The following is a 57,671-nucleotide window of genomic DNA, read 5'->3' as shown; positions in this document are numbered from 1 at the left end:
CCGCGATCTCACGAACTGCCTTGCGGGCCTTACGCTTGGTGTTTGCCCAGTCGGATCCACCGAGCTTGCTCAGCGCCGGCAACTCCCCACCGACGTATCGGGAGAGTTGATCGAGCGATTCCATCGGGACGAACAGACGATCGCCCGGGTGACCGCGCTTGCTCGGCGCGTATTCGATGACCAGGTATTCACGACGCGCCCCACCGATGGTGCGTTCGACCATTTCGACGAACCGGCCGATACCGTGCTGATCATGCACGACCATGTCCCCTGCCGACAGCGCGAGGGGATCAACCTGATTGCGGCGCTTGGCCGGCAAGCGCTTTCCGTCGCCGACCGCAGCAACGCGGTTGCCGGTCAGATCGGACTCGGTGACGATCACCATCCCAGGCGTCGAGTCGTCGCCGGCGAGTACCAGTCCGTCATGCAGTGATCCGCGGAGCACCGCGACCTGTCCACGGGCGGGGGTAGCGCCGGCATCGAGCATCTTGGCGGGCACTTCGGCTTCACCGAGTCGCTCCACGACGCGGCTTGCGGTTCCGGCACCTGCCACCACGATCGCCGCGCGACCGCCCGTGCTCACGTGCGCCCGAAGGCTGACGAACAGCTCGGCCAACAGGTCGTCGGAACCGCGCACCTGCGGTGCCGCATGCACCGGGAGTTCGAGTTCTTCACCGTTTCCCGACGCCAGCGGGCTGACTGTCCACCAGGGTCGGCCGGCAGCTTCGGCAGATTCGCGAACATGACGAAGCGACCGGTACGCGGAGGCACCGAGATCGACTCCTCCGCCGTTGAGGATCGACGTGTCGAGCGGTGCAGCGCCGCCGATCGACGCCGCCGTCCACGATGCTTCCAAGAATTCCTGGCCGGTGCGCACCAGGTCGGTGGCGCGGGTGCGCACCTTTTCCGGATCACACAGAAGAATGTGCGCCCCTTCAGGAAGTACATCGGAAAGTAGCTGCAGTTCACCGGGTTTGAGAACCGGGAGCAGAGCTTCCATCCCCTCGACGGGGATACCTGCCGAGATCTTGTCCAGCATCTCGACCAACGACGCGTCAGCCTGGTTCTCAGCAGCGAGTGCGGCAGCTCGATCACGAACATCAGCTGTCAAAATCAGTTCACGACACGGCGGCGCGATCACGGAATCGACGTCGACGTCCGCTAGCGAACGCTGATCGGCAACTGAGAAGTAGCGAAGCTCCGATACCTCGTCACCCCAGAATTCGATACGGACCGGATGATCCGCCGTGGGCGAGAACAAGTCGAGAATGCCACCACGGACCGCGAACTCACCACGCTTTCCCACCATGTCGACCCGGCTGTACGCCATCTCAACCAGACGAACCAGAACGGAATCGAAATCGATCTCGGTGCCGACGCGCAACGTGATCGGTTCTATCTCGCCCAGGCCTGGCGCCATCGGCTGAACGAGGGAGCGCACCGTGGTGACGATCACCCGAAGAGGCGATCCGTACGAGGCGTCGTCTGGCCTGGCGAGTCTGCGCAGTACCTCCACCCGTCGCCCAACGGTATCCGCGCTCGGCGACAGTCGCTCGTGCGGCAATGTTTCCCACGACGGAAACTGCGCCACTCCTCCACCGAGCATCTCGGTGAGTTCCGAAGTCAGATCGTCGGCTTCACGACCGGTGGCTGTCACCAGCAGCACCGGCGTGCGAGGGGCGAGTGCAGCGGCGATGAACGGCCGAGCCGGCTTCGGAGCCACGATGTCCAAGGCGGCCGATCCGATGGATTCGATCACCGGAGTGAACGCGGCATCTGCGAGGGCGACCTCGGCGAGTCCAGCGAGCGCAGTCTGGGCAGAGGACAAGGAAGTCAACGAACGCGCTCCTGAACAGTGATGACGGGTTGCGGACGCACAGCCCGAGCGCAATATCCCCACCGAGGCAGAGTTGTGCGCCGGTTCGATTCTATCGGTGTGCGATCTCGCAGCGCAGTCCGATCCGTTCAGTTTCCCGTAGCACTCGTCTTCTTCGACGTCCGCTTGGACGGCGAGGATTGTGTGACCGGAGTGATCGGCGGCGCCACGGCCACACTCACGTGCGAGTTGAGCGCCCGAACGCGACCGATCACCTTCGTCGCCTGACCGGTTCTCCGTAGGCGTACAGTCCTGCGACCGTTCGGCGCGAGGTGGAACCAGGAGTCTTCGGGCTCGAAGCCCTGCAGTTCGAGGGCAACGTATTGGGCGGAAGCATCCGTCGAGACGTCGACTACCCACTCTTCGTCACCGACGTTGCGCGCTGTGGCAACAAGTCCGACCGATCGCTCGCGAGGCCGCGCCGAGCCACCCAGGAGGTGGACCACTTCGTCCACCATCTCGCCGTCTTCGTCTTCGAGTGTGACGGTGACGGCGTCGTATGTCCGCGCCCCGAACCGAAACACGTGAGTGAGGTCGGTGAAACGGCCGACAAGGCTGTCCACGGACCAGGTCAGACTTGAATGCGCTTCCACCTTGACCGGTAGCGCGACGTCGACCGGGACGACACCTGACCGACTGTGCGCTCGAAACCTGATCTCGCCGACGACAGGTTCGGCGGTCTCGTTGATCGCGTCGAGCCTCAATCCGTCCATACCGTCGTCCGTGACGAGGAGCGCGATCGGTTTGGCGCTCCTACGGAGCACGAACCACGGAGCTTTGGGGCTGCCGCTCCAATCGAGGACCCCCCATCCCGGTCCGGGCTCCATGTCTCGCAGTGCGAGTGTCAAGGCGCCGTCGCACCGAGAGTCCGGGCGACGCCAGTATCCGAGCGTCGATGCGAACGCCTCACATACAGCTGCTCGCCCCAGGTCGAGATAGCGTTCCGGGTCGGACCACCGGACTTCACGAGCGTCTTCGCCGAAAAGCGCGTAGACGTAGTGGTCCCGAACATCCTCGAAATCCCACGACGATCCGTTGTCCCGAGGCACCGCGGCTTTCCATGCCGGGTGGTGCCCCGCGACGGCGAGTGAACCGAATTCGTTCTCGATCACGGCATTCGACGGTGGAATCGAAAATGCCAATGATTCGGTCGCAAAACGTACTCGCGCGCTGAGCACGTCGGCCAGTGGACGACGATAGGCACCCACCCCGAAGTAGTGAGCGACCCCGCTTCCGACATGCGTTGCCAATTGCTCGCCCCCGCGAGGCGCCGAGGGGGACGACGTCACGTACTCGAGTTCGGGTGCCACCGTCGAGATCAACTCCGGCAGTCTCGAATGAATGAGCGGGATGTGTTGATCGACCAAGCCCAGCATGGTCGGCTGCTGTTCGGTCTCGCTGCCGCCGCAGAAGACTGCCAAAGCGGGATTTCCGCGCACTCTGTGCAAGAACTCGGTGACCTCGGAGGCAACGAGTTCGAAGAATTCGTCGGTGTCGGGCGGATCGAGCGTCGCCAACATCATGTCCTGCCACACGAGAATGCCCAGTCGCGCGCATTCCTCCCAGAAGTGGTCGCTCTCGTAGACCATCGTCCCCGGGATTCGAATCATGTTCAGGCCGGCCTCTGCCAGGCGTTCCAAGACGCGAGTGGTGCCGGCGTCGCCTTGAAGCGAGATCGGGTCGGTCGGCACCCACACCGAACCACGGCAGTACACCCGGATGCCGTTGACATACAAACGGAATCCACCATCGGATCTGTCGAACTCCACCGTCCGGAAGCCAACTGAACCGAGATGCTCGGAGACTCCGAGCGCTTCCATCGTCACCGGATAAGTGCGCGGGGTGCCATGAGTGTGCGGCCACCACAACTGCGCGTCCGGCACTTCGACGACACCGGACACCTCGAGAAATCCATCCGGTCCGGCGGATACAGCCAATTGCCGCGAGTGTTCGCCGACGCGCACGGTCACGTACTCCAGCGAGGCCGGCAATCCGGTGAGCCGAGCACTGACGGCAACGCGACCGGTTGTGCCGTCAACACTCGCATGCTTGACAGCAGAGACTACGGCGGCAATCCCCTTGTCCAACAAGCGGATACCCCGCCACGGACCCACCGGTACCGGTACACCACTGAACACGGGAGCCATACCGAGCATCGTGGTTCGGATCCACCGAAGGCCCTGTTCACGGACCATCGACGAGCGCCAACGTCCTCGAGGACGCCTCGATCTCAAAATCGCGGAGAGAGAATGAAAATGAACAGCCACCTGGACACGTTTACCAGCGCCGACTCCGGCCGGAATGCTCACTTCCCCAGGTGCGAACATGGATTCAGTGGACGCGACACGGACACCGCCGATCCAGACATCCGCAAACGCCGTCATACCGTCGAACTGGAGCAGCCACGACCCCTCACCGGTCGTGGCCACGGTAGTCACGAACCACCAGTCCGATGATGAAACAGACGATTCTGAAACAGACGACGAAACGGACTTCGTGCGTCCGGCGTCCGTCTGCTCCGCACGTAACGCACCGACGACTGTTCCAGGCACGGACGCTGCGACCCACTCGGTCACGGCTTCGAGGGCATCCGGGTCGGATATGGATCCGGGTTCGGTTGCAGCGCATCGCCATATCGCGCCGGCCAGCAGGTCTGCTGACGAACGAGGCACTGTTAGACCAACCTCAAGTGTCGATGCGAGTCGACGCCGACTGTGTCGGCAACGATTTCCATCGCCCTCTTCCACGACACGGCCATCTCGTCGAGTTGCTCACGCGGGTCCACCGCGCGGCCCCTGGAGGCACGCGCCATCTGAAACTGCACGCTCTTGGCACCGGATGCCACTTTGCGGAAATCTGGCGCAGCTTCGCCTGTCCCGGAGAAACCTGCAGTGTCCAAGAACTCGCTGGCGTCGGCAGCCAGCTCCGCGCTGGCCCCGCACTGACGAAGTAGCCCGAAGGACCAGAGGTGAAACGCATCCATACCCGCCCCCTGCACCCATTCGAGGTCGTCGATCACCTTGCGTCCCAGCTCTCGCACGGGATTACCCACCGCTCGAACCGCTACATTCCGCCGAGCCACTTCGGCGATGTTTCCGGCGTTGGTCGCGTGAACCGGATTCAACCTGATCTGTTCGACGTAGGGCACGAACGAAGGAAGTGAGGAACGATCGAGATCGAAGACGCCGGAGAAATCGTCGCCTCGCAGCAAGTAGTACCCGCTGTTGTGAAAGTACTCGAGCTCGCCGGCAACGCGATCGATCCGATTGGGCACGATCGTGGTCTTGGTGTGCCCCTCGTGATAGCTCGTTCCAAGAGTATCGGGAAGCCAGTATCCGTCCACTTCAACCGTCGACAGCATCCCAACCGCGAGGTTGTCCTCGACATGGATCAGCGGTGCCCGCCAGACGTTCATCTCGGCGACTTCGATTCCGTACAGCGCGTAGATGTCCTCGGCCTTGAGCTTGAGGAACGTCCACTGAGTCCCGTCGAACCGCGATGAGAAGGCACATGCCAATGCCGGGACGGGGTCCAATCCCAGCGAATGCAACACTTCGATCCACAGATCCGTGTAGCAGTTGGTCTGCGCCCACACGCGGTCGTCCTGATGCAACGAATGGGGCCTGTAGCGATCAGGTGAAATGTCGATGAGCCGTGACATCAGATGCCCATTCGTTCACGAACGGAGGTTGGCCATGCAGCCACGTCAAGACCATGAGTCCGCAACAAGGACAACGCGATTCGCTCCATCCCGAAGCCGACGCACGAGCTGTGTGCCACCTCCCCCTCCGCCGTTCGGATGTCGAAGTTGACACCGAAATGGTCGAGATGGTTGTTCGAGGACACGATCGCCGTGCCCTCGTCGAGATCTCCGTAGAGCCGAACCGTCAGTTCCGTCTTGAGATTCTCTTCACGCTGGTTGGCTGCAAGCATCTTTCCGGCGCGCCCGAAGAAAGGATCATTGGCGATCACCGGGGTAGCGTCGAGTTCGAGCCGGCCGAGCACCTCGAGCCCCCGCTCGATCCAGTGCTCGCGATGCGCTCGCGCTGCCGCGGCGTCACCGATCGTCACGAACTCGTGCATCCGAAACGCCTGCATGCGAGCCGGATCGATCGCCGGTTCGTGCCGGAAGCAAAAACCGTAGATGTCCAGCAGCACTCCGCCTTCGGGGAGAACTCCGGTATACCGCGCATAGGCAGGATGGCACGCTGCGGACACGAGCATGGTCTCGGTCGGCTCGAGGTGGCGGTCCCACGATTGTCCCTCGGCGCGATCGGCCAGCAGTCGCGCGTGATCGCGATTGGAACCAGCGAAGGTGTTGATGGCGCCGGTGAGGTTGGGAAACGAAGCGATGTAGTCGGTGCGCTCGAAACTGCTCCGCGGGAACACCGGCGGGAACCGCAGCCGAGTCGCGGCGTCGCCTGGCCCCGCTGCAATCACCACTCGGTCGATACCGTCGACGATGTCCTCGAACACTCCGGAACGCCCGTAGAGTCCCGGCACCTCCGTCTCGACGAGAAGTCCTTCGACGAGCAGTTCACGTTGAAATGCAGCCCGGGCCCGATCCAGATCGGTCTCGCCTGTCACAGTCTCGGTCGTCACAGTCTCGTTCGTCATAGCGTTCCCCGGTATCCGATAGCCATGTGCGCTGAACCTGCCATGATTCGATCGTTGTTCACCATCACCGCTGCGCCGTGCGCGTCACGAAGGTGCCGACCGAGCGAGAATTCGGTGTCCTCGCGATATCCCGAGATTCCACAGATCAACATTGTCTGCCCCACGATTTCCACCACCGCTGTCGACGCTGTGACTTTCAGGTTGTTCATTGCGAGCGAAAATCCCACCGCTCCCGTCGCCTCGAAATCGGCAACGCCTTCCTCCGCGTGGACTGCGCGGTCGTACCTGCGTGCAGAGGCGCCGACGAGATCGGCGAATTGTTGTGCCGAAGCGGCAACTTCGGCGAGCCGCAGCGCTCCGGGGGAAGTGACCCCGGGCTGCTTGCGGGCGGCGGCACGCACGTACTTGCGCGCCTTCTCGACTGCAGCGTCGGCAATTCCCAACCACACCGAACTCCAGACGACGTGCGAGACCGGAAGCATCGTGTGGGTGGAGATATCGGAATACGGTACGTCGGCGACCATCTCCGGCGTCGAGGTGGCCCGAAGGATGTAACCGAGACTGCAAGTTCCCCTCAGCCCCAGCGTGTTCCACTCGGTGGTGCGTTCGAGCGTCAGGTCTGGGGTACGACACACCACGAGAACCTGATCGTTCGGCTGACTCTCCGGTGTTCGCCGAGCCGTCACGACTATCGCGTCGGAGTGTTCACCGTACGAAATGACAGGCGCGTTCTTGATCAACAGCAGGTGACCGCCCAAGTCTTCCACCGCGCAGTAACTCCGGCTGACGTCACCACCGATTCCCAGCTCAGTGGTTGCCGATGCCAACAGCAATTGCTTGTCGACCGTTTCTTCGACAAACTCGCGTAGTGCTTCGGTGTTGCCGTGCTTGACCAACGAGTATATCTGCGTCTGATGCATCGCGAAAATCATTCCGCTTGCTGCACAGCGTGTTCCGATCACACGGGCGATCTGCGACACTTCCTGCAGCGAGAGCCCTTCGCCGCCTAGTTCCCTCGGCACAGCTACGGACAGCAGCCGTTCGCTTCGCATGGCGTCGACAGCTTCACGCGGAAACCTTGCTTCTGCATCGACTTCGTCGGCCCACACCGCTGCAACTTCGTCGGCCAACCGTGCGGCCCGCTCGAGGGCCGTTCCGGTGGAGCACTGCGATTGCGGAGCGTTCATGCAGCACCCAACTCCGTCAACGCACCCTCGATCGCCTTGACGCTTGCGAAAGTACTCTTCCGCAACAACTCGTCAGGGAACTCGATGTCGAACGAATCCTCCAGCGCCAACATGACATTCACGCTCGCGTGCGACGTCAAACCCAACTCGTAAAGATCGGCCTCTCCGTCGATCGTGCTCACGTCGACTGCCAGCCGACCGTGCTCGACGAGCACTTTCCGAATTGCCTGATCAATCATCAGCGATGTCGTCCTTCTTTTCGATGCGAGCGCCCGAGCGTGTTGCGATCACCATTGCGATGGCCACGTCCGCTTCGTGCGAGATAGATACTTGAAAATCGTGCAGATCCTGGGCCCGCGCGAGTTCCGCGGCATTACCGGACAGTGTCACCCCACAGCCACCCCACTCGGCCCGAGTGATTTCGATGGAACTCCACGGAACGGGAACGTCACCAGGCCGCAGTACCTTCACCACAGCCTCTTTGGCGGCGAAACGTGCAGCCAATCGTTGATCCCGCGCCGGCCCGGCGCACGTCTGCAATTCGTGCGGGGTGAAGGTCCGATCGAGATACCTCCGCCCGAAGAGTTCGATACTTCGAGTGACATCCACGACGTTCACTACGTCACAGCCGATCCGCGGGCCGATGTCGAGCATCGGCGTCGGCGCAGTGTCACCCATCTGTTGACTCCCCATCTGGGGTCGTACACGCCGGGCAGCCCCCTATGCTGCCCGGTGCGCCGACGCCGTCACCCTGCCCTGACAAACCTTCATTCCCAGCAATTCTTCAGCTACCGATAGAACATACCGCAATCCGAAGATTGACGGCAAGATCGGACTTCCAGATTCCCATCAACACTATAAACATACTCTTAGTTTGTTTCGAATGCAGAACAAAGAGAGCAATGTCCCTACCAGGACATTTGCAGCAAATTGACCAAGGAGCAGTGCGGAGAGCCAGTGATTTCAGTGATCACTGGCAAGGCGACGGGCCGCGAATTGCCTGAAGTACTCCACTTTCGATTCCGGGACCACGATCGGAAGTATCAGGTTCCACGATGCCTTCATGGAGTCCGAAAGCTCACGAACGGTCCCGGTCGCGGCTGCCATCAGCCGAACTCCCGACGCAACTTCCAACAGGAAACGAGCAATGTCAGCAGAATCCGCGTCCGAACGCAGATCACCTTCGTCGGCGGCACGGCTGGCAAGTTCACGGTAAATGTCGAGCCACACGTCCAGAGTCGCCGGCCCGGAGCCCCGATAGTCCCCGATCTCGACCAACAAGCGGAACGTCGCTCTAACCATGGCGTCATGCGCACCGATGTCGACGATGACCGACGAAATACCGATCAGTGACTCGAGTGCGGGAGTTCGACGGTCCAACCAGAGCTCACATTTTGCGTCGAAACGTGCCGAACCCTCGTCTATCACCGCCCGCGCGAGTTCTTCCTTGGACCCGAAATGGAAGTACAGGGCGCCTTTGGTCACCTGCGACTCGGCGATGATCTCGCTCAAGCTGGCATTGGCATAGCCCAGGCGCAAGAACACACCCGCTGCTCCGCGCAGCACCGAATCACGGGTGGCTTCTGCCCGCTCTTGCCTCACCATCGATCCGGCCTCCAATCACCACACATCGAACGAATTCTTGGTCTTACCCGTTCACAGCGTCAAAATGGATGGCACGGTTCGGCATTCAACCCACCCTGCAAACAAATGAGACATTTGCCCATCAAACGATCGTGATACAGCGAACACAGCTTAGACCGCGATCCATCTCTGCGCGGCAGGCGCGCCTGGTTAACCCTCCAATTGTGGATCGGCTTCCAGATTCGTCAGCCCATTCCAACACAAATTCACGAGGTGAGCGGCGACAACTTCCTTCGACGGAGTCCGTTCGTCGAGCCACCAAGTAGCCGTAGTGGACACCATGCCGACAAGCGCCTGTGCGTACATCGTTGCTAGTCCGGGGTCGAAACCGCGTCTGGAGAAGTCCCCCGCCAACAGGTAGCCCACCTGACTGATCGCATCGTTGAGCAAGCTCGAATATGTCCCACTGGGCGCGACAACGGACGAATCGCGCACGAGTATCCGAAATCCGTCGGTGTGCTCTTCCACGTAGGTGAGCAAAGCCAACGCAACCCGCTCGACTCGAACTCTCGAGCGATTTTGTGAGAGCGAAGACGTGATCATCTCGAGGAGTCGCGACATCTCCCGGTCCACTACGACGGCGTACAGCCCCTCCTTGCCGCCGAAGTGCTCGTACACGACAGGCTTGGACACGTTCGCGCGCTGGGCGATCTCCTCGATCGAGGTCGCTTCGTATCCCCGTTCGGCGAACAATGCCCGCCCGATCTCGATCAGCTGTTGCCGACGTTGGGTACCGGTCATCCGGATCCGTGTCACTCGTTCGGGAACTGGATCCCCGCCACCCGAACCGGACACCGTCGCCATTGTCTTCCTCTCGCCGACACACAAATTACTGCTGTGGACGCTCAGCCTATCGGGACTTCAGGGGCCCGATCGGAGGAGCGGTTCGACCTACGGCGGGTCGGCATGCGATTATTCTTTCGCGCGTTCGGCCGCAAGGCTCGGCAATGCGTGGCAATCCGCCGTGGTGTAATGGCAGCACCTCTGATTTTGGTTCAGATAGTTCAGGTTCGAGTCCTGGCGGCGGAGCTGGTGAACAACATGCTTTCCCGAGCGGAAATGTATGTCTTGATCGACAGTTTGATCGACAGAGGGAGCTCAAACCAGTGCAGACCGCCGTGATCGTTCTCGCAGCGGGTGCCGGTACACGAATGAAGTCGAAGACTCCCAAGGTCCTCCACACTCTCGCCGGACGCAGCATGCTGGCGCATTCGCTTCACGCGGCAACCTCACTGAATCCCACGCACCTGGTGACCGTCGTCGGTCACGATCGTGAGCGTGTCACCGAAGCCGTGAACGCAGTCGCCGGGGAACTGGACCGTTCCGTCACCGTCGCTGTTCAGGACGAGCAGAAGGGCACCGGGCACGCTGTCAGTTGTGGGCTCGAGGGGTTGCCGGCCGACTTCTCCGGGACCGTACTCGTCACAGCCGCCGACGTGCCTCTGCTCGACGGCAAGACCATCGCAGACCTCCTCGCCCAGCACACGGCTGCTCCCGCGGCCGCGGTGACGGTGTTGACGTCGACGGCCGTCGACCCCACCGGCTACGGGCGAATCCTTCGTACGACGGACGGCGAGGTGAACGCCATAGTCGAGGAGAAGGAAGCCACCGATTCGCAGCGCTCGATCACCGAAGTCAATTCAGGGGTCTACGCCTTCGACTTCGAAACTCTGCGCGACGCGCTGGCGTCCCTCGACTCCAACAACGCACAACACGAGTTCTATCTCACCGATGTGATCATGATCGTCCGTCGCGCGGGCAAGCGTGTTCGTGCTCAGCACATCGCGGATTCGGTTCTCGTCGCGGGCGCCAACGATCGCGTGCAGCTCTCGACGCTCGCCCGCGAGATGAACCGTCGGATCCTCGAGAAGTGGATGCGTGCCGGCGTCACCGTCGTCGATCCTGCGAGCACATGGATAGATTGCGGCGTGCACATCGCACAGGACGTGACGCTCCTGCCCGGAGTTCAGTTGACCGGCACGACCTCGGTGGGCGAAGACGCCGTGATCGGCCCGGATACCACCTTGGACAACGTGAGAGTCGGTGAGCGCGCAGTCGTCGTCCGCTCGCACGGAACCGACTCCGTTGTCGGCGCGGACGCGACTGTCGGCCCCTTCGCCTATCTCCGGCCGGGTACCCGCCTCGGGGCACACGGCAAGATCGGCGCTTACGTGGAAACCAAGAACGCGGATATCGGCGAGCATTCGAAGATTCCGCATCTTACCTACGTCGGCGACGCCACCATCGGCCATCACAGCAATATCGGAGCTTCGAGCGTCTTCGTCAATTACGACGGGGTGAACAAGAGCCGTACTGTGGTGGGGTCGCATGTCCGAACAGGCTCCGACACCATGTTCGTCGCCCCTCTCGTCGTGGGAGACGGCGCATACACGGGTGCGGGCACGGTCTTGAAGAACGACGTACCGCCTGGGGCGCTCGCCGTCTCGGGTGGGGTGCAGCGCAACATCGAGGGCTGGGTCCAGAAGAATCGTCCCGGCACACCCGCGGCCGATGCCGCTGCAGCAGCTGCACAACCTGACGGCCCTGCAACAACCTGACAGCCCTGCACAACAGACAGCACAGATCACCACCAGATCGACCGGCAAGTACAAAGGACGGCATGAACCAGTGACTGCGAATTGGATCGACAACCAGAAGAACCTGATGTTGTTCTCGGGTCGCGCACATCCCGAGTTGGCGGAGCAGGTGGCGAAGGAACTCGACATCCGCGTCACCCCGCAGACCGCGCGCGACTTCGCGAACGGTGAGATCTTCGTTCGATTCGAAGAGTCGGTTCGCGGCTCCGATGCGTTCGTCCTGCAGAGTCATCCGGCACCGCTGAACACGTGGGTGATGGAGCAGCTCATCATGATCGACGCTCTCAAGCGTGGATCGGCAAAGCGCATCACCGCCGTTCTTCCGTTCTACCCGTACGCCCGCCAGGACAAGAAGCATCGCGGACGCGAGCCGATCTCCGCTCGCCTGATTGCCGACCTGCTCAAGACCGCCGGCGCCGATCGCATCATCACGGTCGACCTGCATACCGATCAGATCCAGGGCTTTTTCGACGGCCCCGTCGATCACATGCACGCACACAGCCAGTTGGCCAACCACATTCGCGCGGGCTACAACCTCGAGAACATCACGGTGGTGTCCCCCGACTCGGGCCGCGTTCGTGTCGCCGAGAAGTGGGCCGACTCGCTCGGCGGAGCACCGCTGGCATTCATTCACAAGACGCGCGACCCGTTGGTACCCAACCAGGTCAAGTCCAACCGCGTCGTCGGTGAGGTCGAAGGTCGCACCTGCATCCTGATCGACGACATGATCGACACCGGCGGAACCATCGCCGGCGCGGTCAAGGTGCTCAAGGAGGCCGGTGCAGGTGACGTCGTCATCGCTGCAACCCACGGCGTCCTCTCCGACCCTGCGGCCGAGCGTCTGTCGACGTGTGGCGCGAAGGAAGTTGTTGTCACCAACACACTTCCGATCGACGAGTCGAAGAAGTTCCCGACGCTGACGGTGCTGTCCATCGCACCGCTGCTCGCTCGCACCATCAAGGAAGTTTTCGAGAACGGTTCTGTGACTTCGCTGTTCAACGGCAGCGCCTAGTCTCGCGCCGCACTACGGGCGCGTACCTGTGACTTCACGGTCACCGGTACGCGCCCGTCGTCGTCTTCGTGAAGGTCTCAGAAACAGACCACCCGGTCATCATGAAACCACCTGTGGGACACACGAATACCGCCGAATGCGACGATTGACATGATCTTGATCACGCTACCGTCGAGAAACCCAGGTCGATGTTGGGGCGGTGTTCACCGCGCCGCAATCTTCGCCTAGTGTGGCTCGTCGTGATCGACGCGCAAACCCTGGAATCCCGGCCCGAATCTCATTCCCTGAATTCATCAGTTCCGACGATCCGGCGGTGGCGCCCAGGATCTTGTGTCTGGTGCGGAGACGACAACTCCGTGGACATGTTCCGCAACGAACCCCGCTGCGGAAAATGCCGTGAAAACGAAGGCATCATCGACGACGCCAAGCGCTTCCTCGGCATGTACGGTCTGCGCCCGCTCGGCGGCACGCTGCAGTCCGACGACGACGAAGAGCGCGAGTACCGCGTCAACGCACGCGAGGCACGCCGAGTCCTGAACGAGATCCGCATGGACGTCCTTCCCGATGCGGCCGCTGTTCGCAAGGCAATTCGGCCCCGCGCCGCAACGGTTGTCGCCGACACGTCACCCGCACGCGCTTCCCGCCCCGCCAGCACGGGCACAGCGACGCGTGTTGCCGCTCCGGTCAAGACCGACACCGTGGACATCGACACGCTCCAGACGCGCGTCCTAGGGCTTCTCGATCAGCTCGGTTCGATCGACGAGCAGATCAAGGTCGCCGAACTCGCACAAGGGTTGCCGGCTCGCGCACGACTGAGCGATCTGAACAAGCAGAAGGCCACGGTTCTTCGCACGCTGGCCGCTCTCGAGAAGGCCCGCATCGCCGCCTCCAACTAATTCCCCTCGCGTCCGTCCCACGGCCCCGTCTCACTTGCGAGACGGGGCCGTTCTGTATGAGCAGGTACCTTTACGAATCGTGAATGACATCACCATCACTTTCGTCGTGCTTGCACTGGTCGTGGCGCTGTTCGTGATCGGCCGAATCCCGGTCGGCATCATCGCGATCGGCACTGCCCTGGCGCTGTACGCCACCGGTGTGATCACGATGGAGCAGGCGCTCGCCGGATTCGGCGATCCCACGGTGGTGTTCATCGCCGCGCTTTTTGTCGTCAGCGAAGCCCTCGACGCCACCGGTGTCACCACGTGGGCGGGCGAGAAACTGCTGGCGAAAGTCGGCGAATCCCGAGTCCGTCTCGTGAGTGCGATCATGTTGCTGGTTGCCGCTTTGACCGCATTGATCAGCGTCAACGGGGCCGTAGCCGCGTTGGTACCGATGGTGGTCGTCTTGGCGGTACGTCTCGGTAAATCGACGTCACAACTGCTTCTGCCGTTGGCATTTGCCGCCCATGCCGGATCAATGCTCACCTTGACCGGAACACCGGTCAACATCATCGTTTCCGAAGCCGCCGAGGAATCCGGGGCCGGTGCTTTCGGGTTCTTCAGTTTCACCTTGGTCGGTGCGCCGCTCGTATTGGGAACGATTGCGATCGCCGTACTTCTCGGTCCTCACGTCCTCCCCCATCGTGCTGGGACGTCGATGTCGCCTGACCTGAGCCGGCATGCCAAGACCCTCGCGAAGCAGTATCAGCTCATGGGAAAGGATGCGCCGTCCGCAGAGCCCTTGATCACCAAGCACGACGGCGTGGTCGAAGTGATCATCCCGCCGCGCTCGGAAATGATCGGCGACAGGGCTTTTCCGGGCATGGTGACCGACAGTGGAGATCTGGTGATACTCGCAGTCCAGCGCGCCGGTGAGGACTGCGGCCCCAAGGGCGTCAAGTTGGCGGCCGGTGACACGCTTCTCCTGCAAGGAAGCTGGGACGATCTCGACACCCACACCTCCGTCGATCCGAACGTCCTCGTGGTCGACGCACCTGCCCAGATCCGTAAGCAGGCAGCCCCGTTGGGAACCCGCGCGGTCATCGCTCTCGTCGTCGTCGCGGCGATGGTAGTGATGCTGACGTTCGGATTGGTGCCGTCCGCGATAGCCGGACTCCTCGCGGCATGTGCGATGGTGCTGCTACGAGTCATCAGCGTCGAGCAGGCGCATCGGTCCATCTCGTGGACCACGTTGATTCTCGTCGGCGGAATGATCCCGCTGTCGACCGCAATCCAGCAGACCGGCGCGGCCGAAAAGCTCGCGCATGCGTTTGTCGACGTCGTCGGTGGGGCAAGCCCGTATGTCGTCGTCGCCGGACTCTTCGTCGTGACGGCGACTCTGGGCCAGCTGATCAGCAACACTGCAACCGCGTTGATCATCACGCCGATCGCGATCTCGGTCGCCATCGAACTCGACATCTCGGTGCTGCCCCTTCTGATGACGGTCACCGTCGCTGCCGCGGCCTCCTTCCTGACGCCTGTAGCCACTCCCGCGAACATGATGGTGATGGGCCCTGGTGGTTACAAGTTCGGCGACTACTGGAAGCTCGGACTCCCGATGTTGTTGTGGTTCCTGATAGTTGCAACGGTGTTGATCCCAGTGATCTGGAGTTTCTGATGTGCTCACCGAAGGTCTTGTCGGAGGTCTACGAATCGATCGGACGCGAAGGCAGGAAGATCAGCCGTCGATCGATGTTCGCGGCGCTGGGCACCGGTGCCCTCGGCGCGACCGTCATGGCCGGCGCTGTACAGCCCACTGCGTCGGCAACGCCAACAGGTCAGACCATCGTCGATCTGACCCACGTACTGACGCCGGAGTTCCCGGTGTGGCCGGGCGCGCGCTCGTTCGAGATGAGGAACCTGGCGAAGATCGCCGACGCCGCCGGATCTCTGGGCTCGCTCGGCTCCGCCGAGTCAGGTGGAAACTTCTACCTCAACGAACTCCGCCTCGAAGAACACACTGGTACTCACATCGACGCTCCCGCACACGCCAGTGCGGACGGAATCACCGTCGAGAAGATTCCCGTCGCCGACCTCGTCGTGCCGATTGCGGTCGTCGACATCAGTGCCCGAGCCTCCGTCGACCCCGACACACTGCTCACCCGCCAGGACATCCTCGATTGGGAGTCCCTCCACGGGACCATCGCTCCCCGCAGCCTGGTTGCGATGAACTCGGGTTGGGATACCCGGGCCGGTGCCGGTGGCGCCTTCACGAATCGAGATGCACTCGGCGTGCAACACACACCGGGATTCAACCCCGAGGCGATCGACTTTCTCGTCCGCGAGCGCGACATCGTCGCCGTGGGCTCGGACACCCTCAGCATCGACGCGGGCCGAAGCAGGACCCACGGGGCCCACCGAAGCGCCTTGGGCTCAGGAAAGTACGCGGTCGAAGCCCTTGCAAACCTGTCCGCACTTCCAGCCGTCGGCGCTACCGTGATGGTGGGAGCGCCGACGCATGCTGGTGGCTCTGGTGGTCCGTGCCGGGTTATCGCCTGGTACTGACGGATGACTGAGGTTTACGGCGAGGGTGTCACCCGGAGCACCTTGTCGCCTGTTCCGTTGTCCGTGGTCACCAGGAGCGAGCCGTCCGCCGTCGGAGTCACCGAGCGCAAGCGCCCGGACTGGTTCACCAATCCGAAGGTCTGAGCGTCGACCGAACGGCCGTCGGCACTGAGGCGGAGGAAGATCAGTTCCTTGCTCTTGAGACCACCCATCACGAGTGCTCCGTCCCAGGCACCCCACGCGGCTCCGCCGGTGAAGGCAGCGCTGGCGGTAGCCAACGTGGAGCTACCTGAACGCCACACTGCCCCAATTGCTCCCGGCACGCGCACGGGATCTGTCATCGGCACGGATTCGTCGTACGTTCCGGGAAGACGATCCGGACGGTAGCCGTAGTTTCCGCCGGGGGTAAGCAGGTTGACTTCGTCGTCGACGCTTGTGCCCTGCTCAACCGAGTACACCCGGCCGGTTCCGGGTTGCACGGCCAAACCTTGGACGTTGCGGTGCCCGAGCGTGTAGACGGGGCTGCCTGCATTCGGATTTCCCGCCGCCGGAGTTCCGTCGGTGTTGATGTGCAAGACTTTGCCGCCCAGCGAATTCGGATCCTGCGGAACGCTCGGCGTCGCGGTGTCACCCGTTCCGACAAACAGCGTTCCGTCCTGTGCCGCAAGAATTCGGCAACCCCCGTGACGCCCGGACGAGACCGGGATTCCTGGCAATACAGTTCCGGTTCGCGTGAGTGCGGTCCATCCGGCGTCGACGGTCCACGCGATCACTCGAACGTCCGTGACTCCCCCAGCACTGAATCCTTGGCAGGTGTACAGGGTGCGCGACTGAGCGAAGTCGCGAGCAAGCGCGATGCCCATGAGCCCGGTTTCGGACTGCGCGTAGAGATCCGAAAGGTCAGCAGCGACTGGACCTGTCGTGTTGTCGCCTCGGCGAACGAAGAATCCGCCGGATCGTTGTCCGGTCAGGATTGCACCGTCCGGGGCCGCCACCACGTCCCAGGGGTGGTCGAGTCCGTCGACCAGTGTGGTGACCGACAACTGCGGGAGGGTGTCCTCGATGGGTATGTCCGGGTCGTCGCTCCCCAACGATCCGGTGCTTCCGTTGCCGAAACTGCCGGGGTCGAAGGGGAATGGTTGAGCCACGCTCTGCGTTACCGGCATCACCAGTACTGCAGTCAGGGCCACGGTCAATGCGGCGAGCTTCGGATGACGCACGCGTTCTCCTCGGGTCGGAAACCGTTCTGCGCCTCACTATAAACAGACACACACCATTTTTCGGGCCCTCTCGCTATACCCGCAGGCCACAGGAGAAACGAAACCCCTTCAGAAGTCGGCAAACTCCGGCAAAGCGTTCGCCAGTGGGGATGCGTTACGTCTTGATGCAGATCGTGCCTTCCGCCAGCCGGGCACACTCCAGTCCAGGAGGTATTCGAGATCCGCTTCCACTCCCCTGTCCCGAAGTCCGAAACGTCGTTCCAGCGCATCGTCGTCCGTCAAGTGCAGTCTCGCCGCGTCGGGCACTCTCAGTTCGGGGTCACAGAATGGGCCTACGGGCGAGGTAACCGTTCGTCGTCCTGACGGATCTTTCCACTCCAGAAGACCACCTCCGATTTGCTTCACTGTCCACCTGCCAAACGTCTTCAGTCGGTGATGTTTTCGACACAGACAGGCCAAGTTCCGTTCTGCAGTAGGCCCTCCCTGAGCGGGTTGCCGTGATCGAACGGCACCGTGTGATCGATATCGCAACTATCAGAACGCACAACACAATTCGGAAAGCGGCACGTACCGTCTCGCGTCCTTACAATCGTCACCAACGCCGCGGACGGCTGGTACGTGGATTCACCGCGCCGCGAACCACTGTTCCTTCGCGAGCGATTATCCCTTGCCGCAGCGGGCAATATCTCCGGTGAGCGCATCGACCGACCCACGCCGAGCACCGGTCCGGCTGCCCCCGCAGTCGAACAATGTTGCACCTCGGACGGTGCAAGGGTGAGGACTCTCTGCCACGTGGCGTCCGCGGCGATCGCGCGCGCAAGGTCGGCATCGATGTGGCCGTACCCCTGCAAATAGCCTGGCAGGTCGTCGAATCCGAGCAGGGTGGAAGCGTTGACACCCACAAGAATTGTCGCAATCGGGAGCGCGGAGGTCTTCGTATCATCCCTACGGGTGCAATCGCCGTCGCACTGACAATCCAACGACGTCTTTCCTTCCGCCAATGCGATCAGTGCATCGGCACGCCGTTGCCCGAAAGTTCTCGGATCGGAACCACAGACCTGCATCGACATCGCACGGAGCCTCGTGGCCAAAGTCTGAGCGCCGACCGCTGGAAGCATTCCGTCCAGAGTCGACATACCGTCGTGCGACGCGCACGTCCGAACGTCCCGATCCGCCTCCGCACGAACTCGCCTGGCACGCACCCCATCAGGGTCGTGCCGAGCAATGAGACCTCGTGCGCGCGCCTTCAACTTGTTACCGGTTACACGGCAGGCACCGTCCACGAGGAGTCGCTCGATGTCATCGAGCGCGTGCTCGGAGACGTTGGCGAGAGCTTCGGACAGTGCCATCGCTTTGGCCAGATCGATGTCACCGCAAGCAAAAGCGGCCGCCACCCGCGGAAGTCGCCAGCGCAGGTCACATCCCAGTGCAATCATTTTCTGCGCGGCGTACTCCGTAATGCTCAGTATCGACGCGATCTCCACGTGCGCGAATTGACCCCGAAAAGCCTCATTGACTCCAACCGCGGCATCCTCCTCACAACGGTCCAAGTACAGCGCAGTGACCGCGTCGATCTCGAGGAAGTGGGCGCGCGCGATTTCCGCATGCTGCCGAAACAGCGCGTCCGCGGAAGTCTTCGATTCGAACATATGAGCGATTCTACGGGCGCCCACCGACAAGTTTTTGCGAAATCCCGGGGTATTCACCGATACCTTTTGCGCTCCGATGTCACTACGTTCAATCGCATGACTCAGCATCCGACACGAGATCAACCGTACTTCGGCATAGCGATATTCGAGTTGGGGAAGAATGACGGGGTCGGGTGCTTCCACCGAGAGGACTGTTATCTCATCTGGGCTGGCGACCCCGCTGAGGCGCAGTCAAAATTCGAGCGCAAGGCCGGCGAGCAGGAGTATCCGCTCGGCGCGAGCGATGACCAGTCCTATGTAAAACTCGCGCATCTCGTGGATCTTGCGCCGGTGTCGGACGCTGTCCATACTGGCACCGCAGATCTCTACTCTCGACACTTCTCAAATATTGCCGCCTACAGAACTTTTGAGACACTTCTAGGGGGAGACAGCATCCTCTGACAAGCGCCCACTTCACGCCCGCTGCGCACACAACAGCGCAAAGCGCTGATCCCGATCCGTCCACACCTTCCGCACCCCGAAGCCCGCGGACGCGAGTTCCGCGGCAATCCCCTCCTCGGTGAACTTCGCCGAGATCTCGGTGCGCAGCTGCTCGCCCGCTGCGAAGGTGATCTCCAGATCCAGGTCGTCGATGTGCACCGAGACTTCACGAAGTGCTTCCAGGCGCATCTCGATCCACTCGTTCTCGGCATCCCAGAGCGCGACGTGACGGAAGTCCTCCAAGGGAAAGTTCGCTCCCAGTTGCTTGTTCAGGACCGAGAGAACATTGAGATTGAACTGAGCAGTCACACCGGCAGCGTCGTCGTAGGCGGGCACGAGGACTGCGGGATCGATCACCAATCCCACGCCCAGGATCAGGTTCTCACCGGGATCGAGCACCGCTGCAATGCCCGAGAGGAACTCGGCGCGTTCTGCCGGAACGAGATTGCCGAGAGTTCCACCGAGAAACGCGACCGCCCGCCGTCCACCACCTGGCAGATGATGCAGCGAACCGGTGAAGTCACTGACCACCCCGACCACATCGATGCCGGGGAATTCGGCACCGACTTGCTGCGCCGCACCTTCGAGGGCCGTCACCGAAACATCCTGTGGTACATACGTTCGCAGAGTCCCGCGAGCCGTCATCGCGTCGAGGAGCAACCGCGTCTTCTCAGAGGAACCTGAACCCAGTTCGATCAGGATCTCGGGTTCGGTCAACGCCGCGATCTCGTCGGCGTACCGAGCGAGCAGGCCGCGTTCGGTACGGGTGGGGTAATACTCGGGTAAGGCCGTGATCTCCTCGAACAGTTCACTTCCACGCGCGTCGTAGAACCACTTGGGCGAGAGCCACTTCGGCGTAGCGGTCAAGCCCTCCCTGGCCTCGGCTCGCAATGCGTCGACCGATTCGGCCGGTGTCAGATAAACCTCGAGCGTAGGGGTTTTCATTGTTCTCCCATCGGTATCGGGGTGATGATCAAATGGCCGGGACGCGCGCAGACGATGTGCCGGTCCGGCACCTGCTCCCAGTCCGGCGAACGACCGGACGGTTCGGAAACGATCAGTGCCCGCGACTCGTCGACCCGCGTGTACAACGTGTGGCCCCACGCCGTGGCCCACAGTTCCTGCCCGTCGCCGAACAGGAGGTTCAATCGTGAATCCGGTGCCGCCGCAGCCACATCGTGAACGAGGCTCGTCACGGCGGCTTCCGCGGGCTTCGACTTCAACCGATGCCGAAGCACTGTCCACAACAAGGCAGCATCCGTCGGCGCGGGCATCTTCAGCAATTCGACGGCCGGAACTTCTGCTGCCAAGTCGGCGAGTGAGCCAGGCCAACCGGATACCGCTCCGTTGTGGCTGAAAGCGTAGGTTCCGTCGACGAACGGTGCGCAGGCACCGATCTCGACGGCCATCCCCTCCGTCGCGGAACGTACGGCGGCGAGAACGGATCCGGAAATGATGTGGGACAACGTCTCGTCGACTGTCGGGTCCGACCAGATCGGCGAGGTACTGCGGTACCGTCCCTGCCTTCCACCGTTCCACCACACCGCGCCGAATCCGTCGGCATTGATGGTCCCGCCGCCACGCATCTCGCGAGGTGCCCACGACTGTCGCATCAGTGAGTTTTCGCCGTCGTGGAGGAGTTCACGAACCGAACGCGGCGGCCCGAGATAGCCGAGGTGCCGACACATGTCAGGATCTACCCGAAATCGTTCTGGCGCAGCGAAAACCCGAGAAGATTTGGCGCCTGATCGGGTGGTCCCAGTTGCGGAACGTCCCCCGGCAGGCAACGCTGTCGGTCCCGAACGATCCCCCTCGCAACACTTTGTAATCGCCGCCGAAGAACACCTCCGAATACTCCCGATACGGGAAGGCCCGGAAACCCGGATACGGATGGAAACCCGAAGACGTCCACTCCCACACGTCACCGATCAACTGCTCGACACCCGCTGCCGACGCACCCGCCGGGTACGAGCCGACGCCGGCGGGACCGAGATGGCGCTGACCGAGATTGGCATGATTCTCGTCTGCGGACACGTCCCCCCACGGGAATCGTCGCGATCTTCCGGATTCCGGATCCCACCGCGCGGCCTTTTCCCATTCCGCCTCGGTGGGAAGCCGTTTGCCTGCCCAACTCGCGTAGGCCTCGGCTTCGTAGAAGCTCACATGCACGACGGGCTTGTCCGGTGGGACCGGCGCCTCGACGCCGAAAGTCTCGTGCCACCAACCCGAACTGTCGCGTTCCCAGAACAGCGGTGCACGGAGTTTCGCGTCGACGCGATGCCGCCAACCGTCACGGGACCACAGTTCCGGTCGGGAATAGCCGCCGTCCTCGATGAATTCGACGAACTGCCCATTGGTGACCGGGAATCTGTCGATCGCGAAGTCGGTGAGATAGACCTGATGCGCCGTGCGCTCGTTGTCGAGTGCCCACGGTTCGTCGTCGGTCCCCATGACGAAGGGGCCGGCCGCGATGGTGACCTCGTCGAGTTCCGGCATGCGGGCCGCTTGCGGAGCGGGAGTCGCAACGAGTGCCGTGGGCCCCGAACGCAATTGGTGGGTCGCGAGCATGGTCTCGGCGTGTTGCTGCTCGTGCTGCGCGATCATCCCGAAGGCAAAACCGTCCATGTCGAGTTCTGTGCGTCCGAAGGTGCTGGCTTCGAGCACATCCCAGACCTTCCCGCGAACCGTACGTACGTATTCGCGCGCCTCGGCCGGGTTGAGCAGGGGAAGTGTGGGTCTCGACGATCTCGAATGCTTGAACGCGTCGTACAGCTCGTCTATGTCGCTACGCACCGGATCGCGGCCACCGACATCTCGCACCAGCCAGAGTTCCTCTTGATTGCCGATATGCGCCAGGTCCCACACGAGTGGACTCATCAACGGAGAATGCTGAGCGACCAATTCGGTATCGTCGACGCAGTCGGTGAGCAGCGTCGACCGTTCACGCGCTCGCAGAAGTACGGCCTCGACCGCTTCCTTGGTGATCTCCCCCGTCATGTGTCGCTCTCACCGGGCACAATTGCGCGACAACACCGTTCGGCTGCGGCATCGAGAAGACGGACAAACTGCGGCTCCGGCGCGTACGACGCGGCAAGCGACATCAGAGAGGTTGCCGCCGAACGCAGTTCGACGTCGTCCAAACCGTACTCTGCCGCATCCCGCCATCTCCCGGCCGTCGACGCTGCGGCATCACTCGCCTCACGCATCACGGCAGGCCCGGACAGCAACGCGTCGATCGCTGCTACCGGTACTCGCCACAGATCTCCCGGCTGCGCATCGATGTAGCGAACCTCCAGATGGCCGACAGCGCGAACCGGCGGGAACAGCGTGGACAGGTGATAGTCCAAGTCCGCCCAGACGGGTCGGCGTCCGATCTCGGCATCCACAGCGCCGTCTATCCAGTCCCCGAAAGTGGCACCCCGCGGAGCCGTCCAATCGTCGCCCTCGTTTCGCACACACATCAGCGGAACATCGAGCGCCCAGCCGGCGTAGTCCTGCACTTCCGGGACTGCGACCGTTCGCCAGGAATCGAGTTCGAGCCACGTCCGCATGCGTTGGGACGCCCAATCCCCTCTCGGAACCCCTTGCAAGCGTGGAGAACACGCAAACGCAGCGATGAGCGCCGGCCCCATGTCCCCGAGGAGCCGCCAACGCTGGGCAATGGACTCCGGGCTGCCGCCGGCATCGACACTGACCTGCACTGCTGCTGTATTGCACATCATCAAGGTGCCGTACGGTCCTATCCCGGCGAAGCGGGATTCCATTGCGCAATAACGTGGCAACCGGAGAATCCGGGAAGGTGGGCGGGCGACGTCGGCCGCGGCAGAACTGATTTCGATGGAGTACGACGCGAGGAGTGTTTCAAGAGTACGACGGTCTTCGTCGAGACAGTCACACAGTTCTCGGGCGGACGTCCGCGGCGCTGACGAGAGTTCGATCTGTCCGCCAGGTTCTACGGTGACGAGGCTGCCACGAGGAAGCGGAACCGCTGGTGAATCCGGGTCGATACTGGTGGGTGCGTGTCGCCCGAGTGCCTTTGCCAGAGTCGCTGCTGACGGCCGCTCCCCACCGGGAACCTGGCTGGTCAGCCACTCGAGCTCAGCTCCGACCAAACGGGGTGGCCCCTGTTTGAAGCACACACCACCGACGTAGGCCTCGGCCGCAGGACGTGAATCCACCTGCGTGGTCTGTGCTGCTGTCAACGCTGCTGTCACCATTCGACTTCCCCTTCGGGCGGTCTTCGCGGTCGCTACCGACGATAGAACGCCAACGTCCGAGATGCACCCTTTGTGGTGTTACGTGTCGTTGAATTTCTTCAGTCGTATCCACCGGTACCCACAACCGGCCAGAACCACACCTGCGCCGGAAACAACCGCGATCCACGGAAGTGTGACCACCAGAACGACACAACCAGCCGCGCCGACCGCTTGCAGCCACTTCGGATACATCCGGTCCACACCGCGTTGGCTGTACGCACTCACGTTCGCGACGAAGTAGTAGAGCAACACTCCGAACGACGAAAAGCCGATCACCCCACGAAGATCGGTTGTCGAGACCAAGGCGATCACAACGGCACCGACCACAAGTTCCGCATGGTGAGGGACCCCGAACCGTGGATGGACTGCAGCGAGGGCCACTGGCAGATCGCGCTCGCGGGCCATCGCCATTGCCGTACGGCTCACCCCCGCGATCAGAGCCAGCAGCGCCCCCGCCGACGCCGCCGCGGCACCGATCACCACTACGGGAACCGCCCAGTTCCACCCGGCCGTGCCCACTGCATCGGCCAGTGGTCGCGCCGAATTCGCCAGCCGATCAGGTCCCAGCGTCACCAACAGCACCACCGCTACCAGCGCATAGAGGATGACGGCGACGGTGAGTGCGATCAGGATCGCCCGCGGAATCGTTCGACGCGGATCACGCACTTCCTCCCCCAGCGTCGCGATCCTGGCGTACCCGGCGAAGGCAAAGAACATCAGTCCCGCCGATTGCAGAACGCCGTACCACGACCCGAATGCGAGATCCGGGAACTCGCGCACCGCACCAGGACCGACGACGGCAACCACCAGCGCTACACACAGCGCCGTCGTCGACACGGCGACGATCACCCTGGCCATGTGCGCCGTCCGCGTGACTCCGCGGTAGTTGACTGCAACCAGCGCTGCCACCACCAATACCGCGACGGGGACACGCCAGGCCGTAGGCGCAACATACGTCGCGAAAGTCAGAGCCATTGCCGCGCAGCTCGCGGTCTTCCCGATCACGAACGACCAGCCGGCGGCAAACCCCCACCAGGGTCCGAGCTGCTCACGTCCGTAGACGTAGGTCCCACCTGAAGTGGGGTATCTGGCCGCAAGCTGCGCCGACGACGTCGCGTTGCAGAATGCGATGAACGCTGCAATCGCCAGGCCCACAAGCAACCCGGTACCGGCTACTGCGGCAGCGGGCGCGAACACCACGAAGACTCCGGCGCCGATCATCGCGCCGAGGCCGATCACCACGGCATCGGCCGTGCCCAGTCTTCGCTCCATCGGGACAGCTTCGTTCACAGGTAGTTTGAACCACACCGACATGAACGGAAGGTGCCATGTTCGATCTCGACACGATCCGCCGCGACACCCCCGGATGCCTTGACAAGGTGTTCCTCGACAGCGCGGGATCCTCGCTCCCGCCCGAGCCGGTGCCGGCCACGATGATCGAGCACCTGCGACGTGAAGCCGACGTCGGCGGATACGTCGCAGCTGCTCGTCAGAGCGGCGCCCTCGCTGCTGTTCCGCATTCGCTGGCCCGGGTCATCGGCGCTCAGGCAACCGATATCGCGTTGACGGACAGCGCGACCCGCGCGTGGAACGACTTCTTCGCCTCGGTTTCGCTCGGACCTGGTGATCGAATCCTCATCAGCGGAGTCGAATACGCGAGCAACGCCATCGCTGCACTGGGGCGGGCGCGTTCGACCGGTGCCCACGTCGAGATCATCCCGAGCGATCAGTACGGACGCATCGACCTCGACGCACTCGAGAACATGCTCGACGATCGGGTTCGCGTCGTCTCCGTCGTCCACGTCCCCACCAACGGCGGCCTGATCAACCCCGTCCGCGAGGTCGTCGAACTCGCGAGGGCCCACGGCTCGCTCGTTCTGCTCGACGCATGCCAGTCCGTCGGCCAATTGCCCATCGACGTCACCGAACTCGGCGTCGACGCCCTCAGCGCAACCGGCCGCAAGTGGCTCCGCGGGCCACGCGGAACCGGATTCCTGTACGTCCGCCCCGGACTCGTCGACGCACTCGAACCCGCTGCGATGGACCTGCACGGAGCGGAATGGACCAGCGAGAACAGCTTCGTACCCGCACCGGACGCAACACGATTCGAGCTCTGGGAAACGAGTGTCGCTGCGCGCCTGGGTCTCGGCGTCGCCGCCGACTATCTGCTCTCGATCGGCACCGACACGGCGTGGGAGCAGATCGAATCCCGAGCAGTCACGCTGAGGGAAGGTCTGGCAGCGATTTCCGGAGTCGAAGTCCGCGATCGAGGAACCCATCTGAGCGGCATCGTTTCCTTCACCGTCGACGGTATCCCCGAGCACTTGGTGCGGGATCAGCTTGCAGCACAGAACATCACCGTCACCGTCAGCGGTCGCGGGTCCACCCTCCTCGACATGGATGCCCGCGGGCTCGACGCCGTGGTTCGCGCATCGCCGCACTACTTCGTCGACGAAGCCGACCTGGACACATTTCTGGGCGCGGTCAGGGGATTACAAACCTCCCGTTGACCGGGACCATGCCTGATCTGTGGAAGTCGAAACTGCAACTGTGGGGTGATCAGCAGTTTCGCCTTCCGAGAGGACTATTCGCATGGCCGACCCCACCGTCAGACCGATCTCCGCTGCCGACATCACCACCTGGGACTACGAGGCCGACGTCGTCGTCGCGGGATACGGCATCGCCGGCGTCACCGCTGCGATCGAAGCAGCTCGTGCCGGCGCCGAGGTGCTCGTCCTGGAGCGGACGGGCGGTTGGGGCGGAGCCGCGTCACTGGCTGGTGGATTCATCTACCTGGGCGGTGGAACGCCGTTGCAGAAGGCGTGCGGGTTCGAGGACTCGGTCGAGAACATGAAGACGTTCATGAAGGCAGCGCTCGGCCCCGGAACCGACGATACGAAGATCGACGCGTACTGCGAGGGCAGCGTCGATCACTACAACTGGCTCGTCGACGCCGGGGTCCCGTTCAAGGAATCGTTCTGGGGTCAGCCCGGCTGGGAACCGCCGTACGACGACGGCCTGATGTACTCGGGAGGCGAGAACGCCGCGCCGTTCAACACCCTCGTCGATCCCGCGCCCCGCGGACACGTTCCGCAGATGTCCGAGAAGAACACCGGCGAGAAGGGCGGCGGCTACATGCTGATGAAGCCACTCGTCGAGACGGCCGAAAAGCTCGGTGTCCGAGCAGAATACGATCTGCGCGTCCAAACTCTGGTGGTAGACGGCGATCGGGTTGTCGGCGTCGTCGCCAAGCGTTACGGCAAGGATGTCGCGATTCGTGCCCGCAAAGGCGTAGTGCTGGCGATGGGCAGCTTCGCGTACAACAACGAGATGGTGCGCTCGAACGCACCGCGCATCTTCGGCCACCCGGCGGCCTCCATCGAGGCGCACGACGGCCGCGCAATCCAGATCGGTCAGGCACTCGGCGCCGACACCGCACACATGGACGCCACCGAGGTCGCGTTCTTCTGCGACCCGCAGTTGATGGTGCGCGGCATTCTTGTCAACGGCCGCGGTCAGCGATACATCCCCGAGGACACCTACCCCGGCCGCATCGGCCAGGCAACACTGTTCCAGCAGGACAACCAGGCATTCCTCGTGATCGACGAAGCTGCGTACGAGGAAGGCATGAATGCCGAATCGTCCAGTGCACAGTTGCGGGCGCAGCCGAGCTGGGTGGCGGAGACCGTCGAGGAACTCGAAGGCGAGATGGGATTGCCCGCCGGATCGCTGCAATCCACCGTCGACCTCTACAACCGGCACGCGGCTGAAGGTTCGGATCCGGTGCTCGGCAAGAAGTCCGAGTGGGTGAAGCCGATCGTCGGCCCGTTCGCGGCAATCGATCTCCGTGGCCGCACAGGCGGATTCACGCTGGGAGGATTGAAGACCACCGTCGATTCCGAGGTTCTGCACGTCTCGGGTGCGCCGATCCCCGGACTTTTCGCAGCGGGTCGCTGCACGTCCGGTGTCTGTGCGGGCGGTTACGCCAGCGGGACAAGTCTCGGCGACGGCAGCTTCTTCGGACGTCGTGCCGGAATCAGCGCGGCGCGCTAGATCACCACAACTCGCACACCGTCGGCAAAGCGGTACGGCTGAGTCTGCAGGACCGCGCCGAGGTGTTTCCTCAGTCTGGACACCTCGGCGCGCACTGCCACGACATGCTCGCGATCACCGAAGAGCACTTCGCTCAGGCCTGCGGCATCCACACCTGCCGAACCGACGGCTGCCAGTGCCCGCAAGATCTGAGCGTGACGCGGCGAAAGCGCGCGCGTCCAGTTGGCGTCACCACGCACCGTCACCTGCGGCGATGCGCCGAGGGCCAGCTCCAGCTCGATCAACGGCCCGCCGACGCCGGTGCGCAACAGCCAGCCGTCTCCGAGCGGCTCAGGCAGACACATCCCCAGACCTGGCACGATGACGGGCTTTCCCGCACTGGGTGCTGCCACGCGGTCAGGCGCGGCAATCCCGCTGGCGCCGGCTACCCAGCCGTACTCGTCGACCACCAATGCCGGACCTGTTCCTGCCGCGAACAACGGCGCCGCGCGCGAGCGCAGGCGCTCGAGCGAAGCTGCGTGCTCGCGCCACAGCGTCGCCTCCGCGAGGCGAACCGCGGTGCGCACCAGCGCGACGGTGGTGGGATGCACCGAAGCTGCGGATCCACTGATGTCCACCACGCCCAGTATCTCGCCCGTCCGTGGGTCGTGCACGGGCGAGCCGGTACACGACCAGTTGTGATGCGTGGGCGCATAGTGCTCGGCCGAGAAGAGTTGCACCGCAGAGTCTTCGATCAGCGCGGTACCTATCGCGTTGGTCCCCACCGACTGCTCCGACCAGCGTGCGCCTTCCGCGAACCCGAGAGCGTCCGCCGCACGTTTGACGGTCTTCGCCCCTTCGCGCCAGAGCAGGACACCGTCGGCGTCGGCAACGACCACGATGAAGCCCGCGTCCTCGGCGACCTCGGTGAGCGTGGTTCGCAGTTCGGGCAGAACGCTTCGCAGCGCGGTACGCGAACGCCTCGCCTCCAACTCGGAGAAATCGGCGACAGTAGACGCACCGCAGTGATCCGGCGTGAGCCCGCCGGCGGCCACCCTCGACCACGACCGCGCCACGACGGTCCGCGGCTGCGCCGGTGGTTCCTGGCCGGAGAGAACTGCGTCGTGCACCCGACTGAGTAGGCGAGCATGCTGCGACAGGTCGGTACCCGGCACGACGGCACCGAGCCGACTGCCTTCGGGAGCGTTCCCCACGGTGGTCACTCCGTCAGGCTACCGCTTTCGATGTGACGCGAACCACGTCCACACGGCCAGGTGCCCACCACCTGCGATTAGCGGCCGGGAGCAAACTCCGGTAACGTATCCAAAGTTGTCTCGGCGAGGGTGAATCGCAGCAGTTCCACACGTTGCAGGTTTACCGTGATCGACGCGGCTACGGCTCAGCTCGAGCGTTTCGCTCCTGGCCGTGTGCGCGCCTGTCCGCCTTGCCGCAGGCAAAACCACACGTCAGTAAACCGAGCACGAACCCCGTGAGTTGTAGGAGCCGTTTCATCATGTCTGAAGAAAACAACCTCGTCGCCGTCGTCCGCACCGAATTCGGCAAGGGCGCAGCTCGCCGCGCACGTCGTGACGGCCAGGTCCCCACGGTTCTGTACGGCCACGGTGAAGATCCCCGCCACCTCAATGTGCCGGCTCGCGACTTCGCCGCCATCCTCCGTGCACACGGCACCAACGCCATCCTCACCCTCGACATCGAGGGCACGGAGCAGGTTGCACTGACCAAGTCGGTCGTCGTGCACCCCATCCGCAACTACATCGAGCACGCCGACCTCCTCGTCATCAAGAAGGGCGAGAAGGTCACGATCGACGTGAACGTCATCGTCGTCGGCGATGCTGCTGCAGGCACGATGGTCGCGCAGGACGCATCCACGATCTCCATCGAGGCCGACGCGCTTCACATCCCCGAGCAGATCGAGGTTTCGGTCGAGGGTCTCGAGATCGGCACCCAGATCCTGGCCAGCCAGCTCGAACTGCCCAAGGGCTCGACCCTGCAGGCTGACGCCGACACCCTGATCGTCAACGTCGTTGCTGCACCCACCGAGGCAGACCTCGAAGAGGGCGCAGAAGCTCCCGCCGCCGACGAGGCTGCAGAAGAGGCCTGATCCTCTCGGTTCCAACAGAACTCACTGCGCGCGGCGCGTCATTCCGATTCGGAGTGACGCGCCGTTCGTGCGTAGCAGGAAAAATCAAGCCAGAAAGTAGCGTCCGTTGAGCACAGATACCGCCCTCGTCATCGGCCTGGGTAATCCCGGCCCCCAGTACGAGAAGACCCGGCACAACGTCGGCTTCATGGTCGCCGGCACCCTTGCCGGGCGCATGGGCGGAAAGTTCAACGTACACAAGAAGAGTGGCGCCGAAATCGTCGAAGGTCGCCTCGCCGGCCGGCGTGTGATTCTCGGAAAACCACGCTCGTACATGAATCTCTCGGGTGGCGCTGTCGCCGGTCTCGCACGGTTCTTCTCGGTCGACGCCGCGAACATCATCGTCGTCCACGACGAACTGGATCTCGATTTCGGGACGATCAGACTCAAACTCGGCGGCGGCGAAGGCGGCCACAACGGCCTGCGGTCCATTTCGAGTTCGTTGACCACCAAGGACTACCTGCGCACGCGCGTCGGGATCGGTCGTCCGCCGGGCCGCATGGACCCGGCGGACTACGTTCTCAAGCCGTTCTCGTCCACGGAGCGAAAAGAACTCGATCTCGTATGCGAAGAGGCTGCGGATGCAGTGGAGCTACTGCTCGAACTCGGGTTGGAAGCCGCACAGAACCGCCTGCACTGACGGTCAGTTACCCAGCAGTGCAGCCGAATTGGCGCGGCGGAGCTTCCCCGACGACGTCTTCGGGATACTGCCGGGACCCAGGACCGCAACGGCGCGAGGTCGGACACCGACGTCGGCAACCACGGCGTGGACCACTTCGCGTTCGATACGCTTGACCTCTTCCGGATCTTCGAACGCGTTGGTCTCGACGGCGACTGCAAAGCTCTCACGCTTCTGGCCGGCGTCGAGACGAATCGCGACGGCATTTCCGGGACGCACACCGGCAACGGTTCCGGCCGCCCGTTCGATGTCTGTGGGGTACACGTTCCGGCCGCCCATGATGATGACGTCCTTGACACGCCCGCACACCACGACCAGTCCTTCCTCGGTGAAGTACCCGACGTCACCGGTGTCGAGCCAACCGTCGTCGTCCTGGGCCGGCTTGTGTCCGTCGACCGTGACGTACCCGGGAGTGACTGCCTTGCCGCGAACCTCGATGATTCCGACACCGCGGGCCGGAAGCACCTGACCGTCACGGTCGACGATGCGTCCCTCGAGGTCAGGCACCATCTTGCCGAGTGTGGCGAGGGCACGAGCGTTGGGGCGATTGGACGGCACCGCTCGAGACATCGATTCGAGAAAGTCTGGATCGACGTAGTCGAGGACCTGACCTTGATCGGGATCCGGAATCGACACGGCGAGCGTGGTTTCCGCCATTCCGTACACGGGCGCCAGCGCAGTCGGGTTCAAACCGAAACGCGCACCTGCCTCGGCGAGTGCATCCATCGTGTCGGGATCCACCGGCTCGGCGCCGTTCCACATGTATCGGACGCTGGACAGGTCGACTGCCCCGTCTTCCGCCTGTGCGAGTCGACGAGCCAAGAGCGAGTACGCGAAGTTCGGTGCGGCGGTGACGGTTCCGCCGTACTTGCCCATCAGTTCGGCCCACAGCACCGGGGTGCGCAGGAAATCCATCGGCGTGATGCTGATGACCTCTGCGCCCACCTGCATCGGAACCGTGAGAAAACCCACCATGCCCATGTCGTGGAAGAGCGGAAGCCAGCTCACCATCACGTCGTCTTCGATGGAGAACTTGATGCGGTTGATCATGGCGTAGGCATTTGTGTAGAAGTTCTCGTGCGTGATCTGCACAGCCTTGGGCGAACCGGTGGAACCGGACGTCAACTGCTGGAGTGCGATATCCGATTCGGCCGTCTCCACGGGATCGATCGACGTTCCGCTGCGAAGCTCGTCCACCGTCACGACGGTGATGCCACGCTCTTCGAGGAGCGGCTTGGCCGCGTCGAAGGGCGCACCCAGAATGACGGCTTTCGCGGAGATCATGTCGATCACAGTCTCGGTGTCCTGAGCCCAGACGCCCAGATCCGTTCGGGGGGTCGGCTGATGCAGCATCGTCACCGACGCACCGCGCATCCACGTCGCCTGGCAGGCAGGTGCGATGTCGACGGGCTGTCCGGCGAGAATGCCGATCGCGACGCCGCGATCGATACCGACCTCGGCCAGGCCGCCGGCCATGCGCCGAGCCTCCTGGTGGATGTCGCCCCAGGTCTGACGGAAAGCGTTGTCCGGCTCTCCCGTCACCAGGCCGCGGTCGGTGACTGCGGCGGTCGCATACATCTCTTCGGTGAACTTGCTCAACGCAACTCCTCGGTCAGTGTCACTCTTCGATCAGTGCAACTCTTCGCAGGACACAAATGGCTGTGTGTTCGAACACACACATACATGGATAATCAGCGATCGTTCGCCGAGTGTTACGCCGCAGTGGCTATTGCATCGTGGTCTGCGAGTATCCTTTCTCTGTTGTGCTGCCGCACTCTCCACCTGTCCGCGCACCGGCACGTCGCCGGCACCGACGCCCACTTCGAGAGGTTCTTCGTTGACTACCCCGTCCGACTCGACCGTCCCTTCCGACTCGACTGTCCAGTCCGACACCGAAGGCCCCGATTCAACCGAGAGCGGGTCGGTCGCGGTCACGACGACGACCAAGGGCCTGTCCGCCGAGGCAGAGCGTCGCCGCACCTTCGCCGTCATCTCGCATCCCGACGCCGGAAAGTCGACGCTGACCGAAGCGCTGGCACTGCACGCGAAGAAGATCTCGGAGGCAGGAGCCGTCCACGGCAAGGCAGGCCGCAAGTCGACGGTCTCGGACTGGATGGAGATGGAGAAGGCCCGCGGCATTTCCGTCAGTTCCACCGCACTGCAGTTCAACTACCACTCGTCCGAGACCCCGGACGAGCAGATCAACGTCATCAACCTCGTCGACACCCCCGGTCACTCCGACTTCTCCGAGGACACGTACCGCGTCCTGACCGCCGTCGACGCGGCGGTCATGCTCATCGACGCTGCCAAGGGCCTCGAACCGCAGACGCTCAAGCTGTTTCAGGTGTGTCGTCACCGCGGCATTCCGGTCATCACCGTCATCAACAAGTGGGACCGTCCCGGTCAGACTCCTCTCGAACTGCTCGACGAGATCAGCGAACGGATCGGCCTCACGCCCACCCCCCTGTACTGGCCGGTCGGCATCGCCGGCGACTTCCGCGGACTGCTGCGGCGCGGTGAAGACGGTCAGGCTCGCGAATACGTCCGCTTCACCCGCACCGCAGGCGGCGCGAAGATCGCCCCCGAAGAGGTCATGGACGCCGACGCGGCGCTCGCCAAGGAAGGCTCCGAGTGGGAGACCGCGGCCGAGGAGAGTGAACTGCTCTCCGCTACCGGCCAGGACCACGATCAGGAGATGTTCCTCGCCGGTCAGACTTCCCCGGTGATCTTCGCGTCCGCGATGCTCAACTTCGGCGTCCGCCAGATCCTCGACACCCTCGTCGAATTGGCGCCGCCGCCGCGTGGGCGCGAAGACCTCAGCGGCAAGCCGCGCGAGGTCACCGATCCGTTCAGTGCGGTCGTCTTCAAGGTCCAGGCCGGTATGGACACCGCGCACCGCGACCGTCTGGCGTTCATGCGCATCGTCTCCGGCGTGTTCGAGCGCGGCATGGTTGTCACACACGCCCAAACCGGCAAGCCCTTCACGACCAAGTACGCCCAGACGGTATTCGGACGTGAACGTTCCACCGTCGAATCCGCGTTCCCCGGCGACGTCGTCGGCCTCGTCAACGCCACCGCACTCGCACCCGGCCACACGCTGTACACCGAGAAGAAGGTGGAGTTCCCGCCGATCCCGTCGTTCGCGCCGGAACACTTCTCGATCCTGCGCGCCGAAAGCGCCGGCAAGTACAAGCAGTTCCGCCGTGCTGTCGACCAACTCGATTCCGAGGGCGTCGTCCAGATTCTCCGCAACGACATCCGCGGCGACGCCTCCCCCGTCATGGCGGCCGTCGGCCCGATGCAGTTCGAGGTCGTCGCAGCACGCATGAAGGCCGAGTTCAACGTCGAGGCCAAGATGGAACCGCTCGGCTACGCATTGGCTCGCCGTACCGACGCCGCGTCCGAGGTCGAACTGAACCGTCAACGAGGTGTGGAGGTCTTCACCCGTTCCGACGGTGTTCTGCTCGCCCTGGTCAGTGACAAGTGGCGCCTGCAGTACATCCAGAAGGAACTCCCGGATCTGACGCTCGAACCCCTCGTCGCTGCTGCGGACTGATGAGCCTGATCGAGGCGCTGTTCGACGCCGAACTGCACATCGGCAGCGCCACGATTCTCTGGCGAGAGATCATCGGAAACGCGTTCGGAATCGGCTCCGCGATCGCGGGCGCGCGACGCTCGGTATGGGCGTGGCCCGTCGGTATAGCCGGAAATGCCTTGTTGTTCACGGTGTTCATGGGCGCACTTTTCCACACGCCGCAAGAGCTCAATCTCTACGGCCAGGCCGGCCGTCAGTTGTTGTTCATCACCGTCAGCGTCTACGGGTGGACTCAGTGGCGACGCGGGGCACGCGACTCCGGTCGCGCAGTCCTGCCCCATTGGGCGACAACTCGCGAGCGCGTCGCCATGATCGCCGTCATGACCAGCGGCACAATCGCTTTCGCCTGGATCTTCGACCTCCTCGGCTCGTACGGAGCGTGGGCGGAGGCCTGGATCTTCACCGGCTCCATCCTCGCGACATACGGCATGGCGCGCGGCTGGACCGAATTCTGGCTCATCTGGATCGGCGTCGACGCCGTTGGTGTTCCCCTTCTTTTCCGAGCCGGCTATTACCCTTCGGCGATCCTCTATCTGGTCTATGCATTCTTCGTCCTGTGGGGCTTCGCAATGTGGCTGCGCATTCAACGCCGAACTCCACAAGGGGTGTGACCGTAAACCAACTCCTGGTATGTTTGCGTCGATTAAGCAAACCGGCGGTCTGTTTACGGGCATCAGGAGCGAAACAATGGAAGACAAGAATTCTCACGGAATAGCGGGCCCCAACGGTTCCGGCAACGGATCGAGAGCCAATAGTTCCGCAAGTAATGGTTCTGCAAGCAATGGTTCTGCAAGCAATGGTTCTGGGAGCAACCTTTCCACGGGTAACGGTTCCAGCAGTGCCACCGCCACAGCGGATTTTCTGTCGACCGCACCCAAGCAATCCGATGCATTCACGTTTCCGCTTCCTGCCCGAACCACGGCCGCACACAGCAGCGGAGAGGACCTTTCAGTGCCAGCTTCAACACGCGAATCATCGAGGACGCTCGAAACTCGGAGTCGTACCGTCGTACGTCGCGACGCGATGGGCGTAGCCGCCGTTCGAGTGGCCGGTCGACTCACCCACACCGAACTCATCGCAAATCAGGCCTCACCCTCGAGCGCACATTCCTCCGATCCCACGACGGATCTGGACGAGTTGCTCACGATGCTCGGCAGCTACCTGTTGTCCTCGGGGTTCGAACATCCCGAAATCCACGCCAAGCTGGGCGGACAGTCGATCGTCGTCAACCTCGTATCGCCGGAGATCAGCGCGAGCTGATCTGGGCCCAGCTGCCCCTTAGGGCCACAGCACTGCTCGTGTCCATGCTCGGTCCGAGCCGCGCCGGTACAACCACCGCTGATGTCGACGCCCGGAGTCTGCCTGCCAGAACTCGACAGACTCCGGCTCGAGGCACCACGCACGCCAGTCCTTCGACACGAACCCTGGGTCGTCGCTGATTCTTGCTTCCGCAGCGGCCACCGACATGTCGTACGCCCCTAAGTCTTCGAGCACCTCGCTCTGCTCACTTGCCGTCGCCACCGCTCTCGCCGTGACGGAGCGTTCGACGAAGTCTCGGCGTCGAAGTGCGTCGTCGCCCTCGCGAACCGTTCCGCGAATCCGGACCTGTTGGCCTGTTTCGCGCCAGTAGAAGGCGAGCGATGCTCGCGGATTTTCTTTCAACTCAACACCTTTCGGCGAAGCAGCTGAACCAGAGAACCAGAACCCACCCTCGGTCACGTCCTTGAGGATGAGGAAACGAGAATCAGGCATACCGTCGCCGTCCACGGTCGAGAGCGCACACACGTGTGGCTCGACGACGCCGAAGGCCACGGCCGCACGGAGCCAGTCGAGGAACAACTCCCCCGGCTTTTCCGGAAAACACTCGGGCGCGGGCGGCGGAGTTCCGGTCAGCGCGGGGATACCGCGAATCCACGTCCGTACGTCAGGCAGCGAAAAATCTGCATCAACCATGAGCCGACTCTAATCGCGGGCGACCTCAGGAGACGTTGCGAACGACCGAGTCGCCGAACGACGGTTGCTGCAGCAGCGCCCACTTGTTGGACGTCAATCGGAAACTCGGCATGTCGGCGAGCGCCACCACCGATTCCCAGGTCCGCTCGTAGCTCGTGTGGGAGATTCGCCATTCACCGTCGCTGCAGCGGGTGTATCTGTCGTGATAGAAGGCCGATCCGCGAAGCAGCATGCCGTCTTCGGGGATGACCACTGTGTCCGCGAGGCACCAGATCCCGGTTGCGGTGTCTCCGTCGACGTCGATCTCGGGTTGCCCGCACTGATGTTCGGTGATGATGTGTGATCCGAGAGTGTTCTCGAGGAAGGAGACGAACGAATCTCGGGAATCGAAACTGAGTTGTTCTCCGTAGATCGCGGTGGCGTCGACGGTCAGAGTGTCGGCGAATTCGACCCACGATTTGGTGTCCAAGGCGCGTGCGTATCGGTACTTGAGTCTTTGGATGAGAACAATCGCTTCGAGATCCATGATCCCCGCCTCCCGGTGCAGCAACCACCCGTCCTATGTGTGCACATTAGCCTGTATCACGCCGAAACGGGCATTACTCTCAAAGCTAGTAGAAATGTCAGCCGATAACACGCTTTTCCAGGCCGTCGAGCATGATCGTGATCTTCTCGTCCAACCAACCTCGCCCGTGCCACGTCGATTCGTCGCCGATTCCCTCGATCAACGACTCCGATGCATTCCAACTTTCCTGATACGCCTGTCGCGCGGAACGTGAATCGGCGGAGCTGACGGTCTTGTCCATCGCCGCCATCATTGCGAACTGCGTCATGGTCACCTCGGAGATGAAGTCCACCGCCAATATCGCATCGTGGGGTGTGAAGCCTTGCGCAGTCAACGAACCGACCAGTTTCTCCACGATCTCGATTATCGCCGGCGGCGTGCCCGGAACTGCGAGACCGACCTGGGCCAGACCTGGATAGCGCTCGAACGAGGACCACAGAACGTCGCAGAAATCCTTCAGGAATTCGCGCCACGGACGATTCGTATCGGGCCATACAGTCTGACGCACAACATGATCCGAGCAGGCACGCAGCAGCGCTTCGCGGTCTGCGAAGTAGCGATAAAGTGCAGAATGACTGACGCCCAGCCGCTTTGCCACGCTCGGCATGGTCAGTTCACTCAGATCACCGGCCAGGGCGGCCTCGACGATGTCCGTTGTCGACAACGTCGGCGGCCGCCCCGTCTTCTTTCCGGTCTGCATTCTGCTCAGCTTGCCACCAACCGCCATCCCGACGCACGGTGGCGCTGGTTCCAGAACGCGGCGTAGTTCCCACCGGCTGCGAGCAGAACTTCGTGGGTTCCCACTTCGACGATCGATCCGTCGTCACCGAGCACGATGATCTGATCTGCGGCCACGACGGTCGACAGTTTGTGAGCGATCACGAGCAGTGTGCTTTCCCTGGCGAGTTCTTGCATCGCACGCTGCACGTGTGCCTCGTTCTCGGGATCGAGCGCGGCCGTCGCCTCGTCGAGCAGAACGACAGGTGCGCGTTTGAGGAGTGCGCGCGCAATGGAGACCCGCTGCCGCTCTCCACCGGACAGTGCCGTCCCGCCCTCACCGACACGGGTGTCCCAACCCCGCGGAAGCCGCTCGACGATTTCCGCGACGCCCGCGATCCGAGCCACGTCGAAGACTTCTTCGTCCGTGGCTTCGGGGCGGCCGAGGCGGATGTTCGCGATCAACGTGTCGTCGAAGAGGTACACGTCCTGGAAGACCAGAGACAGCTGCGACATCAGGTCGGCACTCGTGAGGTCCCGCACGTCGACGCCGCCGACACGCACCACACCGGAGTCGACGTCGTAGAAGCGCGAGATCAACCGGGTGACGGTGGTTTTGCCGGACCCTGACGGACCGACCAACGCCGTCAACGACTTCCGTGGCACGTCGAAGGAGATGTTTCGCAGAACCTGCCCACCGTCCGCGTATCCGAAGTCGACGGCGTCGAACTGCACTGCCGTCTCCCCCGTCGCCGTCCCGCTGGTATCGGGTTCAACCATTGGTTCAACTTCGAGGATCTCGGACATTCGCCGGATTTCATTGCGTGCCATTCTGATTGCACCGCCGAACTCGCCGATCTCACCCAGCGGCTGGATGAACCGTGCGGTCAGCCCGAGTAGCGCGATCAACGTGACCGGATCGATGTCGCCGCCGAGCGCGAGGAACGCACCCAAGATGATCACGGCAGAGAACACGAATTGCAGGGCGATCCCGTTGACCACGGACCCGATCACCACGAACCACAGTTGTGAGCGACCCGCAGTGTGTTGCGCTTCGATCGCGTCGTCGAGCGGTTCGTACACCCCGTGGGTGCGTCCGAAAGCACGCAGGACCGGTTGGCAACGCGCGTATTCGAGCACTCGATTGTTCGATTCGACGGCCGCTGCATGAGCCCGATCGTCGGCCTTGGCAGTCATCGTCGAGGCAAATCGTGCTGCCGCGAAGAGAATCGGAACGCTGATTACCAGCGCGAGCCCGAGCCGCCAGTCGAAGAACAACATGCACACGACAATGGTTGCCGGGCTGGCAATTCCGGAGATGATCGGTGTCATCAGGTGCGCAGCGGCCCCCATCACCGAGATGGTGCCCTTGCTGGCAACCTGCGACACCTGCCCGAGTCGGCCGGCGCCGAACCAGCCGAGCGGCAGAGTGACGAGATGATCTCCCAGGCGCAGATGCATCGTCCGCAGCAGAGTGAGGGCCGACTCGAAACCCTTCATCGCCTGCAGGTAGTGCGCAATCGAACTGATCACAGCGCATACGGCCATGGCGGCGAGCCACCGAACGAAACTGCCCCAGTTCTGATCGAACAGTGCCTGCACCGCCGGGACCAGAAGCGCCACTGCCAAACCCTGCATCACGCCGTACAACACTGCCCACACCAGGAACTCGCGATATCGGCCCTGATTCTGCGGGCCGAGTAGCCGGAAGAGGTCGCGAATCATGAGTTGGCCTTTCCTGCTGCGTCAGACTTACCTGCGGTGTTGCGTTCAATCGAGTCGGCCCGACTGTGCTCAATCGAGTCGGCCCGACTGTGTTCAATCGAGTCGGCCCGACTGTGACTCGCCCACATCCGCGCATAGGTTGAACCACTCGCCACGAGCTGATCGTGCGTGCCCTTCTCCACGATCCGTCCGGCGTCGAGGACCACGATCTGATCGGCACTCACAATCGAAGCCAACCGGTGCGCGATCACCAGCACGGTGCGGCCGACCGTCAAGCGCGACAGCGCTTCTTGGATATCGGCTTCGGACTCCGGGTCGGCGAACGCGGTTGCCTCGTCGAGCACGAGAACAGGAGTGTCCGCGAGAATCGCACGCGCGATGGAGACTCTTTGGGCTTCACCACCCGAGAATCTGGCGTCGACCCCGACCACCGAGTCGTACCCCCTCGGGAGCGCTTCGATTCGGGTGTCGATCTGCGCGGCTGCGGCAGCGGCCTTCACCTCGGCCGAAGTCGCCTGCGGTCGGGCAAGCCGAATGTTGTCGAGCACGGTCGCTTCGACCAGCTGCACGTCCTGCAGAACAAATCCGACGTGGCGGTACAGCTCGTCGGTAGCGACTTCCCTGACGTCGACACCACCGATGGCCACGGATCCGGCACACACGTCGTGGAACCTCGGAACCAGCGTTGCCAGCGTCGACTTACCCGAACCCGAAGGTCCAACCAGCGCCGTCACCGTACCCTCCGGCAGCGTCAGATCAATGTCGGTCAGAACGTCGGCGCCGTCGTCGTATGCAAAGGAAACTCCGGAGAATCGAACTTCGTTCCCCACAGGCTTTTTCGGATGATCGGTTTCCGGCAGAGCGTCGGTTGCGAACAGCGCGATCAGTCGCGCCGCAGCGGCGGCTGCCTCACGGCGTGCCTGCATACCGAAACCGATGGTCGTCACCGACACCGGAATCACCATCGCGACAAGAGAACTGGTCAGCACATCGATGGGTGACACCCATCCGGAGTGAACGAACCACGAGCCGAGGCCAAGGTTGACCACCAGCACAACCGGTGCGCTCAACGCAATCGAGGCCAGCGCCTCGGTCCGGAGCATCGGGCGAACCCAGCCCTCGTACGAGACGGCAAACGCCTTGGCAGCGTCGCGGTATCGAGAATGTGACTGCTTGTCCTGACCGAAGGTCTTGACCACTGCGATGCCGGTGACGAACTCGACGATGGTGTTGCTGATGGCCGCGATGCCCTCATTCATCCGGCTCAACTTGACGGCCATGTCCTTGGTCATGATCGCGTAGGCGATCATGTAGATCGGGAGGGTGGCAATCGCGACCAGTCCCAGACGCCAGTCGATCGAGATCACGTAGCCGAGCCCGACGAGCGGCACCGCAATGGCGCCGGTGGTCTCGACGGCGCTGTGCGCAACCAGGTAGTGGAGATCGGAGATGTCGTTCTGCGCGGCTTTTCGCACGGTTCCGGACGAGTGGGAGGTGAACCAGCCCAGTGGAAGTCGACCGAGTGTCGCTGCGATTCGACGCCGAAGCACAGCTTGAAGATTGACATCGGCGAAGTGCGTCACGATCAATGCACCGCCTCCGAAGAACGCACGCATACCCAGACCGAAGACGACCACCCACACGATCGTCCAGACGCGAGACGAGTCGATGTCGCCGCCCACGATCAGCGTCTTACCCAACTCGGCGATGGCCACGTACGGCACGATGGCCGCGACCGCGGCGATCACCTGCATCACCATCGCGATGGTGGTCCGTGTACGAACTGGCGCAAGGAGTTCGCGAAGCGCGCTCTTGTGCGCCGCCGCTTCAGCTTTGGCTTGCGAGGCTTCGGCCGTCGCTCCTTGTGATGCGTCGGCCTCTTCAGATGAAATGTCTGCTTTCGTAGCCTGTGTCGTCGTCATTTCGAGAACGCCTTCCATCGGGTAACTGCGTCGGCGTCGGATGCGATGCGGCCTTGGAGTTCCGCGCCGGTGAGAGTGCGATCGGCAAGAGCCTCGAGGTCTTCGAGGATCCAGTAGACCGCGAAAGGATAACTGCCGAACCAAAGTTCACCGCTCACGTCCGCCGTGCGTCCGGCCTTTACTGCGGAGATCTCGTTGAACAGTGGATTTGCGTGAACTAGAGCGCCGTCGTAGATGTTGCCCGAGGTCACGACCATCGCGTCCGCCGCGTGCTGTCCGACCTCCTCGCCGGACACCGAAGACGTGGCAACACCTGTGTTGGGGCCGATCTTCGCGTCGAGTTCGGCTTGCGGGCGCCCGAAACCGGCTTCCTCGATGATCGAGGACATCGGCGACTGTGGGATGACGGTGTACATGCCGCCGGAGAATCCCACCAGCACTGACAGTGTCTGCGGTTGCGCCTCGACCGTTCCGGATACTTCGGCAAATTTGGCCTCGAGCCTCGACACGATTTCGCGAGCTTCGGACTCTCGACCCAGTGCAGTCGCCGCGGTATTCAGAACTTCGCGCCACGGCGCCGCATAGGCGAGCACCGTCGTCGGGGCAATCTCGTTGGCCTGCACGGTGATCGACGTCAACGAGCCGACATCACTGAGCAGGATTCGGTCAGGATGAACGGCCGCGATCTGCTCCACATCTGGTGATTGGAAGAACGTCGGTTTGTCGACGACCTCGATCCCCTCACTCTGCAATATCTCCTTCGCCGCCTGCGACTGCAGCGTGGCGAAGACCGTATCGGGCTTGACCCCGAGCGTGAGTGCGTTGAGCGCTGCGAACTCGTCCAGTGCGAGCAGTTTCTGAGGTGCAGGTACGGCCGACGACTCGCCTGTTTCCGATGCGTCTGCGTCATCGCCGCCCACGGAGCAACCGACAAGCGCCGTTGCTGTCGCTGCGAGTGCCGTTGCTCGCAGGCCCCACTGCTGCCGCATCTTCTCTCCCCGCTTTAGTTACACGCTGTCTTGATTAGGGGAGCCTACAATAAGTCACGCCTTTTGTGCAGTCCTCGTCGCTGGAAGTGCAATCGCCGGCAGACACGCGACAACACTGATGACGGCACCCATCACGAACGCCAGCGCGAACGAGTCGTCGGAAATGCCGATCGCCAGGACCGCTGTGGTCACCGGGGCGCCCACCGCCGAACCGACGGTTCTGATCACACTGTTGACTCCACTGGCTGCTGCCATTTCCGATGGCGGGACGATCGAGGCAACCAACAGAGCACAGACCGCGAACCCCACGCCGTTCCCCAATCCGACGAGGGAAAAGAACGCCACGATCGCAACCACCGAACTCGGCCAGATCGCGAGTCCGACTGCGCCCGCCGCCATGAGGGCCAGCGCTATGACAGCGGGCACCCGCGGCCCGAATCGCCGCGCGAGAGCCGGCGTCAAGCGGCCACCGAGGAAGACGAGGACAGCGGCGGGCAAGAGCGCCAAGCCGGTCTGCACAACGGTGAATCCGCTTCCGTACGTGGACGTTTCCGGCGCCTGGAGGATCCGCGGCAGACAGAGGTAGAAAATGTACGGCACGAACCCGAACACCAGGGTGAGTGCGCTGGTGATCATCATCGGCTTGTCCCGAAAAACTCGCATGTCGACGATCGGCGCGTCGTGGCGGGAATCGACGGCAATCAGTGTCGCGAACGAAACGAACGCGACTACCACCAGACCCCAGAATCCGAGCGACAAAACTCCCCAGTCGGAGGCTTTCGTGATCGCCAAGAGCAGGCTCACCAATCCGAACGCCAGAGCTCCGGCACCGGCCCAGTCCGTCGGCATACCCGGGCGGCGATGCGAACCCGGAACCACGGCCACCACTGCGACCAATGCGAGCACGATCAAGATCCCGGTGATCACGAACAACCACTGCCAACTGAGATACTCGAGGATGACACCGCCGATCACCAGCGCACTTCCGGCGCCGATTCCCAAAGTCCCAGCGAGCCAACCTATCCCTGAAGACAACTCGGGACCTACTACCGTTCTCCGCAGTACTGCCATCGCAAGCGGGAAGCTCGCCATACTCACTCCCTGGACAGCTCGAACGACAAGCAGCACCCCGATATTCGGGGCGGCTGCCGCGGCAAATGTCGCGAGAGCGAAGATGATCAGGACGATCACCAGGACTCGCTTGTCGCCGAATCGGTCACCCATCGCGCCGACTATCGGAGCCATCACCGCGGCCGCCAACAGGTACGCCGTCAGGATCCAGCCGGTCACCGCCACGGACGTGTCGAAATGCTCACCCAACACCGGCAACGCCGGTACCAGCATGGTCTGCATGAGCGAGTAGACGAGTACCGCCCCCGCAAGCGCGGCGATCACCCGGCTCCCGGATCGCGTGGGCGCCTCCGCCAAGGTTGTCATCGACACCTTCCTCCAATCATGAATCGAATCGGAACGGAACACTCCGTTCCGATTGAGTAAACCATGCATTGCTAGCCTGTGGGAATGGCGAAAGAGAATGCGAGCCTCCCCGGACGCGCCCGAGAAGCCGCAGACAACGACGTCACCGTACTGCGAGCAGCGCGCGAGATTTTTGCCGAACAGGGTTGGAATGCACCGGTATCGGCAATTGCCACCCGGGCCGGAGTGGGAGTAGGCAGCATCTATCGCCGATACCGAGGCAAGGAGGAACTGGCGCAATCCCTGCGCGTCTGGGCGATCGACCACCTCGCCACCCTCGCCCGAGAGTGCATGAGCACCGCGAAAACCGATGAAGCCGTATTGAAGACGTTCTTCTCGCGATATCTCACCGAATCAGTGGGACCGCTCATTCCGGTCCTCGGCGGCAAGTTACCTGAACACGCCGAAGTCACTCGTGCCGCCGAAGAATTGGAGGCCGCACTGCAATCGATGGTCGACGTCTGCATCGACGCTCGCGAAGTCCCGCCCGACTTCACTGCTGCAGACGTCATGCTCATGACAGTGCATCTGCGGCCGACTCTGCCGATCGAGGGTGATCGAGCCACCGAAATACACACGCGCTATCTCGACTTCATGCTCGACGGACTTCGTGGCGGAACACCTCGACCAACGATCACTCCCCCGTCCTGGAGCGAATGGCTTCAGATGTGGCAGGGCAACTGACCCCGAGAACACCCGAATGACATGTCAGGTTAGGCTTACCTAGCTTATTTCGCCATGTTCGGAAGGTTCTCATGAAAATCAATCGCCGGCTCGCCGGCTTCGCCGCACTACCCGCCGTCGCCACGCTCCTACTCGCCGGTTGCGGAAGTAGCGACGCAGCGCCCTCTACCGAGACCAGGTCTGCCGACCAGTCCTGGAGTTACACAACGGGATACGGAAACACGATCACCCTCGACCACGCCCCGGAGCGGATCGTCGTCGACGCGTACTCCGCTGCGGCTCTGTGGGACTACGGCATTCGGCCGGTCGGCATCTTCGGTTACGGCGTCAGCAATCCAGACGTCACCGATCGCGCTGACGAGTCGACGATGACCGTCGTCGGCCGTGAAGGTGAACTCAGCGCGGAAGCTCTTGCGGCGCTGGACCCAGACCTGGTCATCGGGTACGGCAACAGCGACGACCCGACACGATGGACTTGGTGGGACGAGCCGATGGGCAAGACCGTCAACAATGTTGCACCGTTTGTCGGCGTCAAGTTCTCCGGAGCCTCGACACCGGACGTGTTGAACGAGTACGCCTCACTCGCCGAAGCTCTCGGCGGGGACACCGACACAGTGGCAGCACGCGAGGGCAAGGAAGCATTCGAATCCGGTGCAGAGCGCATCCGAACTGCTGCGGCCAAGGTCGACGACATCGAAGTCCTCGCCCTGAACGGTGACAGCTCCGAGTTGTACGCAGGCACAACGGCGCTCGCTCAGTTCGGTTACCTGAAGGAACTGGGCGTGAAGTTCACCGGTCCGGGAGGCGACAAGGGCTGGGCCGATCTCAGCTGGGAACAGGTACCGGATTATCCGGCGGACATCGTGTTCCAGTTCGCGAAGTCGGCAGAGGCATTCGCGGCATCACCTGTGTTCGTCAAGCTGCCCGCGGTGACCGCGAACCAGGTGATCGACTTCGACGACAAGCGTCCCAACACCTACGCCAATTACGGCGCCTGGTTCGAGCAGGTTGCACAACTACTCGACCAGGCCCGCAACGTCGCCTGAATTTACTGCCCAGCAGTGATTCGTCCGGCCGCTTCCTCGAGAACGTCGAGGAAGATGGCCGCGGTGAGCGCAAATCCTTGGTTGTATCGCGCGTCGCTGGTCAACACGTTGCCCGCTTGGACTGCAGGCAACCGCTGCCACGTCGGCTGCGTCTTGATCGCGTCGAGCGCTTCCTGATCGCGTGCTTGGGCGATGATCACATCCGCCGGAGCCAAGGTGTCGAGTTGCTCGAACGACAACTCGAACGAGTTCTCTGCATTGTCGTCGTCACGGAAAAGCACGTCCAGGCCGGCATCGAGTGCAACACTGATTCGCAGATTCCGCTGATGCACAAGGAAGCCCGTCGGGGTCTGAACGCCGAACACGATCTTCTTTCCGCCCAGCTTCTCCTGCAACATCGGTCGCAGTCTCGCGAGCTTGTCGTCGTACTCCGCAATGGAAGCCTCGGCGATCGTCACCCGGTCGAGCTGGCTCGCCTGCGCCATCAGAGCACCTCGCCAGTCGACCGGGTGCCCGGCAATCGGTTCGACGTCGTCGCCGACGACCAACAGCGGCGCGATGGAAGACAAGCGCTCGGTGCCGTACCAGTCACTGGTGTATCCGATCGCAGTGATGACGATCAGATCGGGCTCGAGAGCGAGCAGAGCCTCGAAGTTGGTGGAGAAGTCGCCGGCGACGTTGACGAAGCTCGCGTCCTCGATGGTGCGGCCGGGAAACTGGAATCCTGCCTTGGCGTCGGGGAACCAGAAGTTGCCCGATCCGACGATCGGGTAGTCCATCATCATCGCGAATTCGAGGTCGACGCGGCCGTCGAGCACCACCACACGCTTCGGGTCGCGCGGAACGTCGCCACTGAACTCGGCCCACGTGTACGGGAGAGTGTCACTGGCAGAGTCGGATTCGCCATCGGAGCTTCCGCAGGCGCTCAGCGCCAATGCTGCAGCCACACCAGCTGCGCCACCGAAGAATCGGCGTCGCGAAATGCGGTCGACGATCTGAGCCCACTCCGTGTCGGTAACCTGCGCATCCAGGACGAGTGTCATACCTTTGCTCCTTCGATGTTTCGCTGACGCTCGCGTCCCAGCGGAATGACCAGCGGTGTGTGGGAAACCGGATCGTCGATGATGCGGCACGCCATGCCGAACACCTCCTGCACCAGTTCTTCGGTGATGATCTCCGCGGGCGGGCCCTCGGCGACCACCGCGCCGTCCTTCATCGCGATGATGTGAGTTCCGTAGCGGCACGCGTGATTGAGATCGTGAAGCACCGCCACCAGCGTGTGTCCGTCGTTCTCGTTCAGATCGCGGCAGAGTTCCAGCAGTTCGATCTGGTGCGCGATGTCGAGGAACGTCGTCGGCTCGTCCAGTAGCACCAACGGAGTCTGCTGCGCGAGAACCATAGCTACCCAGACACGTTGGCGCTGACCACCGGACAGTTCGTCGACCGGCCTGGCCGACAGATCCGTGACCTTGGTTGCCTCCATCGCCTTGATGACGGCGGCCTCGTCCTCTCGGGACCACTGGCGGATCAGCTTCTGGTGCGGATAACGCCCTCGCGCAACCAGATCGGCGACTTTGATTCCGTCCGGCGCGATCGACGTCTGCGGCAGAAGCCCGAGTCGCCTCGCAACTTCCTTTGCCGGGTACGACGTGATCGCCTTACCGTCGAGAAGGACCTTGCCGGTGGTCGGCTTGAGCAACCGGGACAGCGCACGCAGAAGCGTCGACTTGCCGCAGGCATTGGGACCGACGATGACGGTGAAGCCACCGTCGGGGATTTCGACGTCGAGGTGTTCCGAGATGACGCGCTTGTCGTAACCGATCGTGACGTCCTCGGCGCGAAGCCGATTCGTCCTTTCGACCACGACGGCGGCCGTACTTGTCTCGTTCACGCTGTTCCTCGTTCCTTCACCGATCACTGCTTACGTGCCTCTCGCGCGAGAAGCCATACGAAATAGATGCCACCGATGGAGACGGTGACGACGCCGACCGGCAACTGTGTCGGCGCGAAAGCTCGCTGCGCCACCCAGTCGCTGACCATCAGCAACGCGCCACCCATTGCTGCCGACGGCAGCAGGGTCACTCCGGCACTACCGGTCAATCGCCTCACCAACTGCGGAGCCGCAAGAGAGACGAACCCGATGGGACCGGCCGCTGCTGTCACCATGGCCGTCAGGGCGACGCCGAGAACAACCAGGGAAAGCCGCGTGGGTTCGGCCCGGACGCCGAGCGCCTTGGCGGCGTCGTCGCCCATCTCGAGCATCTGCATCCGCCTGCCCAACACCAGGATCAGCGGAACGAGGATGGCCAGCACGACGACCACCGGCCACACCTGAGTCCAGCCGAGGCCGTTCAACGAACCGGCACCCCACACTGCGGCAGCCATGGCGTCGTCAAGTTTCGCCTTGAGGATCATCCAGGTGTTGACCGAGCCCAACATCGCGCTGATGGCGATACCGACGATGATCAACCGGAATCCCTGCACACCTCGCTTGTACGCAAGGAGATAAACAACTGCTGCGGTGGCGATTCCGCCCACCAGAGCACCGACTGCGATCTCGTAGTAAGTACCACCGATGAGGAGGATGACCACCAGAGCGCCCGTGTACGCACCGGAGTTGAAGCCGATGATGTCCGGGCTACCCAACGGGTTCCTGGTCAGCGATTGGAAGATCGCACCGCTCATACCGAGCGCCGCACCGAGCATCAGCGCCAACAGAACTCGGGGCAGACGCCATTCCACGACGACCATGTGGATACGCGCGGGGGCTTCGCCGAACAGTGCACCGAGGACGTCCCCGATCGGCACTTGGTAGTCACCACTACCGAGCGCGATGACACCGATGGCCAATGCAAGCGCAACGAGGACGAGGCAGACTGTGACCGTGCGGACGTCGATCCGCGCGGACCAGCCTTCTTTGGGTGAGCGCACCACCGTGGTGGCGCGCCCGAAATCGATGCTCACAGACCGCTCACCTTGCTTCGACGCACCAGCATGATCAGCACCGGAGCGCCGATGAAGGCCGTGACGATGCCGACCTGAAGTTCACCCGGGCGCAGCACGATTCGGCCGACGACGTCGGAGAAGAGAAGAAGAATCGGCGAGCACACCAACGTGTACGGGAGAATCCATCGCTGATCCGGTCCGACGAACCATCTCGCGACGTGCGGAACCATCAAACCGACGAATCCGATCGGCCCGGCCGCAGCTGTCGCCGCGCCGCACAGCAATGTCACCGCGATGACACCGAGGATGCGAGTACGAGTGATGTTGGCACCGAGCGAACGTGCCAGATCGTCACCCAGGGCCACCGCGTTGAGTTGGCGCGCCAACGCGAGCGCCAGGAAGAGCCCGATGAGAATGAACGGTGCGACGGCGAGAACGATTTCCAACGAACGCCCGCTGAGTGAGCCGGCATTCCACTGGCGCATCTGGTCGAAGGCGGTCGGGTTGAGCAAGGTGATCCCGGACGAGATGCCGCCGAGCACGGAGCCGATGGCAACACCGGCAAGCGTCAGCCGAATGGGCGTCGCACCACCTCGACCGATCGAGCCCAGCGTGTAGACGATCGCCGTGGCTATCACCGCTCCGAGGAACGCGAACCAGATGTACGACCAGATGCTGGTCAGGCCGAAGACCGCGACGGCAACGACCATCGCGAAGCCCGCGCCGGCATTGACACCGAGAATTCCGGGATCAGCCAAGGGATTTCGTGTCATCGCCTGGATGAGGCCACCGGCCACACCCAGTGCCATACCGACTATCAGACCGAGCAGAGTACGCGGTAGTCGCAGGTCACGGATGATCACGTGATCGTTCGAGTCGTCGTAGTTCACCAGCGCGTCGATCACGGTCCCGAACGGAATGGTCTTCGATCCCACCGCGATACTCAGCAGGAGCACGGCGGCGAGCACCACCAGGCACACCAGAAGACCCGCCATACGACGAGAGTTGGTCGATACCAGGCCGTCCGGTTGCTTCTGCTTCTCGTGCAGCGACTCGTCGATCAGTTCTTCGGTGTGTTTGTCGACTGCACTCTTGTCCGCCGCACCGCTGTCGACAGCACTCTTGTCGAATCCAACGGTCACAAGCCGGCGCTCTCTAGAGTCTTCTCGACCTCGTCGCGGATCTCTTCCTCGTCGCGGTCCGATTCCCAAGCCGCATCGAGTGCCGCGCGGACACTTTCGTCGAGGGCCTCGTACTTCGCGTTCCACACCTCGGCTTTGTACGTCCAGTAGCCGATGACCTTGTACTGCTCACCCGGCAACTTCAGTTCGTGGCGAAGGTACTTGCGGATGTCACGGAGCATCGTGCTCTCGCCTGCAACCCACACGTATCCGAGTTCGGTGGGCAAGTTCATCGCGCGAACCGCGTCCGGCAACTTCGACGGTGCAACACCGTTGCCACTGCCGACCAGCCAGATGAACTCGACGTCGGCGTCCGAGGTGATCTGCTGCTTGTGAGACTCGTCCACCACCTCGACGATCGCCTTGGCCGACATCCCGGCGGGCAACTGTTCGATCAAGCGCCCGAGTGCGGGGAGTCCAGTCGCGTCGGCGACGAACACCTGCCAACGTGCGTCGGCCGGGGGCTCGTAGAGGCCACGAGACTCGCCGATCGCCAACTTGTCACCGATCTCGGCCTTCTGTGCCCACTCGCTGGCGATACCACCCTCGTGAACGACGAAGTCGATCGTCATGCAGCTGGTTTCGGAATCGAACCGTCGCACGGTGTACGGCTGGCACGGGGACGGTTCCTCTCCCTCCGGGTATCGCCAACCGCGCGGTGCATCCGGATCTTCCGCCGGAAGAACGAACTTGCCTGTAGCCGGGACCGGGAAGTGGAGGCGCAGGTATTCGTCACCGGTACCGGTGGTTTCGAAGGCGGTCAGCTCCTCCCCACCGAACACGATACGAACCATTCCCGGGGTCACGTACTCCTTGTGAAGTACCTCGCCGAACACAAGACTCACAACAATCTCCAACATCGATGGAACATGAACCGGACCCGAACACGAGGATCTATCCGACTTCCGGACATAGTTAACCCGTGCTAAGTAAGGTAGACCTTAATTTATTGCAGTGTCGTCGATGAGTCGATGCCTTCTCCGCTGCAACGGGGCCAACTACTATCGCAATTCGGCCAACGCAATACGTATGGCCTGTTCACGACAAGTATTGGCACCGGTGTGACTTCTGACTACCGCCCACGATCCCTAGCGTGGACCCAGTGCCTTCGACACCACTTCTTTCGGCCGAGACAAACGGTCCCCCAACCAGCCCGGCGATCACGCCGCGTCAGGTAATCACACGCGCGATCGCTTCCGAAGGTCGCGGAGCCAAGCTGGCGGCCGCGTCCGTCGGCTTCACCGGCCACCAGGTCGCGGAAGCGTTGGTGCCGGTGGTGATCGGTGCGGTCATCGACCGTGCTGTGGCGACCAACGATGCCGCCGCACTCGGAAAGTGGATCCTCGTTCTCGGAATTCTCTTCACCGGCTTGTTGCTCAGTTGGCGCTTCGCGGCGCGCATCTCCGATTCCGTCACCGAGCACGGAGCACATCGCTTGCGGATGGACATCGCGCGCCGAGGCCTCGATCCGCACGGCATGTCGCCGCGGCGTATGCCGGGCGAGGTCTACTCGATTGCAACATCCGACGCGGGTTCGGTGGCCGGATTCACGCACACGCTGAGCACCAAACTTGCGGCCGCCTGCGGAGTGCTGACCGCCGCGATTTCGCTACTGGTGATCTCGGTGCCACTCGGCCTGCTCGTCATCCTCGGCACTCCCCCGGTGCTGGCTCTCATGCAGGTGGTCAGTCGGCCGCTCGAACGCCGAGCCGAAACCGATCAGTGGCAGGGCGCCAAGGCCGGCGCGCTAGCCGCAGATCTACTCTCCGGACTCCGAATCCTCTCCGGAATCGGCGCCGGAGATGCTGCAGCGCAGCGGTATCGGGGAGCCAGCCGGACTTCGTTGGAAGCAACCCTTCGCGCACAGAGATACCAAGCGATGTACTCCGCCGCCAACGTTGCGATCGCCGGCGCTTTCCTCGCCGTCATCGCGTACGTGGGCGGACGGATGGCAGCGTCCGGGAGCATCTCGGTCGGTGAATTCGTTGCCGTGGTTGGTCTGGCACAGTTCCTTCGCGGTCCGTTGATCGACATCATCTACTTCGGCGCCGGCCTGGCACGGGCACGCGCCTCGGCCAACCGCGTCGCAGCACTTCTCGGGACCGGCGAGGCTGTCACTCCCGCGGGTGAACCTGTGTCCCTGAATCACTCCGAGTTCCTGACGCTGCGCGACGTCGTGTTGGCCGGAGCGTCACCAGTCGATCTCGACGTCAAACGCGGCGAGATCATCGGCATCGTCACCGAGAATGCCGCATGGGCGGATGCGTTGGTCGACGCACTGGCGCGTCGAATCGAGCCTTCGAGCGGAACAATTCATCTCGGCGACAACGCCATTCACGAGCTGCACATCGACGAACTTCGCACTCACGTTCTGGCAGCACCGCACGACGCGGCACTGTTCATCGGCACAGTCGGCGACAACATCGACGCCCTCGCACCGATCGGCAGCCGCAACGACGAGGCCATCGCCGCTGCTGCGGCAGATCAAGTGATCTCGGCACTGCCGCTCGGCCTCGCAACCCGAGTCACCGAGCAAGGGAATTCTTTGTCCGGCGGTCAGCGTCAGCGCATCGCGTTGGCGAGGGCACTGGCGAGCGAAGCTCCCGTCCTGGTCCTGCACGATCCCACCACTGCCGTCGACTCCGTCACCGAAGCGCGCATTGCTCGCGGGATCGCCGAGGTACGCGGGGCGCACGCCACAATACTTCTGACCAGCAGCCCCGTGCTGCTCGATATCTGCGATCGGGTGATCGAGCTGTGAACGAACTACTCCCCACCGCAACACCGAAACAGGCGCGGCGCGCGGCACTTCGGTTGATGGGACCCCACCGGATTTCCGCGATCGCAGCAGTCGTCACCCTGACCGCCGCGACCGCGATCGGTCTGCTCACACCGCTGGTCCTCGGCGCCATGGTCGACGCCGTGACCGACGCAGACGGCGACGCTGTCTCTCGCATCGGCACACTGACTCTCGCGTTGGTCGGCATCGCGGTTGCCTCGTCACTTCTCGTCGGAATGAGCAACTACCTACTCGCCGGCGTCGGCGAGCGCGTTGTCGCCGACCTTCGCGAAGAAGTTGTCGTCCGGGTTCTCGACCTTCCGCAGAGCGACGTCGAACGGGCCGGGCGCGGAGATCTCGTCTCCCGCATCACCGGCGACGTGCGGTTGGTGACCCGGGCCGTATCCGAAGCACTTCCGGTTTTTGCCACCGCGGCACTGACCATCGTGTTGACGCTGATCGGATTGGGTAGCCTCGATTGGAGATTCGCCGTCGCCGCGGTGATCGCGGCACCCATCCAGATCCAGGCGCTGCGCTGGTACCTCTCGAGGTCGGCACCGGTCTACCGCGAGGAGCGGGAGGCAGAAGGTGCACGTGCGCAACAGCTCCTGGACTCGCTGAGCAACTCCGACACCGTCGGATCGCTTCGCCTGGCCCAGCCGCATCTCGAACAGATCGAATCTCGATCGATGACGGCCGTCCGGCTGAGCTTGTTGACCACGCGTCTACGCACCAGGTTCTTCGGCCGGCTCAACATCGCGGAGTTCATCGGCCTGTCCGCTGTGCTGATCACCGGCTTCTGGCTGGTGAAGGACGGTCAGATCAGCATCGGTGCCGCCACCGCCGCAGCCCTGTTCTTCCACCGCCTCTTCGATCCGGTGGGCGCGGTTCTCAGCGTGTTCGACGAATTGCAGGAAGGCACAATCGCGTTGGCTCGCCTGGTCGGAGTCACGCTTGCGCCCGTGCCATCTGCACCGACCGATCCGCAGGAACCTGTCGACAGCTCAGCTTCTTTGGAACGCGTCACATTCTCGTACCGAAGCGGCGACGCTCCTGTTCTGCGAGACATCGACATCACCATTCCGGCAGGAACCGTCACCGCACTGGTGGGCGCTACCGGAGCCGGAAAATCTACAGTCGCAAAGCTGATCGCGGGAACCTACGAACCGACCGAAGGCGTCGTGAAGATCGGGACGGTGCCCCGGAACGAACTGCCACCGTCGACATCTCGGAGCGCGGTGGCCCTCGTGACTCAGGAGGTCCACGTCTTCGCCGGCACGTTGGCCGAGGATCTGCGGCTGGCCGACCCGTCGGCAACCGACAACGACATCACCGCGGCGCTCGATACCGTCGGCGCGTCGGATTGGCTGCGGGCTCTCCCGGACGGACTCGAAACCGTGGTCGGAGACGGTGGACACCGGCTGACCGCAACACAGGCACAACAACTTGCGTTGGCAAGAATCGAATTACTGGATCCGCCGCTGCTGATTCTCGACGAGGCGACCGCCGAAGCGGGCAGCGCCGGAGCCAGGGTCCTCGACGATGCCGCTCTCGCTCTGACCCGAGGTCGCACTGCTGTCACAGTGGCACACCGACTCTCACAGGCCGTCGACGCCGATCAGATCCTGGTGATGGACGACGGCCGCGTCGTCGAGCACGGCTCTCACGACGAGTTGGTCAACCTCGGGGGTCGGTATGCGGAGCTGTGGGAAGCGTGGTCCGCTCCGCGGAGTTGACCGCGACGGTTGCACCGAGCACTTCCGCCCGGTGCAACCCAACTCATGCGTGCAGAAGGTACGGCACCGATTCGGGCGCCACACTCCCCTTGTTCATCATGCTGCCGGGTGTGCGGCCGGTGACCCGGCGGAACACCGCGACAAAGGCACTCGGAGTTTCGTATCCGACCCGCCTACTGACAACCGAAACCGGCACTCCAGCAGCTAAATACGTCAATGCTGCGCGGACACGTACCTGTATTCGCCACTGCGCAAAAGTCATTCCAGTGCCCTGCGCGAACACGCGCGTCAGCGTACGGACGCTACCGCCAGCCGTCAGCGCCCATTCGGACAGCGACCGCTGGTCTGCCGGATTGGCGACCAACGCTTCGGCGACGAACAACGCTCGCGGATCGGTCGGCATCGGAACCTCCACCGCAGCAACTTCGAGCGGCTGCAACATGTCGAAGGCCACCCGCTCGGCGCGACTGCGCGCCTCGTCGGGCATGTTCCGCCGATGCATGTGCAGGAGTACCTCACGCAGGAGAGCGCTGACACCGAACAAGCCCGGAACACCCGACGGCGCGGCGTGAGCCTCGGGCCGGAAGTAGGTGCAGAAGAACTCCGTACCCGGACCTGCCTTCACGGCATGCAACGCCCCGGCAGGCAGCCACAGTCCGGCCGAAGGCGGAACCTCCCAGGTGATGCCGTCAGCGACAACCGTGAGCATTCCACCGGAGTTTCCCCAGATCAGCTCATGTTCAGGATGACGATGCGGGGCCCACTGCCGCTGATGAGAGAGCTTCAGAGTCACCGTTGTCATCGAGTAGGGGTGATCGATGGAACGCGGCCCCACGGGCACCGAAATTCTCTCTGCCACAGCTGTCATGAAGACGAGTATAGGACTTTCGTTAGGCATACCTAAATAGGAACCCGAAAATTGTTGACTGTGACCCCAGAGTTACACATACCAGGGTCCCCGATATCGTGACTGCAACTCCCGGCTACGGGTCGGCAACGAGAGGTACATGATGGTTGACGCATCACGAATCCCGGTCATCGTCGGCGTCGGCGATCTGCGCTGGAATCCTGCCGATGGGCACCGCGAACCCCTCGATCTGATTCACGACGCCACCGTCGGCGCGTTGAACGACAGTGGACACGCTGAACTGGGAACACAGATCGATTCCGTGTTCGCGATCAAGACAGTCAGCTGGTCGTACGACGATCTCCCCGGGCTGCTTGCCTCACGATTAGGCGCGACCCCCACGGTCACCTCTACCTCGCCGATCGGTGGCCACTGGCCCGCGGCACTCCTCGATCGGATCGGCGCGGCCATCGCTCGCGGTGAATCCTCGGCTGCTCTGCTCGTGGGCGGCGAATCGCACGCCAGCAGCACCGCGCTGCGAAAGTCCGGAGTCGCCCCCGACTCGATCGGGTGGACAGCCGCGCCCGGTGGGCCTCCCGGATTCGATCCGACCGACCTGGGAAGCCCCGAAATGCAGCGCGCCGGTTTCATCGTGCCGACTCGTGTCTACCCGCTCTTCGAGAACTGTTTCAGTGCTGCCGAGGGCCACGACGCCCGTGAATCGCTCGACTGGTCCGCGCGGATGTACGCCGCGTTCTCGGAACTGGCTTCGAAGAATCCCGCCTCCTGGACGTCGGAGATCCGATCGGCAGACGAGATCGGCACCGTCGGCCCCGGCAATCGGATGGTCTCCGAGCCGTACCCGCTGATGCTCAACGCCATGCCTTTCGTCAATCAGGCTGCGGCCGTTGTCGTCTGCTCGTTGTCGACGGCCCGCGAGTTCGGGATCGATGAAAACAAGCTGGTGTACCTCTGGGGCGGCGCAGGTGCGAGTGATCCGTTGGACATACTCAGCCGCAACAGCTTCGACAGCTCGGCCGCGATGCATGACGCCGTACATCGCACACTCGACGGTGCCGGAGTCGGCGCCGACGCACTCGACATCGTCGATGCCTACAGCTGCTTCCCGATCGTGCCCAAGCTGTTGATCCGCGAACTCGGACTTCCCGATACCGCGATCCCAAGCGTCACCGGAGGACACTCGTTCTTCGGCGGACCGCTCAACAGCTACACCCTGCATTCCGTCGCTGAAGTCACCAGGCGAATTCGCGACGGCGCGAACCTTGCCCTCGTCCACGGCAACGGTGGATTCCTCACCTACCAGCACTGCGTACTGCTGTCGTCCGCCGCTCACGCTGGCGGGTACGTCGGTGATCCCGACGCACGCGCGCTAACTGCGGAGGTTCCGGAACTGATCACTGATTACACGGGCACGGCGGAAATAGTTACGGCCTCTGTCGAATACGGCCGCACCGGGGAGCCTGAGATCGGGTTCGTGATCGCGGCAACGCCGGACGGCGGCCGCGTCGCCGGTCACACCGGTCCCGAGAATGCCGCCGAACTGACCCAGCTTCGCGGTGACAACCCTCCGTCGATCGGGCGAACTGTTCACATCAGCGACGAGAACGGGCGACTTACGCTCACGTTCTGACAGTAGCGTTCTGACAGTAGACAGCCGTCAGCACCGGGGCATGGTGATGCCCCGGTGCTCACGTCTTCAGTTGTCGCGGTTCACGCCGCTGTGGGTGGGCTGTTCCCGCCGATCGGCTGTTGATACGGGTCGATCGACATCGGTGGATAGAACACTGTTTTTCGGTCGGGCCCGATTTCCACCCGCCATTCGGTGTGGTGCATCGTCCGGTGGTGATGACCGCACAACAAGATCAGGTTGTCGAGATCTGTTGGGCCACCATCGTTCCAGTGAACAATATGATGGGCATCGCACCACCCCGATGGTGTCCCGCACCCCGGAAACGCACACCCACCATCACGAACCGCAAGAGCCCGCCGCTGCGGCACCGTCGCCGTTCTCGCTTCCTTACCGCACTCGAGCGGAACACCATTCTCATCCAACAAAATCCGCGTGACCGTGCAATCGCACGCCAACATCCGGGCAGTGTCGATACTGATCGGGCCCACCCAATCCGCCCACGCGAAACCCAGTTCTTCGGTAGACGGCAACAAATCCTTGAGCGCCTGCATATCCGTCATGTCTTTCGCGCTGGCCGTGACCGTGACGTGCGGTTTCACCCCGCCCTCGACCGGACCCAACCCCGCCCGCTCGTACCGGCGCAACAATTCGCAGAACCCATCCGCCCGTCGTAATGCCGGCGTGCGGGCGTCCTTGACGCCGTCCTTCTCCGGCGTCGGCGCCGACAGGCTCGACAACAACGTGATCAACCGGGCCCCGTTCACAGCATCCAGGTCGCCCTTCACGGTCACCCGCCCGTACAAGCCTTTCGAGGCGTAGAACTCGTTACGCTCCGAATCCTCACCCACCGGAACGCCGTCTTCGCGTTTGCCGTACTGCTTCTCGATCCGCCGGATCGCTGCCCGCACCGCATCACAATCGGCGATGTTCTTCGACGCCAACCCCAACAGAATCCCGCGGGCCTTGTCCACATCCGCCAGGGTCATGTTCTTCGGCGGATGCTGAC

The 57,671-nt window shown here is 62.9% G+C and carries 50 protein-coding genes and 1 tRNA gene (1 of these 51 running past the window's edge); 19 read left to right on the top strand and 32 right to left on the bottom strand.

Annotation, left to right across the window (positions count from 1 at the left end; all coding sequences use genetic code 11):
- The 9 genes from mfd to QRN54_RS27620 form a co-directional block, all read right to left on the bottom strand.
- A protein-coding gene (gene mfd / locus QRN54_RS27660; RefSeq protein WP_285183505.1) for a transcription-repair coupling factor crosses the window boundary here: on the bottom strand, positions 1–1,837 show its 5' portion. It extends 1,790 nt beyond the left edge of the window; only the first 1,837 of its 3,627 coding nucleotides appear in the window; its start codon is at positions 1,835–1,837; the stop codon falls past the left edge of the window.
- Positions 1,838–1,965: 128 nt separating this feature from the next.
- Positions 1,966–4,548, bottom strand: coding sequence for a glycosyl hydrolase 2 galactose-binding domain-containing protein (locus tag QRN54_RS27655; protein WP_285183503.1), 2,583 nt, complete (start codon positions 4,546–4,548; stop codon positions 1,966–1,968).
- Between the two features lie 2 nt (positions 4,549–4,550).
- Positions 4,551–5,537, bottom strand: coding sequence for a DUF1839 family protein (locus QRN54_RS27650; protein ID WP_003946304.1), 987 nt, complete (start codon positions 5,535–5,537; stop codon positions 4,551–4,553).
- Positions 5,537–6,493, bottom strand: coding sequence for an amino acid--[acyl-carrier-protein] ligase (locus QRN54_RS27645; protein WP_007728880.1), 957 nt, complete (start codon positions 6,491–6,493; stop codon positions 5,537–5,539). Before QRN54_RS27645 ends, QRN54_RS27650 begins: the two co-directional genes overlap by 1 nt.
- Positions 6,490–7,680 (bottom strand): acyl-CoA dehydrogenase family protein, encoded by a 1,191-nt coding sequence (locus QRN54_RS27640; RefSeq protein WP_042448906.1) that lies wholly within the window; start codon positions 7,678–7,680, stop codon positions 6,490–6,492. Before QRN54_RS27640 ends, QRN54_RS27645 begins: the two co-directional genes overlap by 4 nt.
- Positions 7,677–7,919, bottom strand: a complete 243-nt coding sequence (locus QRN54_RS27635; protein WP_003946296.1) for an acyl carrier protein — start codon at positions 7,917–7,919, stop codon at positions 7,677–7,679. The genes QRN54_RS27640 and QRN54_RS27635 overlap by 4 nt, the downstream gene beginning before the upstream one ends.
- Positions 7,912–8,358 (bottom strand): holo-ACP synthase, encoded by a 447-nt coding sequence (locus QRN54_RS27630; RefSeq protein ID WP_003946314.1) that lies wholly within the window; start codon positions 8,356–8,358, stop codon positions 7,912–7,914. Before QRN54_RS27630 ends, QRN54_RS27635 begins: the two co-directional genes overlap by 8 nt.
- Before the next feature lie 285 nt (positions 8,359–8,643).
- The gene (locus QRN54_RS27625) at positions 8,644–9,285 is read right to left on the bottom strand and encodes a ScbR family autoregulator-binding transcription factor (RefSeq protein ID WP_003946317.1); all 642 of its coding nucleotides are present in this window, start codon (positions 9,283–9,285) and stop codon (positions 8,644–8,646) included.
- Between the two features lie 189 nt (positions 9,286–9,474).
- Positions 9,475–10,128: a TetR/AcrR family transcriptional regulator gene (locus QRN54_RS27620; protein ID WP_003946303.1), complete on the bottom strand. Its 654-nt coding sequence runs from the start codon at positions 10,126–10,128 to the stop codon at positions 9,475–9,477.
- Between the two features lie 154 nt (positions 10,129–10,282).
- Between QRN54_RS27620 and QRN54_RS27615 the strand changes: the two genes are divergently transcribed.
- The 6 genes from QRN54_RS27615 to QRN54_RS27590 all read left to right on the top strand — a co-directional run bounded on the left by QRN54_RS27615 (position 10,283) and on the right by QRN54_RS27590 (position 16,376).
- Positions 10,283–10,353 (top strand) — tRNA-Gln (locus tag QRN54_RS27615).
- A gap of 77 nt (positions 10,354–10,430) precedes the next feature.
- Positions 10,431–11,882, top strand: coding sequence for a bifunctional UDP-N-acetylglucosamine diphosphorylase/glucosamine-1-phosphate N-acetyltransferase GlmU (gene glmU, locus QRN54_RS27610; RefSeq protein WP_285183502.1), 1,452 nt, complete (start codon positions 10,431–10,433; stop codon positions 11,880–11,882).
- A 70-nt stretch (positions 11,883–11,952) separates the two neighbouring features.
- Positions 11,953–12,933 (top strand): ribose-phosphate diphosphokinase, encoded by a 981-nt coding sequence (locus QRN54_RS27605; protein ID WP_003946284.1) that lies wholly within the window; start codon positions 11,953–11,955, stop codon positions 12,931–12,933.
- A gap of 239 nt (positions 12,934–13,172) precedes the next feature.
- Complete coding sequence (locus tag QRN54_RS27600) at positions 13,173–13,829, top strand: hypothetical protein (protein WP_030536285.1); 657 nt, start codon at positions 13,173–13,175, stop codon at positions 13,827–13,829.
- A 79-nt stretch (positions 13,830–13,908) separates the two neighbouring features.
- On the top strand, positions 13,909–15,489 hold the full coding sequence (locus QRN54_RS27595) for an SLC13 family permease (RefSeq protein ID WP_218694759.1): 1,581 nt from the start codon (positions 13,909–13,911) through the stop codon (positions 15,487–15,489).
- The gene (locus QRN54_RS27590) at positions 15,489–16,376 is read left to right on the top strand and encodes a cyclase family protein (protein WP_285183501.1); all 888 of its coding nucleotides are present in this window, start codon (positions 15,489–15,491) and stop codon (positions 16,374–16,376) included. The genes QRN54_RS27595 and QRN54_RS27590 overlap by 1 nt, the downstream gene beginning before the upstream one ends.
- Positions 16,377–16,390: 14 nt before the next feature.
- Here the strand turns inward: QRN54_RS27590 and QRN54_RS27585 are convergent, their stop codons facing one another.
- Entirely contained in the window at positions 16,391–17,596 is a 1,206-nt protein-coding gene (locus QRN54_RS27585; protein ID WP_285183500.1) for a PQQ-dependent sugar dehydrogenase, read from the bottom strand.
- A 425-nt stretch (positions 17,597–18,021) separates the two neighbouring features.
- A complete protein-coding gene (locus tag QRN54_RS27580; RefSeq protein ID WP_285183499.1) occupies positions 18,022–19,245 on the bottom strand; it encodes a DUF222 domain-containing protein in 1,224 nt (407 codons plus the stop codon).
- Between the two features lie 96 nt (positions 19,246–19,341).
- Here QRN54_RS27580 and QRN54_RS27575 point away from each other — a divergent pair, with 96 nt between their 5' ends.
- On the top strand, positions 19,342–19,686 hold the full coding sequence (locus QRN54_RS27575) for a hypothetical protein (RefSeq protein WP_042921056.1): 345 nt from the start codon (positions 19,342–19,344) through the stop codon (positions 19,684–19,686).
- A gap of 12 nt (positions 19,687–19,698) precedes the next feature.
- Here the strand turns inward: QRN54_RS27575 and egtD are convergent, their stop codons facing one another.
- From egtD to QRN54_RS27550, 5 genes are all read right to left on the bottom strand, one after another.
- Positions 19,699–20,670: an L-histidine N(alpha)-methyltransferase gene (gene egtD / locus QRN54_RS27570; protein ID WP_285183498.1), complete on the bottom strand. Its 972-nt coding sequence runs from the start codon at positions 20,668–20,670 to the stop codon at positions 19,699–19,701.
- Positions 20,667–21,413 (bottom strand): ergothioneine biosynthesis protein EgtC, encoded by a 747-nt coding sequence (egtC, locus tag QRN54_RS27565; RefSeq protein ID WP_285183497.1) that lies wholly within the window; start codon positions 21,411–21,413, stop codon positions 20,667–20,669. The genes egtD and egtC overlap by 4 nt, the downstream gene beginning before the upstream one ends.
- Position 21,414: 1 nt before the next feature.
- Complete coding sequence (egtB, locus tag QRN54_RS27560; protein ID WP_054782048.1) at positions 21,415–22,722, bottom strand: ergothioneine biosynthesis protein EgtB; 1,308 nt, start codon at positions 22,720–22,722, stop codon at positions 21,415–21,417.
- Positions 22,719–23,942 (bottom strand): ergothioneine biosynthesis glutamate--cysteine ligase EgtA, encoded by a 1,224-nt coding sequence (gene egtA, locus QRN54_RS27555; protein ID WP_054826087.1) that lies wholly within the window; start codon positions 23,940–23,942, stop codon positions 22,719–22,721. The genes egtB and egtA overlap by 4 nt, the downstream gene beginning before the upstream one ends.
- A 78-nt stretch (positions 23,943–24,020) precedes the next feature.
- Positions 24,021–25,295 (bottom strand): APC family permease, encoded by a 1,275-nt coding sequence (locus QRN54_RS27550; protein ID WP_285183496.1) that lies wholly within the window; start codon positions 25,293–25,295, stop codon positions 24,021–24,023.
- A gap of 14 nt (positions 25,296–25,309) precedes the next feature.
- On the opposite strand from QRN54_RS27550, the gene QRN54_RS27545 reads away from it, so the two are divergent.
- A complete protein-coding gene (locus tag QRN54_RS27545; RefSeq protein WP_218694754.1) occupies positions 25,310–26,491 on the top strand; it encodes an aminotransferase class V-fold PLP-dependent enzyme in 1,182 nt (393 codons plus the stop codon).
- Between the two features lie 82 nt (positions 26,492–26,573).
- Positions 26,574–28,034 carry an FAD-dependent oxidoreductase gene (locus QRN54_RS27540; protein WP_063316788.1) on the top strand — a complete coding sequence of 487 codons (1,461 nt, stop codon included), beginning with the start codon at positions 26,574–26,576 and terminating at the stop codon, positions 28,032–28,034.
- Here QRN54_RS27540 and QRN54_RS27535 read toward each other — a convergent pair.
- Positions 28,031–29,236, bottom strand: a complete 1,206-nt coding sequence (locus tag QRN54_RS27535) for a GAF domain-containing protein (protein ID WP_285183494.1) — start codon at positions 29,234–29,236, stop codon at positions 28,031–28,033. The two genes, QRN54_RS27540 and QRN54_RS27535, sit on opposite strands and share 4 nt — an antisense overlap.
- Positions 29,237–29,526: 290 nt before the next feature.
- Here QRN54_RS27535 and QRN54_RS27530 point away from each other — a divergent pair, with 290 nt between their 5' ends.
- Both QRN54_RS27530 and pth read left to right on the top strand, forming a co-directional pair.
- Complete coding sequence (locus tag QRN54_RS27530; protein ID WP_003946242.1) at positions 29,527–30,135, top strand: 50S ribosomal protein L25/general stress protein Ctc; 609 nt, start codon at positions 29,527–29,529, stop codon at positions 30,133–30,135.
- A 106-nt stretch (positions 30,136–30,241) separates the two neighbouring features.
- Complete coding sequence (gene pth / locus QRN54_RS27525) at positions 30,242–30,814, top strand: aminoacyl-tRNA hydrolase (protein WP_003946229.1); 573 nt, start codon at positions 30,242–30,244, stop codon at positions 30,812–30,814.
- Between the two features lie 3 nt (positions 30,815–30,817).
- Here the strand turns inward: pth and QRN54_RS27520 are convergent, their stop codons facing one another.
- Entirely contained in the window at positions 30,818–32,452 is a 1,635-nt protein-coding gene (locus QRN54_RS27520) for a fatty acyl-AMP ligase (RefSeq protein ID WP_003946224.1), read from the bottom strand.
- A gap of 352 nt (positions 32,453–32,804) precedes the next feature.
- Between QRN54_RS27520 and QRN54_RS27515 the strand changes: the two genes are divergently transcribed.
- The 3 genes from QRN54_RS27515 (at position 32,805) to QRN54_RS33755 (ending at position 35,708) form a co-directional block, all read left to right on the top strand.
- Positions 32,805–34,409, top strand: a complete 1,605-nt coding sequence (locus tag QRN54_RS27515; protein ID WP_371747846.1) for a peptide chain release factor 3 — start codon at positions 32,805–32,807, stop codon at positions 34,407–34,409.
- On the top strand, positions 34,409–35,059 hold the full coding sequence (gene pnuC, locus QRN54_RS27510; protein WP_050654516.1) for a nicotinamide riboside transporter PnuC: 651 nt from the start codon (positions 34,409–34,411) through the stop codon (positions 35,057–35,059). The genes QRN54_RS27515 and pnuC overlap by 1 nt, the downstream gene beginning before the upstream one ends.
- Positions 35,060–35,399: 340 nt before the next feature.
- Positions 35,400–35,708, top strand: coding sequence for a hypothetical protein (locus QRN54_RS33755; protein WP_306669658.1), 309 nt, complete (start codon positions 35,400–35,402; stop codon positions 35,706–35,708).
- 18 nt (positions 35,709–35,726) lie between these two features.
- Here the strand turns inward: QRN54_RS33755 and QRN54_RS27500 are convergent, their stop codons facing one another.
- The 7 genes from QRN54_RS27500 to QRN54_RS27470 all read right to left on the bottom strand — a co-directional run bounded on the left by QRN54_RS27500 (position 35,727) and on the right by QRN54_RS27470 (position 43,756).
- Positions 35,727–36,401: a pyridoxine/pyridoxamine 5'-phosphate oxidase gene (locus QRN54_RS27500; RefSeq protein ID WP_218747610.1), complete on the bottom strand. Its 675-nt coding sequence runs from the start codon at positions 36,399–36,401 to the stop codon at positions 35,727–35,729.
- Between the two features lie 25 nt (positions 36,402–36,426).
- Positions 36,427–36,927, bottom strand: coding sequence for a nuclear transport factor 2 family protein (locus QRN54_RS27495; RefSeq protein ID WP_003946235.1), 501 nt, complete (start codon positions 36,925–36,927; stop codon positions 36,427–36,429).
- Positions 36,928–37,024: 97 nt separating this feature from the next.
- Entirely contained in the window at positions 37,025–37,666 is a 642-nt protein-coding gene (locus tag QRN54_RS27490; protein ID WP_235867843.1) for a TetR/AcrR family transcriptional regulator, read from the bottom strand.
- A 5-nt stretch (positions 37,667–37,671) separates the two neighbouring features.
- On the bottom strand, positions 37,672–39,408 hold the full coding sequence (locus tag QRN54_RS27485) for an ABC transporter ATP-binding protein (protein ID WP_285183493.1): 1,737 nt from the start codon (positions 39,406–39,408) through the stop codon (positions 37,672–37,674).
- Positions 39,405–41,330, bottom strand: a complete 1,926-nt coding sequence (locus QRN54_RS27480; RefSeq protein WP_285183492.1) for an ABC transporter ATP-binding protein — start codon at positions 41,328–41,330, stop codon at positions 39,405–39,407. Before QRN54_RS27480 ends, QRN54_RS27485 begins: the two co-directional genes overlap by 4 nt.
- The gene (locus QRN54_RS27475) at positions 41,327–42,319 is read right to left on the bottom strand and encodes an ABC transporter substrate-binding protein (protein ID WP_285183491.1); all 993 of its coding nucleotides are present in this window, start codon (positions 42,317–42,319) and stop codon (positions 41,327–41,329) included. Before QRN54_RS27475 ends, QRN54_RS27480 begins: the two co-directional genes overlap by 4 nt.
- 54 nt (positions 42,320–42,373) lie before the next feature.
- Positions 42,374–43,756, bottom strand: a complete 1,383-nt coding sequence (locus QRN54_RS27470; RefSeq protein WP_285183490.1) for an MFS transporter — start codon at positions 43,754–43,756, stop codon at positions 42,374–42,376.
- Positions 43,757–43,840: 84 nt separating this feature from the next.
- Between QRN54_RS27470 and QRN54_RS27465 the strand changes: the two genes are divergently transcribed.
- Positions 43,841–44,479: a TetR/AcrR family transcriptional regulator gene (locus QRN54_RS27465; RefSeq protein WP_030536301.1), complete on the top strand. Its 639-nt coding sequence runs from the start codon at positions 43,841–43,843 to the stop codon at positions 44,477–44,479.
- A gap of 71 nt (positions 44,480–44,550) precedes the next feature.
- On the top strand, positions 44,551–45,525 hold the full coding sequence (locus QRN54_RS27460; protein WP_204855504.1) for an ABC transporter substrate-binding protein: 975 nt from the start codon (positions 44,551–44,553) through the stop codon (positions 45,523–45,525).
- A 2-nt stretch (positions 45,526–45,527) separates the two neighbouring features.
- Here the strand turns inward: QRN54_RS27460 and QRN54_RS27455 are convergent, their stop codons facing one another.
- Genes QRN54_RS27455 through QRN54_RS27435 form a run of 5 tightly spaced genes read right to left on the bottom strand, consistent with a single transcriptional unit; the run spans position 45,528 to position 50,497 of the window.
- A complete protein-coding gene (locus QRN54_RS27455) occupies positions 45,528–46,568 on the bottom strand; it encodes an ABC transporter substrate-binding protein (RefSeq protein ID WP_007728999.1) in 1,041 nt (346 codons plus the stop codon).
- Positions 46,565–47,416 carry an ABC transporter ATP-binding protein gene (locus tag QRN54_RS27450; RefSeq protein ID WP_050794099.1) on the bottom strand — a complete coding sequence of 284 codons (852 nt, stop codon included), beginning with the start codon at positions 47,414–47,416 and terminating at the stop codon, positions 46,565–46,567. Before QRN54_RS27450 ends, QRN54_RS27455 begins: the two co-directional genes overlap by 4 nt.
- Before the next feature lie 23 nt (positions 47,417–47,439).
- On the bottom strand, positions 47,440–48,489 hold the full coding sequence (fepG, locus tag QRN54_RS27445; RefSeq protein WP_003946259.1) for an iron-enterobactin ABC transporter permease: 1,050 nt from the start codon (positions 48,487–48,489) through the stop codon (positions 47,440–47,442).
- The gene (locus QRN54_RS27440) at positions 48,486–49,613 is read right to left on the bottom strand and encodes a Fe(3+)-siderophore ABC transporter permease (protein WP_003946222.1); all 1,128 of its coding nucleotides are present in this window, start codon (positions 49,611–49,613) and stop codon (positions 48,486–48,488) included. The genes fepG and QRN54_RS27440 overlap by 4 nt, the downstream gene beginning before the upstream one ends.
- Complete coding sequence (locus QRN54_RS27435; protein ID WP_285183489.1) at positions 49,610–50,497, bottom strand: siderophore-interacting protein; 888 nt, start codon at positions 50,495–50,497, stop codon at positions 49,610–49,612. Before QRN54_RS27435 ends, QRN54_RS27440 begins: the two co-directional genes overlap by 4 nt.
- A 257-nt stretch (positions 50,498–50,754) precedes the next feature.
- Here QRN54_RS27435 and QRN54_RS27430 point away from each other — a divergent pair, with 257 nt between their 5' ends.
- On the top strand, positions 50,755–52,413 hold the full coding sequence (locus QRN54_RS27430) for an ABC transporter ATP-binding protein (protein WP_003946218.1): 1,659 nt from the start codon (positions 50,755–50,757) through the stop codon (positions 52,411–52,413).
- A complete protein-coding gene (locus QRN54_RS27425) occupies positions 52,410–54,167 on the top strand; it encodes an ABC transporter ATP-binding protein (protein WP_083058291.1) in 1,758 nt (585 codons plus the stop codon). Before QRN54_RS27430 ends, QRN54_RS27425 begins: the two co-directional genes overlap by 4 nt.
- A 43-nt stretch (positions 54,168–54,210) precedes the next feature.
- Here the strand turns inward: QRN54_RS27425 and QRN54_RS27420 are convergent, their stop codons facing one another.
- Entirely contained in the window at positions 54,211–55,035 is an 825-nt protein-coding gene (locus tag QRN54_RS27420) for a helix-turn-helix domain-containing protein (RefSeq protein ID WP_003946247.1), read from the bottom strand.
- A gap of 139 nt (positions 55,036–55,174) precedes the next feature.
- Between QRN54_RS27420 and QRN54_RS27415 the strand changes: the two genes are divergently transcribed.
- Positions 55,175–56,665 (top strand): acetyl-CoA acetyltransferase, encoded by a 1,491-nt coding sequence (locus QRN54_RS27415; RefSeq protein ID WP_070159697.1) that lies wholly within the window; start codon positions 55,175–55,177, stop codon positions 56,663–56,665.
- Between the two features lie 80 nt (positions 56,666–56,745).
- Here QRN54_RS27415 and QRN54_RS27410 read toward each other — a convergent pair.
- On the bottom strand, positions 56,746–57,671 hold a 926-nt coding region (locus QRN54_RS27410; RefSeq protein ID WP_285183487.1), incomplete at its 5' end, for an HNH endonuclease signature motif containing protein.

This window comes from Rhodococcus sp. MEB032 (genome assembly GCF_030208925.1).
GTDB classification, from domain to species: Bacteria; Actinomycetota; Actinomycetes; order Mycobacteriales; family Mycobacteriaceae; genus Rhodococcus_F; species Rhodococcus_F qingshengii.
Note: the sequence above shows the minus strand (reverse complement) of the source record. Positions and strands in the feature narration are given on the sequence as shown.

Coding starts and splice junctions, on each gene's coding strand:
- QRN54_RS27650 (WP_003946304.1), bottom strand. CDS start 5,537: ATGTCACGGCTCATCGACATTTCACCTGATCGCTACAGGCCCCATTCG.
- QRN54_RS27645 (WP_007728880.1), bottom strand. CDS start 6,493: ATGACGAACGAGACTGTGACGACCGAGACTGTGACAGGCGAGACCGAT.
- QRN54_RS27640 (WP_042448906.1), bottom strand. CDS start 7,680: ATGAACGCTCCGCAATCGCAGTGCTCCACCGGAACGGCCCTCGAGCGG.
- QRN54_RS27635 (WP_003946296.1), bottom strand. CDS start 7,919: ATGATTGATCAGGCAATTCGGAAAGTGCTCGTCGAGCACGGTCGGCTG.
- QRN54_RS27630 (WP_003946314.1), bottom strand. CDS start 8,358: ATGGGTGACACTGCGCCGACGCCGATGCTCGACATCGGCCCGCGGATC.
- QRN54_RS27625 (WP_003946317.1), bottom strand. CDS start 9,285: ATGGTGAGGCAAGAGCGGGCAGAAGCCACCCGTGATTCGGTGCTGCGC.
- QRN54_RS27620 (WP_003946303.1), bottom strand. CDS start 10,128: ATGGCGACGGTGTCCGGTTCGGGTGGCGGGGATCCAGTTCCCGAACGA.
- QRN54_RS27590 (WP_285183501.1), top strand. CDS start 15,489: ATGTGCTCACCGAAGGTCTTGTCGGAGGTCTACGAATCGATCGGACGC.
- QRN54_RS27580 (WP_285183499.1), bottom strand. CDS start 19,245: ATGTTCGAATCGAAGACTTCCGCGGACGCGCTGTTTCGGCAGCATGCG.
- QRN54_RS27575 (WP_042921056.1), top strand. CDS start 19,342: ATGACTCAGCATCCGACACGAGATCAACCGTACTTCGGCATAGCGATA.
- egtD (WP_285183498.1), bottom strand. CDS start 20,670: ATGAAAACCCCTACGCTCGAGGTTTATCTGACACCGGCCGAATCGGTC.
- egtC (WP_285183497.1), bottom strand. CDS start 21,413: ATGTGTCGGCACCTCGGCTATCTCGGGCCGCCGCGTTCGGTTCGTGAA.
- egtB (WP_054782048.1), bottom strand. CDS start 22,722: ATGACGGGGGAGATCACCAAGGAAGCGGTCGAGGCCGTACTTCTGCGA.
- egtA (WP_054826087.1), bottom strand. CDS start 23,942: ATGGTGACAGCAGCGTTGACAGCAGCACAGACCACGCAGGTGGATTCA.
- QRN54_RS27550 (WP_285183496.1), bottom strand. CDS start 25,295: ATGTCGGTGTGGTTCAAACTACCTGTGAACGAAGCTGTCCCGATGGAG.
- QRN54_RS27545 (WP_218694754.1), top strand. CDS start 25,310: ATGTTCGATCTCGACACGATCCGCCGCGACACCCCCGGATGCCTTGAC.
- QRN54_RS27540 (WP_063316788.1), top strand. CDS start 26,574: ATGGCCGACCCCACCGTCAGACCGATCTCCGCTGCCGACATCACCACC.
- QRN54_RS27530 (WP_003946242.1), top strand. CDS start 29,527: ATGTCTGAAGAAAACAACCTCGTCGCCGTCGTCCGCACCGAATTCGGC.
- pnuC (WP_050654516.1), top strand. CDS start 34,409: ATGAGCCTGATCGAGGCGCTGTTCGACGCCGAACTGCACATCGGCAGC.
- QRN54_RS27500 (WP_218747610.1), bottom strand. CDS start 36,401: ATGGTTGATGCAGATTTTTCGCTGCCTGACGTACGGACGTGGATTCGC.
- QRN54_RS27495 (WP_003946235.1), bottom strand. CDS start 36,927: ATGGATCTCGAAGCGATTGTTCTCATCCAAAGACTCAAGTACCGATAC.
- QRN54_RS27490 (WP_235867843.1), bottom strand. CDS start 37,666: ATGCAGACCGGAAAGAAGACGGGGCGGCCGCCGACGTTGTCGACAACG.
- QRN54_RS27485 (WP_285183493.1), bottom strand. CDS start 39,408: ATGATTCGCGACCTCTTCCGGCTACTCGGCCCGCAGAATCAGGGCCGA.
- QRN54_RS27480 (WP_285183492.1), bottom strand. CDS start 41,330: ATGACGACGACACAGGCTACGAAAGCAGACATTTCATCTGAAGAGGCC.
- QRN54_RS27475 (WP_285183491.1), bottom strand. CDS start 42,319: ATGCGGCAGCAGTGGGGCCTGCGAGCAACGGCACTCGCAGCGACAGCA.
- QRN54_RS27470 (WP_285183490.1), bottom strand. CDS start 43,756: ATGACAACCTTGGCGGAGGCGCCCACGCGATCCGGGAGCCGGGTGATC.
- QRN54_RS27465 (WP_030536301.1), top strand. CDS start 43,841: ATGGCGAAAGAGAATGCGAGCCTCCCCGGACGCGCCCGAGAAGCCGCA.
- QRN54_RS27460 (WP_204855504.1), top strand. CDS start 44,551: ATGAAAATCAATCGCCGGCTCGCCGGCTTCGCCGCACTACCCGCCGTC.
- QRN54_RS27455 (WP_007728999.1), bottom strand. CDS start 46,568: ATGACACTCGTCCTGGATGCGCAGGTTACCGACACGGAGTGGGCTCAG.
- QRN54_RS27420 (WP_003946247.1), bottom strand. CDS start 55,035: ATGACAGCTGTGGCAGAGAGAATTTCGGTGCCCGTGGGGCCGCGTTCC.
- QRN54_RS27415 (WP_070159697.1), top strand. CDS start 55,175: ATGATGGTTGACGCATCACGAATCCCGGTCATCGTCGGCGTCGGCGAT.